The sequence below is a fragment of the Pseudomonas sp. AU12215 genome (assembly GCF_001675465.2).
GTDB lineage: Bacteria > Pseudomonadota > Gammaproteobacteria > Pseudomonadales > Pseudomonadaceae > Pseudomonas > Pseudomonas nitroreducens.
Genome location: NZ_MACM02000021.1, coordinates 1 through 57,243, shown reverse-complemented (window position 1 = coordinate 57,243; position 57,243 = coordinate 1). Strand labels below are relative to the sequence as shown.

The 57,243-nt window shown below is 64.0% G+C and carries 49 protein-coding genes and 1 tRNA gene (1 of these 50 only partly in view); 26 read left to right on the top strand and 24 right to left on the bottom strand.

The window, feature by feature from the left end; genetic code table 11:
* Positions 1–2,711 carry the 3' portion of a pilus assembly protein gene (locus tag A9513_RS36410; protein WP_065084221.1) on the top strand. 1,240 nt of this gene lie to the left of the window's left edge, so the window shows 2,711 of its 3,951 coding nt (coding positions 1,241–3,951); its start codon lies beyond the left edge, outside the window; its stop codon occupies positions 2,709–2,711.
* Entirely contained in the window at positions 2,711–3,178 is a 468-nt protein-coding gene (locus tag A9513_RS06065) for a type IV pilin protein (protein WP_255302823.1), read from the top strand. The genes A9513_RS36410 and A9513_RS06065 overlap by 1 nt, the downstream gene beginning before the upstream one ends.
* A 74-nt stretch (positions 3,179–3,252) precedes the next feature.
* On the opposite strand, the gene ispH is transcribed toward A9513_RS06065, so the two are convergent.
* The 6 genes from ispH to murJ all read right to left on the bottom strand — a co-directional run bounded on the left by ispH (position 3,253) and on the right by murJ (position 10,681).
* The gene (gene ispH / locus A9513_RS06060; RefSeq protein ID WP_065084220.1) at positions 3,253–4,197 is read right to left on the bottom strand and encodes a 4-hydroxy-3-methylbut-2-enyl diphosphate reductase; all 945 of its coding nucleotides are present in this window, start codon (positions 4,195–4,197) and stop codon (positions 3,253–3,255) included.
* Positions 4,198–4,294: 97 nt separating this feature from the next.
* Positions 4,295–4,747: an FKBP-type peptidyl-prolyl cis-trans isomerase gene (gene fkpB, locus A9513_RS06055; RefSeq protein ID WP_065084219.1), complete on the bottom strand. Its 453-nt coding sequence runs from the start codon at positions 4,745–4,747 to the stop codon at positions 4,295–4,297.
* Positions 4,740–5,249: a signal peptidase II gene (gene lspA / locus A9513_RS06050; protein ID WP_065084218.1), complete on the bottom strand. Its 510-nt coding sequence runs from the start codon at positions 5,247–5,249 to the stop codon at positions 4,740–4,742. The genes fkpB and lspA overlap by 8 nt, the downstream gene beginning before the upstream one ends.
* On the bottom strand, positions 5,242–8,076 hold the full coding sequence (gene ileS, locus A9513_RS06045) for an isoleucine--tRNA ligase (RefSeq protein WP_065084217.1): 2,835 nt from the start codon (positions 8,074–8,076) through the stop codon (positions 5,242–5,244). Before ileS ends, lspA begins: the two co-directional genes overlap by 8 nt.
* 21 nt (positions 8,077–8,097) lie before the next feature.
* Complete coding sequence (gene ribF, locus A9513_RS06040; protein WP_065084216.1) at positions 8,098–9,036, bottom strand: bifunctional riboflavin kinase/FAD synthetase; 939 nt, start codon at positions 9,034–9,036, stop codon at positions 8,098–8,100.
* Between the two features lie 106 nt (positions 9,037–9,142).
* Positions 9,143–10,681 (bottom strand): murein biosynthesis integral membrane protein MurJ, encoded by a 1,539-nt coding sequence (gene murJ, locus A9513_RS06035; protein ID WP_065084215.1) that lies wholly within the window; start codon positions 10,679–10,681, stop codon positions 9,143–9,145.
* A gap of 253 nt (positions 10,682–10,934) precedes the next feature.
* On the opposite strand from murJ, the gene rpsT reads away from it, so the two are divergent.
* Positions 10,935–11,204 carry a 30S ribosomal protein S20 gene (gene rpsT, locus A9513_RS06030; RefSeq protein WP_009617555.1) on the top strand — a complete coding sequence of 90 codons (270 nt, stop codon included), beginning with the start codon at positions 10,935–10,937 and terminating at the stop codon, positions 11,202–11,204.
* Between the two features lie 130 nt (positions 11,205–11,334).
* Here the strand turns inward: rpsT and A9513_RS06025 are convergent, their stop codons facing one another.
* The 5 genes from A9513_RS06025 to rplU all read right to left on the bottom strand — a co-directional run bounded on the left by A9513_RS06025 (position 11,335) and on the right by rplU (position 15,095).
* Positions 11,335–11,790: a CreA family protein gene (locus tag A9513_RS06025; protein WP_065084214.1), complete on the bottom strand. Its 456-nt coding sequence runs from the start codon at positions 11,788–11,790 to the stop codon at positions 11,335–11,337.
* Positions 11,791–11,801: 11 nt separating this feature from the next.
* Positions 11,802–12,920 carry a glutamate 5-kinase gene (gene proB, locus A9513_RS06020; RefSeq protein ID WP_065084213.1) on the bottom strand — a complete coding sequence of 373 codons (1,119 nt, stop codon included), beginning with the start codon at positions 12,918–12,920 and terminating at the stop codon, positions 11,802–11,804.
* 203 nt (positions 12,921–13,123) lie between these two features.
* A complete protein-coding gene (gene cgtA / locus A9513_RS06015) occupies positions 13,124–14,344 on the bottom strand; it encodes an Obg family GTPase CgtA (RefSeq protein WP_024763079.1) in 1,221 nt (406 codons plus the stop codon).
* 158 nt (positions 14,345–14,502) lie between these two features.
* A complete protein-coding gene (gene rpmA / locus A9513_RS06010; RefSeq protein WP_017521622.1) occupies positions 14,503–14,760 on the bottom strand; it encodes a 50S ribosomal protein L27 in 258 nt (85 codons plus the stop codon).
* Positions 14,761–14,783: 23 nt separating this feature from the next.
* On the bottom strand, positions 14,784–15,095 hold the full coding sequence (gene rplU / locus A9513_RS06005; protein ID WP_015475683.1) for a 50S ribosomal protein L21: 312 nt from the start codon (positions 15,093–15,095) through the stop codon (positions 14,784–14,786).
* Positions 15,096–15,337: 242 nt separating this feature from the next.
* Here rplU and A9513_RS06000 point away from each other — a divergent pair, with 242 nt between their 5' ends.
* Positions 15,338–16,306 carry a polyprenyl synthetase family protein gene (locus A9513_RS06000; protein WP_065084212.1) on the top strand — a complete coding sequence of 323 codons (969 nt, stop codon included), beginning with the start codon at positions 15,338–15,340 and terminating at the stop codon, positions 16,304–16,306.
* A 170-nt stretch (positions 16,307–16,476) separates the two neighbouring features.
* Positions 16,477–16,701 (top strand): hypothetical protein, encoded by a 225-nt coding sequence (locus A9513_RS05995; protein ID WP_024763077.1) that lies wholly within the window; start codon positions 16,477–16,479, stop codon positions 16,699–16,701.
* Positions 16,702–16,932: 231 nt separating this feature from the next.
* Here A9513_RS05995 and A9513_RS05990 read toward each other — a convergent pair whose 3' ends face one another.
* The 6 genes from A9513_RS05990 to A9513_RS05965 form a co-directional block, all read right to left on the bottom strand.
* Complete coding sequence (locus A9513_RS05990; protein ID WP_065084211.1) at positions 16,933–17,550, bottom strand: FKBP-type peptidyl-prolyl cis-trans isomerase; 618 nt, start codon at positions 17,548–17,550, stop codon at positions 16,933–16,935.
* A gap of 108 nt (positions 17,551–17,658) precedes the next feature.
* Entirely contained in the window at positions 17,659–17,955 is a 297-nt protein-coding gene (locus A9513_RS05985; RefSeq protein ID WP_024763075.1) for a DUF6482 family protein, read from the bottom strand.
* Positions 17,956–18,081: 126 nt separating this feature from the next.
* Entirely contained in the window at positions 18,082–18,576 is a 495-nt protein-coding gene (locus A9513_RS05980) for a TIGR00645 family protein (protein WP_017521628.1), read from the bottom strand.
* A gap of 204 nt (positions 18,577–18,780) precedes the next feature.
* Complete coding sequence (locus tag A9513_RS05975) at positions 18,781–19,122, bottom strand: hypothetical protein (protein WP_024763074.1); 342 nt, start codon at positions 19,120–19,122, stop codon at positions 18,781–18,783.
* A 146-nt stretch (positions 19,123–19,268) separates the two neighbouring features.
* Positions 19,269–21,776, bottom strand: a complete 2,508-nt coding sequence (locus A9513_RS05970) for a Lon protease family protein (protein ID WP_024763073.1) — start codon at positions 21,774–21,776, stop codon at positions 19,269–19,271.
* Positions 21,777–21,872: 96 nt separating this feature from the next.
* Positions 21,873–22,196 (bottom strand): TraR/DksA family transcriptional regulator, encoded by a 324-nt coding sequence (locus tag A9513_RS05965; RefSeq protein ID WP_024763072.1) that lies wholly within the window; start codon positions 22,194–22,196, stop codon positions 21,873–21,875.
* Positions 22,197–22,425: 229 nt separating this feature from the next.
* Here A9513_RS05965 and A9513_RS05960 point away from each other — a divergent pair, with 229 nt between their 5' ends.
* Both A9513_RS05960 and A9513_RS05955 read left to right on the top strand, forming a co-directional pair.
* Complete coding sequence (locus tag A9513_RS05960; protein WP_038803701.1) at positions 22,426–22,914, top strand: DUF3015 domain-containing protein; 489 nt, start codon at positions 22,426–22,428, stop codon at positions 22,912–22,914.
* A gap of 61 nt (positions 22,915–22,975) precedes the next feature.
* The gene (locus tag A9513_RS05955) at positions 22,976–24,841 is read left to right on the top strand and encodes a DUF4105 domain-containing protein (RefSeq protein WP_065084210.1); all 1,866 of its coding nucleotides are present in this window, start codon (positions 22,976–22,978) and stop codon (positions 24,839–24,841) included.
* Between the two features lie 13 nt (positions 24,842–24,854).
* Here A9513_RS05955 and rtcR read toward each other — a convergent pair whose 3' ends face one another.
* Positions 24,855–26,456, bottom strand: a complete 1,602-nt coding sequence (gene rtcR / locus A9513_RS05950; RefSeq protein ID WP_065084209.1) for an RNA repair transcriptional activator RtcR — start codon at positions 26,454–26,456, stop codon at positions 24,855–24,857.
* 285 nt (positions 26,457–26,741) lie between these two features.
* On the opposite strand from rtcR, the gene A9513_RS05945 reads away from it, so the two are divergent.
* The 7 genes from A9513_RS05945 (at position 26,742) to A9513_RS05910 (ending at position 33,039) form a co-directional block, all read left to right on the top strand.
* A tRNA-OTHER gene (locus A9513_RS05945) sits at positions 26,742–26,814 on the top strand.
* Positions 26,815–27,166: 352 nt separating this feature from the next.
* The gene (locus A9513_RS05935) at positions 27,167–28,309 is read left to right on the top strand and encodes a slipin family protein (protein WP_065084208.1); all 1,143 of its coding nucleotides are present in this window, start codon (positions 27,167–27,169) and stop codon (positions 28,307–28,309) included.
* Between the two features lie 32 nt (positions 28,310–28,341).
* Complete coding sequence (locus A9513_RS05930; RefSeq protein ID WP_065084207.1) at positions 28,342–29,562, top strand: RtcB family protein; 1,221 nt, start codon at positions 28,342–28,344, stop codon at positions 29,560–29,562.
* 52 nt (positions 29,563–29,614) lie between these two features.
* Positions 29,615–30,415: a nucleotidyltransferase domain-containing protein gene (locus tag A9513_RS05925; protein ID WP_024763067.1), complete on the top strand. Its 801-nt coding sequence runs from the start codon at positions 29,615–29,617 to the stop codon at positions 30,413–30,415.
* Positions 30,412–31,437: an RNA 3'-terminal phosphate cyclase gene (rtcA, locus tag A9513_RS05920; protein ID WP_065084206.1), complete on the top strand. Its 1,026-nt coding sequence runs from the start codon at positions 30,412–30,414 to the stop codon at positions 31,435–31,437. The genes A9513_RS05925 and rtcA overlap by 4 nt, the downstream gene beginning before the upstream one ends.
* Before the next feature lie 87 nt (positions 31,438–31,524).
* Entirely contained in the window at positions 31,525–31,884 is a 360-nt protein-coding gene (locus A9513_RS05915) for a hypothetical protein (protein WP_065084205.1), read from the top strand.
* A 123-nt stretch (positions 31,885–32,007) separates the two neighbouring features.
* Entirely contained in the window at positions 32,008–33,039 is a 1,032-nt protein-coding gene (locus tag A9513_RS05910) for a cytochrome-c peroxidase (RefSeq protein WP_065084204.1), read from the top strand.
* Between the two features lie 158 nt (positions 33,040–33,197).
* On the opposite strand, the gene gdhA is transcribed toward A9513_RS05910, so the two are convergent.
* On the bottom strand, positions 33,198–34,532 hold the full coding sequence (gdhA, locus tag A9513_RS05905) for an NADP-specific glutamate dehydrogenase (RefSeq protein WP_024763064.1): 1,335 nt from the start codon (positions 34,530–34,532) through the stop codon (positions 33,198–33,200).
* 217 nt (positions 34,533–34,749) lie between these two features.
* Between gdhA and A9513_RS05900 the strand changes: the two genes are divergently transcribed.
* Positions 34,750–35,046 carry a hypothetical protein gene (locus tag A9513_RS05900; RefSeq protein WP_255302822.1) on the top strand — a complete coding sequence of 99 codons (297 nt, stop codon included), beginning with the start codon at positions 34,750–34,752 and terminating at the stop codon, positions 35,044–35,046.
* Positions 35,047–35,102: 56 nt separating this feature from the next.
* On the opposite strand, the gene ettA is transcribed toward A9513_RS05900, so the two are convergent.
* Positions 35,103–36,767 (bottom strand): energy-dependent translational throttle protein EttA, encoded by a 1,665-nt coding sequence (gene ettA / locus A9513_RS05895; protein WP_024763062.1) that lies wholly within the window; start codon positions 36,765–36,767, stop codon positions 35,103–35,105.
* A 411-nt stretch (positions 36,768–37,178) separates the two neighbouring features.
* On the opposite strand from ettA, the gene A9513_RS05890 reads away from it, so the two are divergent.
* Positions 37,179–41,342, top strand: a complete 4,164-nt coding sequence (locus A9513_RS05890; protein ID WP_176707221.1) for a GGDEF and EAL domain-containing protein — start codon at positions 37,179–37,181, stop codon at positions 41,340–41,342.
* A gap of 216 nt (positions 41,343–41,558) precedes the next feature.
* Positions 41,559–42,812: a serine hydroxymethyltransferase gene (glyA, locus tag A9513_RS05885; RefSeq protein WP_024763060.1), complete on the top strand. Its 1,254-nt coding sequence runs from the start codon at positions 41,559–41,561 to the stop codon at positions 42,810–42,812.
* A 231-nt stretch (positions 42,813–43,043) separates the two neighbouring features.
* Here glyA and A9513_RS05880 read toward each other — a convergent pair whose 3' ends face one another.
* Positions 43,044–43,535: a hypothetical protein gene (locus A9513_RS05880; protein WP_024763059.1), complete on the bottom strand. Its 492-nt coding sequence runs from the start codon at positions 43,533–43,535 to the stop codon at positions 43,044–43,046.
* Positions 43,536–43,813: 278 nt separating this feature from the next.
* Here A9513_RS05880 and A9513_RS05875 point away from each other — a divergent pair, with 278 nt between their 5' ends.
* The 3 genes from A9513_RS05875 (at position 43,814) to A9513_RS05865 (ending at position 46,979) form a co-directional block, all read left to right on the top strand.
* Complete coding sequence (locus A9513_RS05875) at positions 43,814–45,109, top strand: NCS2 family permease (protein WP_017521650.1); 1,296 nt, start codon at positions 43,814–43,816, stop codon at positions 45,107–45,109.
* A gap of 191 nt (positions 45,110–45,300) precedes the next feature.
* The gene (gene trmA / locus A9513_RS05870; protein ID WP_065084203.1) at positions 45,301–46,386 is read left to right on the top strand and encodes a tRNA (uridine(54)-C5)-methyltransferase TrmA; all 1,086 of its coding nucleotides are present in this window, start codon (positions 45,301–45,303) and stop codon (positions 46,384–46,386) included.
* 95 nt (positions 46,387–46,481) lie between these two features.
* Complete coding sequence (locus A9513_RS05865; protein ID WP_065084202.1) at positions 46,482–46,979, top strand: DUF4136 domain-containing protein; 498 nt, start codon at positions 46,482–46,484, stop codon at positions 46,977–46,979.
* 3 nt (positions 46,980–46,982) lie between these two features.
* On the opposite strand, the gene A9513_RS05860 is transcribed toward A9513_RS05865, so the two are convergent.
* On the bottom strand, positions 46,983–47,285 hold the full coding sequence (locus tag A9513_RS05860) for a DUF1883 domain-containing protein (RefSeq protein ID WP_024763056.1): 303 nt from the start codon (positions 47,283–47,285) through the stop codon (positions 46,983–46,985).
* A gap of 98 nt (positions 47,286–47,383) precedes the next feature.
* Positions 47,384–47,842 (bottom strand): DUF4345 family protein, encoded by a 459-nt coding sequence (locus A9513_RS05855; protein WP_024763055.1) that lies wholly within the window; start codon positions 47,840–47,842, stop codon positions 47,384–47,386.
* A 201-nt stretch (positions 47,843–48,043) separates the two neighbouring features.
* Here A9513_RS05855 and A9513_RS05850 point away from each other — a divergent pair, with 201 nt between their 5' ends.
* Entirely contained in the window at positions 48,044–48,478 is a 435-nt protein-coding gene (locus A9513_RS05850) for a DUF411 domain-containing protein (protein ID WP_065084201.1), read from the top strand.
* 169 nt (positions 48,479–48,647) lie between these two features.
* On the opposite strand, the gene alaC is transcribed toward A9513_RS05850, so the two are convergent.
* Entirely contained in the window at positions 48,648–49,865 is a 1,218-nt protein-coding gene (alaC, locus tag A9513_RS05845) for an alanine transaminase (RefSeq protein WP_065084200.1), read from the bottom strand.
* Between the two features lie 172 nt (positions 49,866–50,037).
* Here alaC and A9513_RS05840 point away from each other — a divergent pair, with 172 nt between their 5' ends.
* The 5 genes from A9513_RS05840 to A9513_RS05820 all read left to right on the top strand — a co-directional run bounded on the left by A9513_RS05840 (position 50,038) and on the right by A9513_RS05820 (position 57,189).
* Positions 50,038–50,898: a PhzF family phenazine biosynthesis protein gene (locus A9513_RS05840; RefSeq protein WP_065084199.1), complete on the top strand. Its 861-nt coding sequence runs from the start codon at positions 50,038–50,040 to the stop codon at positions 50,896–50,898.
* A 175-nt stretch (positions 50,899–51,073) separates the two neighbouring features.
* Complete coding sequence (locus A9513_RS05835) at positions 51,074–52,600, top strand: tryptophan halogenase family protein (protein WP_024763051.1); 1,527 nt, start codon at positions 51,074–51,076, stop codon at positions 52,598–52,600.
* A gap of 629 nt (positions 52,601–53,229) precedes the next feature.
* Complete coding sequence (locus A9513_RS05830; protein ID WP_065084198.1) at positions 53,230–54,747, top strand: tryptophan halogenase family protein; 1,518 nt, start codon at positions 53,230–53,232, stop codon at positions 54,745–54,747.
* Positions 54,748–54,873: 126 nt separating this feature from the next.
* On the top strand, positions 54,874–56,097 hold the full coding sequence (locus A9513_RS05825; RefSeq protein ID WP_065084197.1) for a cation:proton antiporter: 1,224 nt from the start codon (positions 54,874–54,876) through the stop codon (positions 56,095–56,097).
* Positions 56,098–56,286: 189 nt separating this feature from the next.
* On the top strand, positions 56,287–57,189 hold the full coding sequence (locus A9513_RS05820) for a neutral zinc metallopeptidase (protein WP_037012719.1): 903 nt from the start codon (positions 56,287–56,289) through the stop codon (positions 57,187–57,189).
* Positions 57,190–57,243: the final 54 nt, after the last annotated feature.

The following is a 57,243-nucleotide window of genomic DNA, read 5'->3' as shown; positions in this document are numbered from 1 at the left end:
ATAAGAGTCTCGACCCGGTCAGCGAGCTGTATTACACCGCGATTCGCTACCTTAAGGCCCAAGGTAACGTCTCTGCGTACAGCAATGTCACATCTGACCAATACCGGACCTTCGATGGCTTCCCTGTCGTTACCGCGTGGGACGACCCGGTCACCTATGCCTGCCAGAAAAACGTCATTCTCGGCATTGGCGACGTCAATACCCACCGCGACAAGAACTTGCCCGGCAAAGGCACCAGCACCGCCAACGAGCCTTCAAGCAAACCCAAAGAAGTATTGGCAGACACTACCGTCGACGTGGTGAAGGCCACCAAGAAGGTAGGCGACTTGGAAGGGGTGGATCTTAAGCAGACATCCAGCGAATTTACCGGTCGGAACAACTCCGCATACATCGCAGGCCTGGCATACGACTCTCATACCAATGACATGCGCAACGATATCGCAGGTAAACAAACAGTGTCGACTTACTGGGCCGACGTTCTAGAGGGACAGAAGCTCGCCGGGAGAGCCAGTAACCAGTATTGGCTGGCAGCCAAGTATGGTGGTTTCAAGGTACCTGCCGACTTCGACCCTTATAGTGCAACCGCTAAAATCACCGACGATCTCTGGTGGACCAACGGCGACTATCTCTCGAGTGGCGACAAGCGTCCGGACAATTACTTCGTCGCCAGCGACGCGGAAAAGATGGTTACCAGCCTAGAGAGTGCCTTCGCCAAGATTGTTCAGGAAGTGCGCAGTTCCACTACCTCTCTGGCAACCAACTCCACACAATTGGATACCGGCAGTGCTATCTATCAATCACAGTACGACAGTACGCATTGGAGCGGAGACCTGCAGGCCAAGAGCGTCAATAGCAACGGGGTGGTTTCAAGCACGTCCAGCTGGAGTGCGGCTACCAAGCTGGATACCCTAACCAATGTGGACGATCGCAAGATATTCACCGTCAACACGCTCGCCGGGCAGTCGAACAACAGTTACTCCACGAGCTCTACAGGCGTCAATTTCACCTGGGATTCCCTAGACGCAGATACCAAACTAGCACTCCGGGCCACATCGACTTCAGGCACCACTGTCACCGAAACAGAAGCACAATACCGCCTGGCCTTCCTGCGGGGAGACCGGAGCAGAGAGGTCAGCACCTCCGCCCCGACCAACCCTTACCGCGAGCGATCGAGCCGGCTGGGGGACATCGTCAACTCTGACCCGCAGTACATCGCTACCCAGGACTTCGGTTACAACCTCCTGGCGGGCAGCCAATGGGGCAATGCCGGATCGGCGTATCTGACTTATCGGGCCAGCAACAGCTACAAGACCAAGAAACCTCTGGTGGTCCTGGGCGCGAACGATGGCATGTTGCACGGTTTCGACGGCACGCTGAGCGGTGGGGGCGGAGAGCTCTTCGCCTATGTCCCGCGCTCCATCGTAGACAATCTCTATCAACTGACCTCCCCTGTTTACAGCCACCGTTTCAATGTCGACGGCTCCCCCGCCTTCTCCGATGTCTATATCAACTCGGGCTGGAAGAGCATCGTCGTCGGCACAACAGGAGCAGGAGGCAAAAGTGTGTTCGCACTGGATGTCACCGATCCGAGCAACATGACCGCCAGTAATGTTCTGTGGGAGTTCACAGCACCAGAGATGGGCAACCCGATACAGCGTCCCTCCATCGTGGCGCTGGCCAACGGCAAGTTTGGTGTGATTGTCAGCAGTGGCTTTGTCAACAGCGCGGTCACCAGTGGCACCGTATGGATTCTGGATGCTGCCGACGGCTCCATTATCAAGAAATTTACTATCACCACCACTGGTGGCCTGGCTGAACCGCTGGCAATCGATATCAACAATGACCGGATCGCGGATCGAATCTATGTCGGAGATACCGTGGGCAATCTGTGGCGACTGGATATCACTGGCACCAACACCAGTAACTGGGGAGCTCCCAGTTCACTGGGCAGCAGCCCGCTATTCCAGGCCCGCGACGGCTCCAATAGAGTTCAACCCATCACCGCCCCGATGGCCGCGGCCTTGAACACCGATGGCAAAGCAATGGTCCTGTTTGGCACCGGCAGCTTCTACCAGACGACGGATACTGACCTGCAGCAGAACCAACGCATCGAGTCGTTCTACGGGATTATCGACTCAGGTGAGACAGTTACCCGTGCCAATCTCCTGGAGCAGAAAATTCTTGGGCAATCCAGCGTTGGCAGCAATAACCTGCGAGTTGTCAGCAACAATGCCATGACCACGGCGAAGAAAGGCTGGTACCTTGACCTGCTCTGGAAAGCTGCGGAGGGTGGCAGCGACACTCTCACCGGCGAACGGGTGGTATCTCGCCCAATACTCCGGGGCGGCGGCGTGACCTTCACCTCACTGACACCTTCCAGCGACCCCTGCACTGGCGGGGGCATCAGCTGGATCATGGCCTTGGATGCCCTGGGCAACGGTCGGCTGGCCTACAACTACTTCGACGCCAACGGAGATGGTGTGATCAACGATAACGATTACTACACCGACAGTGCCGGTAACAAGATTCCCTATTCGGGAATCAGCGACTCGACCGATGGCGTCATCAAGACCCCGAGCTTCTTCAACAAGGACGAGGGTGATGACCTGATCTGTTATGTCGGCTCCAAGGGTGGTGAGCCGCAGTGCTCTCCAGTTCCGCCTGGAAACCGTACTTCCGGACGACTGTCCTGGCGAGAAGTGAATCGATAATGGAGAAAGAAGTGATGCATTCGTTTGGGCACAAAATCACTAGCCAACAGCGCAGCCGTGGTTTTACGCTAATTGAACTGATGGTCGTGGTCACCATCATTGCCATCATCTCCGCAATAGCCTACCCGTCCTATCAGGAGTACGTGAGGAAAGCACGCCGAGCGGATGCCGAAGCATCGCTCATGGAGCTTTCCCAGTTCATGGAGCGCTACTACACCGCCAACGGTCGCTATACCACCAGCGCGAACGCAGCGATCGGTCTTCCCTTTAGCGAATCCCCCAAGGATGGGGCGACCAAATACTATACTCTGGCGTTCTCCGGAACTCCGACAGCAACCACCTATGTGTTGAGTGCGACGCCTAAAGGTGCGATGTCCGGCGACACATGCGGCACACTGACGCTAAGTAACACCGGTGTAAAAGGACAAGGCAGCGGAGCAACCTTGAGTGATTGCTGGCGTCGCTAGCTGCCAGCAAGAGCGCCCCTGAAAAAGCCCGATCAGTTGATCGGGCTTTTTCTTCTCCGGACTTTGGCCCTGGCTCAGAGCGCCTTGACCCGCAACTCCTTGGGCATCGAGAAGGTAATGTTCTCCTCCCGCCCATCCAGCTCCACCTCGGGCTCCGCGCCCCAGTCGCGCAGTTGCTGGATCACGCCGCGTACCAGCACTTCCGGAGCCGAGGCGCCGGCGGTGATGCCGATGCGTTGCACGCCGTCGAACCATTCCCTCTGCATGTCCTCGGCGCCGTCGATCAGGTAACCGGGGGTACCCATGCGCTCGGCCAGCTCACGCAAGCGGTTGGAGTTGGAGCTGTTCGGGCTGCCGACCACCAGCACCAGGTCGCACTGGTCGGCCAGTTCCTTCACCGCGTCCTGGCGGTTCTGGGTGGCGTAGCAGATGTCGTTCTTGCGCGGGCCCTGGATGTGCGGGAATTTCGCGCGCAGGGCATCGATGACCTTGGAGGTGTCGTCCATCGATAGGGTGGTCTGGGTGACGAAATGCAGCGCTTCGGGATTGCGCACTTCCAGCGCGGCGACGTCTTCCTCGTCTTCCACCAGGTAGATGGCGCCACCATTGGAGGCGTCGTACTGGCCCATGGTGCCTTCGACTTCAGGGTGGCCTTCGTGGCCGATCAGGATGCACTCGTGGCCGTCGCGGCTGTAGCGCACGACCTCCATGTGTACCTTGGTCACCAGCGGACAGGTGGCGTCGAAGACTTTCAGGCCGCGATTCTCGGCTTCCTTGCGCACCGCCTGGGAGACCCCGTGGGCGCTGAAGATGACGATGGTGTCGTCCGGCACCTGGTCGAGTTCCTCGACGAACACGGCGCCGCGGTTGCGCAGGTTCTCCACCACGAACTTGTTGTGGACCACTTCATGGCGCACGTAGATCGGTGGCCCGAAGACGTCGAGGGCGCGGTTGACGATCTCGATCGCCCGGTCGACGCCGGCGCAGAAGCCGCGGGGATTGGCGAGTTTGATTTGCATGGTGGCCTCGGGTGCTACGCAAGCCGGCCCACGAGGGGCCGCCAGGAATACTTCGTCTCAAGCGCAACGGCCCGCCGGCGGCGGGCCGTGCAGCCGGTCAGGCTGGTTGTACGTCGATGATATCGACTTCGAACGACAGGGTTTTACCGGCCAGCGGATGGTTGAAGTCGATGGTGACGTGCTGCTCGTCGAACTCTTTCACGACGCCCGGCAGCTCGGTCTTGGCGGCATCGTTGAAGATCACCAGCAGGCCCTCGGCCAGCTCCATGTCCTGGAACTGGTCGCGCGGCATGACCTGTACGTTGGCCGGGTTCGGCTGGCCGAAGCCATTCTCGGGCTCGATGGTCAGGGTGCGCTTGTCGCCGGCCTTGAGGCCGAACAGTGCCTGCTCGAAGCCCGGCAGCAGGTTGCCGTCGCCGACCTTGAAGGTGGCCGGCTGCTTCTCGAAGGTGCTGTCGACGACGTTGCCGTCATCGAGTTTCAGGGCGAAATGCAGGGTGACCTTCGAGTCGCCGCCGATGCGCTGAATGGTGTCAGAGGAATCAGCCATTGGCGGTCTCTCCGGAATTCTTCGATTTGAACATATCCAGCGCCAGCATGATGGCGCCGACGGTGATGGCGCTGTCGGCCAGGTTGAAGGCCGGGAAGCGCCACTGGTCCTGCCAGTGGACCAGGATGAAGTCCACCACGTGGCCCAGGACCATGCGGTCGTACAGGTTGCCCAGCGCGCCGCCCAGCACCAGGGCCAGGGCGATGGCCAGCCAGGTCTCGCCGCGCTTCAAGCGCTTGAGCCAGACCAGCAGCACGACGCTGACCACGATGGCGATCAGGGCGAACAGCCAGCGCTGCCAGCCCGAGCTGTCGGCGAGGAAGCTGAACGCGGCGCCGGTGTTGTAGGCGAGGGTCCAGCTGAACAGGTCGGGGATGACCACGATCTGCTGGTACATGGTCAGTTCGGCCTGGAAGAAGGCCTTGGTGACCTGATCCAGGACGAACACTACCACGGTGATCCACAGCCAGGGCAGGCGGCCGAAGCGATCGGCATTAGGCATAGTGACGCACCTCGCCCGCGCCATCGATGTTCTCGACGCAGCGACCACAGAGTTCCGGGTGCGCGGTGTGGCTGCCCACGTCGGCGCGGAAGTGCCAGCAACGGCCGCACTTGGCGTGGGCGGACTTGACCACCTTCAGCTTCAGACCCGGCAGCTCGCTTTCGACCGCATCGGCCGGCGCATCGGCCAGCGGCGCGACGGTGGCGGCCGAAGTGATCAGCACGAAGCGCAGCTCGTTGCCCAGTTTCTCCAGGCGCTTGGCCAGGGAGTCCTCGGCGTAGAGGGTGATCTCGGCCTGCAGGTTGCCGCCAATGGTCTTGGCGCTGCGCAGGTTTTCCAGCTCCTTGTTCACGGCGGCCTTGGCAGCCATGACTTCGTCCCAGTAGGTGCGGTCCAGTTCGGCGTCGGCCGGCAGCTCGGAGAGACCGTCGTACCAGGTGCTGAGCATCACCGACTCGGCGCGCTCACCCGGCATGAAGCTCCAGATTTCCTCGGCGGTGAAGGCCATGATCGGCGCGATCCAGCGCACCAGGGCCTCGGCGATGTGGAACAGCGCAGTCTGGCAGGAACGGCGGGCAACGCTGTTCGCCTGGGTGGTGTACTGGCGGTCCTTGATGATGTCCAGGTAGAAACCGCCCAGCTCCTGCACGCAGAAGTTGTGCACCTTGGAGTAGACGTTCCAGAAGCGGTAGTCGCGGTAGGCCTCTTCCAGTTCGCGCTGCAGTTGCAGGGCGCGGTCGATGGCCCAGCGGTCCAGGGCCAGCAGTTGGTCTTTGGGCAGCAGGTCCTTGGCCGGGTCGAAGCCGGACAGGTTGGACAGCAGGAAGCGCGTGGTATTGCGGATACGACGGTAGGCGTCGGCGCTGCGCTGGAGGATCTGCTGGGAAACGGCGATCTCGCCGGAGTAGTCGGTGGAGGCGACCCACAGGCGCAGGATGTCGGCGCCCATGCTGTCGATCACGGTCTGCGGCACCACGGTGTTGCCCAGGGATTTGGACATCTTGCGGCCGGACTCGTCCACGGTGAAACCGTGGGTCAGCAGCTGGCGGTACGGCGCGTGGCCGTCGATGGCGCAGCCGGTCAGCAGGGACGAGTGGAACCAGCCGCGGTGCTGGTCGGAGCCTTCCAGGTAGAGGTCGGCGGCCGGGCCGCTGGCATGGCCGAGCTCGGCGTGGGAGCCGCGCAGCACGTGCCAGTGGGTGGTGCCGGAGTCGAACCAGACATCCAGGGTGTCGTTGATCTTGTCGTACTGCGCGGCTTCATCGCCCAGCAGTTCGGCGGCGTCGAGCTTGAACCAGGCCTCGATGCCTTCCTTCTCGACGCGCTGGGCGACGGCTTCCATCAGCTCGACAGTGCGCGGGTGCAGCTCGCCGGTGGCCTTGTGCAGGAAGAACGGGATCGGCACGCCCCAGTTGCGCTGACGCGAGATGCACCAGTCCGGACGGCCGGCGATCATGCCGTGCAGGCGCGCCTGGCCCCAGTTGGGCACGAACTCGGTCTGGGTGATGGCTTCCAGCGCGCGCTCGCGCAGGGTGGCGCCGGTCTGCGGCTGCTTGTCCATGCCGACGAACCACTGCGCGGTGGCGCGGTAGATCAGCGGGGTCTTGTGGCGCCAGCAGTGCATGTAGCTGTGGCTGATGCTGGCGTGCTTGAGCAGCGCGCCGACTTCATCGAGCTTGGCGACGATATTCGGGTTCGCCTTCCAGATGAACTGGCCGCCGAAGAATGGCAGGTCGGTCACGTAGACGCCATTGCTCTGCACCGGGCTGAGGATGTCGTCGTTGCTCATGCCGTACTGCTTGCAGGTACGGAAGTCGTCCTCGCCGTAGGCCGGGGCGGAGTGAACCACGCCGGTGCCGGCGCCCAGCTCGACGTACTCGGCCAGGTAGACCGGCGAGAAGCGCTCGTAGAACGGATGGCGGAAGCGGATCAGGTCCAGCGCTTCACCCTGTGCGGTGGCGATGACCTGGCCTTCCAGGCCGTAGCGTTGCAGGCAGGACTCGACCAGTTCCTCGGCCAGCACCAGCAGGCGTTCGCCAGTGTCGACCAGCGCGTAGGTGAATTCGGGATGGACGTTCAGCGCCTGGTTGGCCGGGATGGTCCAGGGAGTGGTGGTCCAGATGACGATGGCGGTGGGCTTGGGCAGGCTGGCCAGACCGAAGGCGGCGCCCAGCTTGTCGGCATCCTCAACCGGGAAGGCGACGTCGATGGCGTCAGACTTCTTGTCGGCGTACTCGACTTCCGCTTCTGCCAGAGCCGAGCCACAGTCGAAGCACCAGTTCACCGGCTTCAGGCCCTTGAACACGAAGCCCTGCTTGACCATCTCGGCGAGGGCGCGGATTTCGCCGGCCTCGTTGGAGAAGTTCATGGTCTTGTAGGGATTGTCCCACTCGCCCAGCACGCCCAGGCGGATGAAGTCGGCCTTCTGCCCTTCGATCTGCTCGGCGGCGTACTCGCGGCACAGCTCGCGGGTCTTGTCCGCGGGCAGGTTCTTGCCGTGGGTGGTTTCGACCTTGTGCTCGATCGGCAGGCCGTGGCAGTCCCAGCCCGGCACGTAGGGGGCGTCGTAGCCGGCCAGGGTCTTGGAACGGACGATGATGTCCTTGAGGATCTTGTTGACCGCGTGACCGATATGGATGCTGCCGTTGGCGTAGGGCGGGCCATCGTGCAGGATGAATTTCGGGCGACCTTCGCCAATCTTCCGCAGCTTCTGGTACAGGCCAATGTCGCTCCAGAGCTTGAGGGTTTGCGGCTCGCGCTGCGGCAGGCCGGCTTTCATCGGGAAGTCGGTTTCGGGAAGGTTCAGAGTGGCTTTGTAATCGGTCATCTCAGGGCCTGTTCAGGATCTTCAATCAAGCGGTTGGCCCAGCCAGTAGGCTCGGGCGGCGGCGATGTCGGCGAGGATGGCCGCCTTGAGCGCCTCGAGCGAGGCGAAACGCTGCTCATCACGCAGCTTCTCGTGGAACGTGATATCCAGGTGCTGGCCGTACAGATCGCCGGCGAAATCCAGCAGATGCACTTCCAGGTGGGGCCGGCCATCGCCATTCACCGACGGCCGGGTGCCGATGTTGGCGACCCCGTTGCGACGCTGGCCGGCCACGAGGGTGCTGACCAGGTAAACGCCATTGAGCGGCGCCTTGCGGCGCTTGAGCTGGATGTTCGCGGTGGGCGAACCCAGCGTGCGACCCAGCTTCTGCCCGTGCAGCACGCGGCCGCTCAGGCGGTATGGGCGACCCAGCAGGCGCTCGGCCATGTGCAGGTCGCCGTCGGCCAGGTCCTTGCGGATACGCGAGCTGCTCACGCGCATGCCGTCGACTTCCACGGTGGTCGCGGCTTCGACGGTAAAGCCTTGCTCCGCGCTGGCCTTGACCAGGAAGGCGAAGTCGCCGGAACGGTCGCAGCCGAAGCGGAAATCATCGCCCACTTCCAGATGGCGGACCCGCAGGCCCTCCACCAGCACCTGGCGGACGAACTCGGCGGCCGACAACTCGCGCAGGCGACGGTTGAAAGCCAGGCAGAGTACGAAATCGACGCCATACTGACGCAGCAGTTCAAGCTTCTCGCGCAGGCGGGTCAGGCGCACCGGAGCGGCATCCGGGGCGAAGTACTCGCGCGGTTGCGGCTCGAAGATCACCACGCAGCTGGGCACGCCCAGCTCCAGCGAACGCTCGCGCAGACGCCCCAGGATCGCCTGGTGGCCGAGATGGACGCCGTCGAAATTACCGATGGTGGCGACACAGCCCCCGGACAGGGGCCGCAGGTTGTGAAGGCCTCGAAGCAGCTGCATAGCGCGCGTATTGCTCAGAAAGTGGTCGATTATACCCGCACCCGTCGCCGCGCGACAGGCAAAATGCCGTCGCCGCAAACGGATGCAATGCTTTGTCCGGCGAAGGCTACAGCACCGCGCGGCGGGAGAAGTCCCGCAGGCGGAAGCCCAGCAGTGCGAGCATACCGAAATAGGCGACCACGCCGGCCACCACCAGCGCGCCCAGGCGCACCAGGCGAATCGGCATACCGCCCTGATCCCAGGCGGGCATGAGGTACATCATGCCGACCAGCACGGCGCACATCACCAGTACAGATACGACTAATTTGGCGATGAACCTGCCCCAGCCCGCCTGCGGCTCGAACAGCTGCTGCTTGCGCAACTGCCAGAACAGCAGGCCGGCGTTCAGGCAGGCCGCCAGGCTGATCGCCAGGGCCAGGCCCGCGTGCTTGAGCGGGCCGATGAACACCAGGTTCATCAACTGGGTGGAGGCCAGGGTGAACAGTGCGATCTTCACCGGCGTCTTGATGTTCTGCCGCGCGTAGAAGCCCGGCGCGAGCACCTTCACCAGAATGATGCCGAGCAGGCCGACCGCGTAGGCGATCAGCGCGTGCTGGGTCATCAGCGCATCGTGGGCGCTGAACTTGCCGTACTGGAACAGCGCGACGGTCAGCGGCTCGGCGATCACCGCCAGGGCCAGGGAACACGGCAGCACCAGCAGGAAGCACAGGCGCAGGCCCCAGTCCATCAGGCGCGAATATTCGTGGCGGTCGTCGCTGGCGTAGGTCTTGGCCAGCGACGGCAGCAGGATGGTGCCCAGCGCCACGCCGAGCACGCCGGAGGGCAGCTCCATCAGGCGGTCCGCGTAATACATCCAGGACACGGAGCCCGCCACCAGGAAGGAGGCGAAGATGGTGTTGATGATCAGCGAAATCTGGCTGACCGAGACGCCCAGGATCGCCGGGCCCATCTGCTTCATCACGCGCCAGACGCCGGAATCGCGCAGGCTGATGCGCGGCAGCACCAACATGCCGATCTTCTTCAGGTGCGGCAGCTGATAGAGCAGCTGCGCCAGGCCACCGGCCAGCACCGCCCAGCCCAGCGCCATGATCGGCGGGTCGAAATACGGCGTCAGGAACAGCGAGAACAGGATCATGCTGACGTTGAGCAACGTCGGCACAAAGGCGGGCACCGAGAAGCGGTTCCAGGTATTGAGGATCGCCCCCGCCAGCGAGGCCAGCGAGATCAGCAGAATATAAGGAAAGGTCACCCGCAGCAGGGAACTGGTGAGCTCGAATTTCTCCGGCGAATCGACGAAGCCGGGCGCCGTCACCCATATCACCCACGGCGCGGCAAGGATGCCCAGCGCGGTGACCAGCGCAAGGATCAGCGTCAGCAGGCCGGACACATAGGCGATGAAGGTGCGCGTCGCCTCCTCGCCCTGCTGGGTCTTGTACTCCGCCAGGATCGGGACGAAAGCCTGGGAGAACGCGCCCTCGGCGAAGATCCGGCGCAGCAGGTTGGGCAACTTGAAAGCGACGAAGAAGGCGTCGGTGGCCATGCCGGCACCGAACATGCGGGCGACTATGGTGTCGCGCACGAAGCCGAGCACCCGCGAGATCATGGTCATCGAGCTGACCGCGGCCAGCGACTTGAGTAGGTTCATAGCGTCCAGAACTGGTAGAATGGCCGACCCTGCCGGGCGCGGCACTGGCCTTGGGCGAAAGCTCAGCCGCCAGGCGAAGCGCAGCAGTGTAGGGCCGCAGGGCGAATAAATCACCCTGTCCGCCAGCCAGTGTGCGCCCGTCGCACCACTCGTCGGCAGCGGCTCATACCCTTGACAAGGCCCTGATGCAACGGCATTATTCGCGGCCTTAATTTATTCGCAACATCCCAAGTTTTTTTCGAGGAGCTCGACGGTGGCCAACACACCTTCCGCCAAAAAACGCGCCAAACAGGCTGAGAAGCGTCGCAGCCACAACGCCAGCCTGCGTTCCATGGTTCGTACCTACATCAAGAACGTAGTCAAAGCAGTCGACGCCAAGGACCTGCCGAAGGCCCAGGCCGCTCTGGTTGCTGCAGTACCGGTCATCGACCGCATGGCCGACAAAGGCATCATCCACAAGAACAAGGCCGCTCGCCACAAGAGCCGCCTGAACGCCCACGTGAAGGCCCTGGCCACCGCGTAAGCGTTCCGTTCTTGAAAAACCGGCCTCAGGGCCGGTTTTTTATTGCCTGCGATTTGCCTATTGGGAACTTATCCACAGGTGCACTTTCTACGGGCAAAAAGAAAGGGCGGTCAATCCGCCCTTCTTCGTCTTACTTTTCAGGCCACGGCATAATCGGAATCGCCGTCACCGCATTCTGCGGACTGCCCTCGATGACGCGGTCGCTGTAGACCAGATAGACCAGCGCATTGCGCTTCTTGTCGAAGAAACGCACCACCTGCATGGTCTTGAACACCAGGGACGTGCGCTGCTGGAAGACCACCTCGCCATCCTTCAGCTCACCAGAGAATCGGATCGGCCCGACTTGACGACAGGAGATCGACGCTTCGGCGCGATCCTCCGCCAAACCCAGCCCACCCTTCACACCGCCGGTCTTGGCGCGCGACAGGTAACAGCTGACGCCTGCCACCTTCGGATCATCGAAAGCCTCGACGACTATCTTGTCGTTCGGCCCAACCCACTTGAAGACGGTGGACACTTCACCGATCACATCGGCCCGAGCCAATGCCGGCAACAACAGCAATGCAGCGATCAATCCCTTGCGCATGCGAGTACCCCTCAGACCAGAACCAGGTTGTCGCGGTGCACCAGCTCCGGCCCATCGACATAGCCCAGCAGGCCCTCGATGGCATCGGTCGGCTGGCCAATGATCTTCTGCGCCTCTAGTGCACTGTAGTTCGCCAGCCCGCGAGCGATTTCGCGCCCCTGCTGATCCACACAGACCACCATCTCGCCGCGACGGAAGCTGCCCTGCACAGCCTTCACACCGACCGGCAGCAGACTCTTGTGATCCTGAGCAACGGCCTTGACCGCACCATCATCCAGCACCAATGTGCCGCGCATCTGCAGGTGGCCGGCCAGCCACTGCTTGCGCGCCGCCTTGCGGCTCTGTTCGGGAGTCAGCAGCGTGCCGAGACGCTCGCCAACACGCAAGCGATCCAGCACACGCTCGATACGACCGCCAACGATAACGGTATGCGCGCCGGAACGCGCCGCCAGACGGGCCGCACGCAGCTTGGTCTGCATACCACCACGCCCCAGCGCACCACCAGTGCCGCCAGCGACCGCATCCAGCGCCGAATCATCGGCACGCGCCTCGAAAATCAGCTGCGCGTCGGGATTATTGCGCGGGTCGGCATCGAACATACCGTCACGATCAGTGAGGATCACCAGCAGGTCAGCCTCGACCAGGTTGGCCACCAGCGCCGCCAGGGTGTCGTTGTCGCCGAAACGGATTTCGTCGGTGACCACGGTGTCGTTCTCGTTGATCACCGGAATCACGCCGAGATCGACCAGCGTGCGCAGGGTATTACGGCCGTTCAGGTAGCGCTTGCGGTCGGATAGGTCGTCATGGGTCAGCAACACTTGCGCGGTCTGCAGGCCATGCACAGCGAAGCTGGACTCCCAGGCCTGCACCAGCCCCATCTGCCCCACGGCAGCGGCGGCCTGCAGCTCATGCATGTCGCTAGGTCGGGAAGCCCAACCCAGGCGACTCATGCCTGCCGCGACGGCGCCCGAGGACACCAGAACCAGCTCGACGCCCGCGCGATGCAGCGCGACCATCTGCTCGACCCAAACCGCCATGGCATCGCGATCCAGACCGCGACCATCGGCGGTCAGCAACGCACTGCCAATCTTGACTACCCAGCGCTTGGCGCCAGTTACCTTCTCACGCATACCCTCAACCTTAGAACCTGTCCAATGTCTGCCTGCGCTTGCCCATACTGCGTTAAAGCAGGCTCAAAATGCTCATTTACCACTCGTAAACTGCGCTTTTTCACCTGCTTTTGCCTTGCCTGAGCTGCGCTCGGCGAGACGCTGAACAGGCTCTAGAAGTCAGGCTTCAGACGTTTCATCCGGACCGGCGGGCGCCGCTCCGATCAAGGCACGTAGAAGATTTCCGGCCCATCGCCGTCGTCTTCGTCATCCTCGAAATCATCGTCGTCCACATCGTCGACATTCTTCAGACCGGAACGGCGCAGAGCACGGGCGTCGTCCAGAGCCTGCAGACGAGCACGAGCCTCGTCTTCGATGCGCTGATCCAGGGCCGCCAGGGCTTCGCCGTAGGCCGGCTCTTCCTCGATGCGCAGGGTGCGCTCGTCGAGGTATTTCATGATGTCCTGGCTCAGCTTCTCGGTGCCTTCACGCTCCAGGGCGGAGATCACATAGACCGGACCTTCCCAACCCAGGCGCTCGACCACGGCCTGCTTGCGACGCTCCTGCTCCTCGGGCTCGAGGATCTGGTCCATCTTATTCAGCACCAGCCAACGGTCGCGCTCGGTCAGCGCCGGACTGAACTTCTCCAGCTCGTGGACAATGGTTTCCGCGGCATCGGCCGGATCGCTTTCATCCAGCGGCGCCATGTCGACGATATGCAGCAGCAGACGGGTACGCGCCAGGTGCTTGAGGAAGCGGATCCCCAAGCCAGCGCCTTCGGCAGCACCTTCGATCAGGCCAGGAATGTCGGCGACCACGAAGCTCTTGAAGCGGCCGACACTGACCACGCCCAGGTTCGGAACCAGAGTGGTGAAGGGATAGTCGGCAACCTTCGGCTTGGCGGCGGAAACCGCGCGAATGAAGGTGCTCTTGCCGGCGTTCGGCAGGCCGAGCAGACCGACATCTGCCAGCACCTTCAACTCCAGCTTGAGGTCACGCGCGTCGCCGGGCTTGCCCGGAGTGGTCTGGCGCGGCGCGCGGTTGGTGCTGGACTTGAAACGGGTATTACCCAGGCCATGCCAGCCACCCTGGGCAACCATGATGCGCTGGCCCGCAACGGTCAGGTCACCGATGATTTCCTGGGTATTGGCATCGATGATGGTGGTACCGACCGGCACGGGCAGGACGAGATCGTCACCCTTGGCGCCAGTGCAGTCCTTGCTGCCGCCGTTCTCGCCACGCTGGGCGTCGAAACGACGGGTGTAGCGGTAGTCCACCAGGGTATTCAGGTTCTCGTCGGCCTCGAGATACACCGAGCCGCCGTCGCCACCGTCACCGCCGTTGGGACCGCCTTTCTCGATGAACTTCTCGCGGCGGAAGCTCATGAGGCCGTTGCCGCCGTCACCGGCTTTCACGTGGATGGATACTTCGTCGACGAATTTCATTGCGAACGCCTCCCGCCTAGCGGCGGGTTGAAAATAAGAAAAGGAGCATAGGATACAGCCAAGTCCACGCAAACGCCCGAACCGACGGCACCTCGCCTGGAAACGCCAGAAACAAAAAAGCCCCGTCGCGAGACAGGGCTTTTTCAGTGAGAGCTCGCTTAGGCAGCGACGACGCTTACATAGCGACGGCCAAAGGCGCCTTTCACTTCGAACTTGATCACGCCGTCGACTTTAGCGAACAGGGTGTGATCCTTGCCCATGCCAACGCCGTAGCCAGCGTGGAACTGGGTGCCGCGCTGACGCACGATGATGTTGCCTGCTTTCACAGCCTGGCTACCGAACAGCTTCACGCCAAGGCGTTTGCTTTCTGAGTCGCGGCCGTTGCGGGTACTACCGCCAGCTTTTTTGTGTGCCATGAGTCAATTCTCCTGAAGAGGAATTAGGCCTGGATGCCGGTGATCTTGATTTCAGTGAACCACTGGCGGTGGCCCTGACGCTTCATGTGGTGCTTGCGGCGGCGGAACTTGATGATGCGCACTTTGTCGTGACGGCCGTGGGAAACCACTTCCGCGGTCACTTTCGCGCCTTCTACCACCGGCAGGCCGATCTTGACGTCATCGCCGTTGGCGACCAGCAGGATGCGATCCAGGTTGATCGCTTCGCCGGTGGCGACGTCGAGTTTTTCGACCTTGAGGAATTCGCCTTCGGTGACTTTGTATTGCTTGCCACCAGTAACAATTACTGCGTACATCTGGATGTCTCCGTTAGACCTGCTCACCCGACGCTTTATAGAAAGAGGAATCGGTCGGCATGGCTGCATGGGGCCGGAAAGGACGCCCGTGCAATTGCGTAAGGCAGGATATGCCAGGGAAGTTCGGGGCCGCGATTCTACGCAAACGCTCGGCGCGGATCAAGCCCCATGGGGCCTCGCCTTGACAGGTCTTCCCCGCGGCACCTAGCATGCCGCGCAATCTACGAGGAGCGCTGTCTTTAATGCAACCCCAGGCTTTCTATCGCGTGGTGGCGGACGACTTCACCGCCGTCGACGGCATCATCCGTCGCCAACTCACTTCCCGCGTTCCCCTGGTGGAAAAGATCGGCGACTACATCATCTCCGCTGGCGGCAAGCGCCTGCGCCCGCTGCTGGTGCTCCTCTCGGGCAAGGCACTGGGCTATTCGGGCGACGACCTGAAGCTGCTGGCCGCCACCATCGAATTCCTGCACACCTCCACCCTGCTGCATGACGACGTGGTCGACGCCTCCGGCCTGCGCCGCGGTCGCGCCACCGCCAATGCCCAGTGGGGCAACGCGCCGAGCGTGCTGGTGGGCGATTTCCTGTATGCACGCTCCTTCGAAATGATGGTCGAACTGGGCTCGATGCCGGTGATGCGCATCATCTCCCAGGCTACCCGCGTGATCGCCGAAGGCGAAGTGCTGCAGCTGTCCAAGGTCCGCGACGCCAGCACCACCGAAGAAACCTACATGGAAGTCATTCGCGGCAAGACCGCGATGCTTTTCGAAGCCTCTACCCACAGCGCCGCCGCACTGGCCAACGCCCAGCCGGAGCAATCCGAGGCGCTGCGACTGTTCGGTGATGCCCTGGGTATCGCCTTCCAGCTGGTGGACGACCTGCTCGACTACCGCGGCGATGCCGCCAGCCTGGGCAAGAACGTCGGCGACGACCTCGCCGAAGGCAAGCCGACCCTGCCGCTGATCGCCACCATGCGCGATGGCACCCCGGATCAGGCGGCACTGGTGCGCAAGGCCATCCAACAGGGCGGCAGCCAGGACCTGGAAGGCATCCGCGCCGCCGTGGAAGCCGCCGGCGCGCTGGACTACACCGCCAAACTGGCGCGCGAGTATGCCGCCCGCGCCATCGAGCACCTCAAGGCGCTGCCGGACAATGAACACCGCGCCGCGCTGATCGAGCTCGCGGAATTCTCGGTCGCCCGCACGCACTGATGCGCCGCTTCACAAAGGCCCGCCCCGGTTCGCCGCGGCGGGCTTTTTGTTGCCTGCCCGTTGATCGGGAACAATAGATCGTCACCGGCGCGAAATTTTTTCCAATTCAGGCTTGCTATTGAGATAATAAGAATTATTCTCATTAAACGGTCTGCACGGAGGAACATGCCATGACCTACATGATCGACGCCTGGCTGGATCGCCCGCACCCCTATCTGCGCATCCTGCATCGGGACACCGGGGAAGTCTGCGCGGTGCTGGAAGAAGAGGCCCTGGATGAGCTGCGCGAACAGGGCGGCCTGGAGCTGTCCGAGCTCAGCACCAGCGAACCGCTGGTGCTCAAGGAACTGGTGCGCAACCTGTTCCTGTTCTGTTACGCCCGCGCACTGCGCTAGGCAAAAGCCTGCGAGAGCGAGCGTGCTCGCAAAGAGCTCCGCACCAACGTCACCAGGTTCGCGAGCAAGGTCGCTCCTACAAAAACGCGGGTGCACCTGAACGATTGTGGCGGCGCAGGACGCGTCGCCAGTGCTCCGCCGCCCGGGAGGCGGATGCACAAAGGGGCGCCGGAGCGCCCCTTTTCCTGCGGAGCGGCCAGGGATGGCACTCCGCAGTGAACCCTCGTGGGATCAGAGGATTTCCAGCAGCTCGACGTCGAACACCAGCACGCTGTGCGGCGGGATGCTGCCGACGGCCTGGCCGCCATAGGCCAGCTCGCTCGGCACGTGCAGGCGCCATTTGCTGCCGGCGTTCATCAGTTGCAGGGCCTCGACCCAGCCGGCAATCACGCCGCCCACCGGGAATTCGGCCGGCTGGCCGCGCTCGTAGGAGCTGTCGAAGACGGTGCCATCGACCAGGGTGCCGTGGTAGTGGGTGCGCACGGTGTCTTCGCGGGACGGCTTGGCGCCGTCGCCGCTGACCAGCACTTCGTACTGCAGGCCGGACGGCAGGACAGTGATGCCTTCGCGCTTGGCGTTTTCCACCAGGTAGTCGCGGCCAACGGCGGCGGCAGCTTCGGCTTTAGCCTGGGCTTCGGCCTGCATGCGCTCGCGGATTACCTGGAAGCTGGCGGACAGGGCTTCGCCCGGAACACGGCTTTCGGCGCCGGCGTAGGCGTCGGACAGGCCAGCGAGGATGGCGTCGAGGGTCATGCCCGGGACCGAGTTCTCGCGCAGCTGGTCGCCCAGCTGACGGCCGATACCGTAGCTGACGCGGGCTTCGTCGGTGGAAAGATTGAGTTCGCTCATGGCGGCGCTCCGCTGGGGGTTCAAAAAAGGGCCGCCAGCCTAGCACAGATGCACCGCCGCCCCCACCGTGCGAGCCTCGCGTAGCGGGACGGGCCCAGCGCCCGGGACCTAATGCAACGGGATGGTCACGCCCGCGCCGATGTCGCGCTCATCGTCCATGCCGCACATCTCGTCGTGCACCACGGCATGTACCAGATGGAAGGGGACACTGGGTAGCGCCCGGAGCACTTCACGCGCGTGGGCAACGGAGCGCACGCTGATGACGTGCCCGGCCTCGTCCTGAACCGGATAGAAACGGGCTCCCATGCGTGCTTCCAGCACGTAGATATCCCCCTCCAGCGACACCAGGTTGATCTCGTCGATGTCGCCGGCGACGGAGCGGCTGGTCAGTTCCTGCAGATTCATGTGCTGCACCTCCTGCGGATTGATCCACGCGGAAAGTCTTGACCAGCAGGCGCTCACCGCAAGGTGAAAACGCAACCGCCCGTCCGTTTTGCAACGGCCGGGCGGCGTGGATGGCGCAGCAGGGCTTCAGTGGTCGTGGCGCGTGGCCTTGTCCAGGTAGCCCATGGCGAAAGCCGAGAGGACGAAGGTGAGGTGCATGATCACGTACCACATCAGCTTGTTGTCTTCGATGTTCTTGGCGTCCATGAAGATGCGCAGCAGGTGGATCGAGGAGATCGCCACAATGGAAGCCGCCACCTTGTTCTTTAGCGAACTGGCGTCCATCTTGCCCAGCCAGCTGAGCTTTTCCTTGCCTTCGTCGATATCCAGCTGCGACACGAAGTTCTCATAGCCGGAGAACATCACCATCACCAGCAGGCCACCGACCAGCGCCATGTCGATCAACGACAGCAGCACCAGGATCAGGTCCGCCTCGGCGATGCTGAAGATGCTCGGCAGGATGTGGAAGATTTCCTGGAAGAATTTGATGGTCAGCGCCAGCAGGGCCAGCGACAGGCCGATGTAGATCGGCGCCAGCAGCCAGCGCGCGGCATACAGGGAGTTTTCGACGAAGCGTTCCATGGTTCTCGCAGGAATGGTCGTTGGGAAAGGGGCGGCCGCAGTATAGCGGATGACCTTTGCGAGTTATCCCGGCTTTCTATAGATAAATATGTCTGTGGATAAATAGGTAGGCGGCCGCGGTATGAAACCGTAGCGCCCAGGCGCCCCGCGGCTTTCAGTGGATCGTGCAGGGACTGCACAGTTCCTCTCCCGGCCTTGAAAGCCTCAACCCTCGGGGCGGAACTGGAAGTTGCCGACATGGCGCGAGCGCTCGCCGTTCAGGCGGCGCAGTTCGCCTTGCAGGTGCAACTGCCAGATGGGGGGATCGTCCGCCACGATGTAGCCCTGCTGGGCCAGGCAGTCGGAGATCGCCTCGAGCACACCTTCGGCCACGAAAGGCCCGCAGAACGGGCCCTGCGCCTTGATGGCGGTGGGCTGCGCACCGGACATGCCGGCGGCGCACAACAAAGTCCAGAGTCCATTCTCTCCGGCCAGCGGCCTGATCTCGCACTCAATGCGCGTGGTCAGCCCCAGACAGGGGCGGATAAGGCAGAGGTTACGCGGCATGGCGGCACCCTCGCGGTTGTCCTGAGATTGAGACTACACCCAGGTTCTGACACGCGAAAGTGCGGATTTATCCGGCCATCTTGCGGGCAACGGCGTGAAAATGGCGCCGGTGGAATGTCCCGCCCGGCGCCCTGCCCTGGCCGTCCTCAGTCGACGTCTTTCTTCTTGCGGGCGCGCTCTTTCTCTACGGGGGCCTTGTCCACCGGCACCTTCTCCACCTTCGGCTTGCTGACCGGCTTGGCGGCGACTGCCTCCTTCGCCGGCTTCTCCTTCTCGTCCTCATCCATGCCCAGCTCGGAAATTTCCTTCAGGCGTTCCACGACGCGGGCGTTGACGCTGCCCTTGGGGAAGTGGCCCTTGGCATCCGGCGCCCCCGCGGGCTCGCCGACCAGCAGGCTCAGCGCCTCGTCGGCCTGGCGCACGGCATAGATATGGAACTGACCGTTGCGCACCGCCTGCAGCACACGCTCGTCGAGCATCAGGGTGGCGACGTTGGCGCGCGGGATGATCACGCCTTGTTCGCCGGTCAGGCCGCGGGCCTCGCAGAGGCGGAAGAAGCCTTCGATCTTCTCGTTGACCCCGCCGACCGCCTGTACTTCGCCGAACTGGTTGATCGATCCGGTGATAGCGAAACACTGGCGCAGCGGCGTGCGCGACAGGGCAGAGATCAGCGTGCAGACCTCGCCCAGGGAGGCGCTGTCGCCGTCCACATAGCCGTAGGACTGCTCCAGCGCGATGCTCGCGGAAATCTCCAGGGGGAACTCCTGGGCGTAGCGGCTGCCAAGGTAGCCAGTAAGAATCATCACGCCCTTGGAGTGGATCGGCTGGCCGAGGTTGACCTCGCGCTCGATGTCGACGATGCCGCTGCCGCCCGGATAGACGGTGGCGGAAATGCGCGCCGGCATGCCGAAGGCCGAGTCGCCGACTTCCAGTACGGTCAGGCCGTTGCACTTGCCCACCGCGGCGCCTTCGCTGTCAATCAGGATGATGCCGGCGAGGATGTCGTCGAGAATCCGCGCCGAGACGCGACCAGTGCGGGTTTCCTTGGCTTTCAGGGCACGCTCGATGTGGCCCAGGTCGGTCACTTCCTGGCCGGCCAGCTGGCGGATGAAGTCCGCCTCGCTGACCAGTTGGAAGAGGTCGCCGATGCGCGCGGAAAGGCGGCCCTGGTGTTCGGCCAGGCGGGCGCTGTAGGTGGCCAGACGGGCCACGGCCTCACGGGTGAGCGGCGCCAGGCCCTCCTCCGAAGTGCGGGTCTTGAGCAACTGGGCGAACTGTTCGAGGCTGTCCTCGGCCAGCGGGATGTCCTCGTCGAAATCCACCAGTACGCGGAACATCTCCTGGAAATCCGGATCCAGGTCCTGCAGCGTGTAGTAGATCTGCCGCGAACCGATGATGATCACCTTGATGTGCAGCGGGATCACCTGCGGCGTCAGGCTCATGGCGGTCAGGCGGCCCAGTTCGGCCAGGGGCGACTCCATCTTCAGCTGTCGCGATTGTAGCGCGCGCTTGAGGGCATCCCAGACGAATGGCTCACTGAGCAGCTTCTCCGCCTCCAGCACCAGGAAACCGCCGTTGGCGCGGTGCAGCGCACCGGGGCGCAGCTGGCGGTAGCTGGTGTAGAGCGCGCCCTGGTCAGAGGCGTACTCGATACGGCCGAACAGGTTGTCGTAGGTCGGGTGAGACTCGAACACCACCGGCGCGCCACCGGTGGCATGGTGGGCGATCGCCTGGTTAGGCGCGTACTGCTCTTCCAGGCTCTGCTTGCGCTGCGGGTCGGTACGTTCGGAGTCCACCAGTTGGTCGACCACGGTCTTCAGCAGGTTGAGCTGCATGGCCTGCAGGTAGGCGCTGACCCCGGAGTTGTTGTTGTACTTCTCCACCAGCGGCGCCAGCAGCGGCTGCAGCGCGAGGGTGATGGTTTCCTCGTTGAGCTGGCGCAACTGGTTGCTGGACTCGCGCTTCCACTGCGGCAGGCTGGAGAGCTCCTCGTTGAGGTGTTCCTCCAGGTCGGCGATGTCGGCGTGGAAGCGCTCGCGCTCCTCTTCCGGCAGTTGGGCGAACTCGGCCTCATCCAGCGCCTTGCCGTCCTTCATCGGGGTGAACGCGATGTTGGCGCTGTCGCGGTACAGGGCGACTTCCTTCTCCAGCGCCAGGCGCTCGACGGTATCCAGGGCCTTGTCGTAGCGCTGGTTGAAGGCGCGATCGATGGCGCTCTTCTTCTGCTGGTAGGCCGGGTTCTCGAACACCGAGGGGAAGGTGGACAGCAGGTTGTCGATCAGGTGATCGATATCGGCGCCGAACTCGGCGGCACTGCCCGGTGGCAGCTCGATCACGCGCGGTTCGCGGGAGTCGTCGAAGTTGTTGACGTAGACCCAGTCGGCCGGGGTCGGCAGGCGCTTGCCCTCGGCCTTCAGGTAGCGCTGCACGAAGGAGAAGCGGCCCGTTCCGGGCTCGCCCATGACGAACACGTTGTAACCCGGACGCGGCATCGCCACGCCGAACTGCAGCGCCTCGACCGCGCGCTCCTGTCCGAGCACGCCCAGGAAAGGCTCCAGTTCTTCGGTGGTTTTGAAGGGAAACTGTTCGGGAGTGAAGGGACGGGTCAGTTCATCGGGCGCCAGGCGCAGGCCGGCAGCAACGGAATCGGGCATTGGAGGTCCTTGCTTCGAGCGGCGCGAGGCCGCGGAGATTCGTCCGCATTCTCGCGCCGCCCGCGCGCCACTGGCAAGGCAGTATTGGTGACAGTGTCAGTCCACTGCGTCGGCGCAGCGCAGGCAGTGCTCAGCGGCAGGAAGGGCACGCAGGCGCCGCTCCTCGATGGCCTCGCCGCAGCGCGCGCACTCGCCATAGGTGCCGTCGGCCAGGCGCAGGCGCGCCATGCCCACCAGGCGCATGCCCGCCTCCGCCTCGGCCAGCAGGGCGCGCAGGACATCGTCGTTCTGCCGCTGCTGGGCCTGCTCGGCGAAGTCCGGCGAGTGGCTGCGACCCAGGTCGCGGCGAATGGCTTCGGCACGCTTGGAATACTCGGCCGCCAACTGGTCCAACGCTGGCCGCGGATCGAAATCGACCATGACTACATCCTCGCAAGGGGAACTGATTCAAGTGTGGTCGGTTCCAAGACTTCCGCCGCTGATGCCGATCAACAGCAAGCCATCCGAGCCCTTCAACCGGCCCCGGCCATACTGACTGCAGCAGCGGTTGCCTTGACACCCGCAAGGCATTGGAGAAAAGCTCTGGCAGGCGCTGTTTCGCTGTCAGCGACTGTTCAATGGTCCCCGACCTCAAAAAGAGAGAAAAACGATGAAAAGGATTCTGCTCGGTACCCTCCTCGCCACCGCCTCCCTGAGCGCTCTCGCCGATGCCCCCGGCAGCGACGGCTGCGGCTGGGGGAACATGCTGTTCAAGGGCCAGCGCGGCACTGCGACCCACGTCCTCGCCGCCACCACCAACGGCACCAGCGGCAACAACACCTTCGGCATGACCACCGGCACCAACGGCTGCCACACCAACGGCGCGCTGACCTATGGCGGCAAGCCGATGATCGTGCTCAGCAGCATGATGGACGAGCTGTCCGAAGACATGGCCAAGGGTGACGGCGAAGCGCTGACCACCTACGCCGTGGTACTGGGCGTGAAGCCCGAGGACCGTGCGCACTTCGCCCAGGTCACCCACGAGCACTTCGCACAGATCTTCAACAAGTCCGACGTCACCGCCGAGGACGTCTACGCCAACACCCAGGCCGTCCTGAAACAGGACAGCACCCTGGCCAAGTACGCCGAACAGGCCTGATGGCCAACGCGAGCCCGCCCGCTCCGGGCGGGCTCACCCTTCCCTTCCAGTAGCCCATTCGATGCCCAAACGCCTGTTGCCCTGGATGGCGCTGTGCGCCTGCACCCCACTGCTGGCTTCGCCGGCGATCGACTCACAACGCCTGCAGACGCTGGCTGACGAACCCTACTGGCTGGCCCTGGGTCACTACGAACACGCCAAGCTCGGCGGTTGGCGCAGCTTCGTCGACGACCCGAAGTTCTTCCTCGCCAAGGACGGTGATCGCCATCCGCAATCGGAACTGGCCGCCACCGTGAAGGCCCTCTACGCCCCGGCCAGCCTCGGCGACAAGCATGCCCAGTGCGTCTACCCGGCGCGCACCCGCTGGCTGCGCCAGCAGTTGCAGCTCGATGACCTGCCGGCGGTCGAGTGCAAGGAATTCACCACCTGGTACCACGACATCAACCCGCACAGCGCCGTGCTGGTGTTCCCGGCCGCCTACCTGAACAGCCCCTCCTCGATGTTCGGCCACACCCTGCTACGCATCGACCAGGCCGATGTCGACTCCGACAACACCGCCCTGCTCAGCTACGCGCTCAACTTCGGCGCCTACATCGAGGGCATGGACAACAGCATCCTCTATGCCTGGAAGGGCCTGATGGGCGGCTACCCCGGCCTGTTCGCCCTGGTGCCCTACCGCGAGAAGCTCTCGGAATACAGCCGCCTGGAGAATCGCGACCTCTGGGAATACCGCCTGAACCTGACGCCGGAAGAAACCGCGCGCATGGTCGAGCACGTCTGGGAGCTTAAGCAGATCCGCTTCAAGTACTACTTCTTCGACGAGAACTGCTCCTTCCGCCTGCTGGAGCTGCTGGAGATCGCCCGTCCCGGCACCGAGCTCACCGACCACTTCCCGCTCACCGCCATCCCCACCGACACCGTGCGCGCGGTGAAGGACGCCGGGCTGATCGATCGCGTGGACTACCGCCCCTCCCGCGAGCGCGAGCTGCTGGCCCGCGGCGAACCGCTGAGCCACGACGAGAAGGTACTGGCGCGACACATCGCCGACGACGACAGCCAGCTGCAGAGCCCCGAATTCGCCGCCCTGCCCCCTGACCGTCAGGCCCTGGTGCAGGACACCGCCTTCCGCCTGGTGCGCTACCGCGCCACTGGCCAGGAGCGCGACCAGTCCACCGCCTCGCGCAGCTACAACCTGCTCAAGGCGATCAACCGCAACCCGCCGCCGGCACTGGAGGTGGAGCGCCCCGGCCAGCCGGAGAACGGCCACGAGTCGCGCACCTGGCAACTGGGCGCCGGCAGCCGCGACGGCGAAGCCTTCGCCCAGTACGGCCTGCGCATGGCCTACCACGACCTCGACGACAACGCCTATGGCTTCCCGCTGGGCGCGCAGATCGAGATCGGCCAGCTCAAGCTGCGCCAGTACGAAGGCAACCGCTGGCAACTGCAGCAACTGGACCTGGTCACCATCCGCTCCATGACGCCGCGCAACGAGCTGCTGCAACCGCTGTCCTGGCAGGTCGCCGGCGGCTGGGAACGGGTGATCGGCAAGCACAGCGACAACGACCACGACACCCTGGTCGGCCACCTGAACGGCGGCGCCGGCGGCAGCTGGAAACTGACCGACGATCTGCAGGCCTACGCCCTGGGCACTGCACGCATCGAGAACAACCCGGACTTCGCCGCCACTATCGCCCCGGCCATGGGCTTCGACACCGGCGTGCTGTGGAGCAACCCGCTGGGCAACCTCAGCCTCGAAGGCAAGGGCGACTTCTTCCACAACGGCGAAGTGCGCCGCACCCTGAGCTTCGGCCAGCAGGTGGAACTGGGCCGCAACCTGGGGCTGCGCCTGTCCGCCCAGCGCGAGTTCAGCCACGAGGCCAGCCCGCGCAACGAGGTGATGCTGGAGCTGCGCTGGTACCACTACTGAGGCGCATTGCGCCTCAGCCCCTCAACGACGCCCAATCCAGGCCGAAGCGCGCCAGGTACTTGCGCAGGCGATCGGCGTCGTTGGGGTTCTGCTTTTCCTGGCGCGAGACCGCGAACAGCTGACGACCGGCGTCGGACAGGCTGCGTGCCTGCCGGCAGACGCCGATTACCGCTTCCAGTTGCAGGCGGTCGAACAGGTCCAGCGCCTCGGCGCCCTCCCCCAGCAAAGGCTGCAGCAGGCTTTCCGCCTGGGTGGCGCCCCAGGAGCGGCGTAGCCGGCCGATCTCTTCCTCGACCAGCGCCTCGTCGACCCGCCCGCTGTCGGCCAGGGTCGCCATGCGCGTGATGGACGCCGACAGCTCGCGGAAGTTGCCGCTCCACGGCGCCTGCGGCGAATTGGCGAAGGCCAGGTAGCGCATGCGCGCTTCGCGGTTGAAGCGCACCAGCCGGCCCTGCTCGCGAGCATGGCGCTCCAGCTCGAAATCGATGTTCGGCTCGATGTCCTCGCGGCGCCCGGCCAGGCCCGGCAGGTCGAAGGTCCAGAGATTGATGCGGGCGAACAGGTCCTCACGGAACAGCCCTTCGGCGACGCGTTCGCGCAGGTCGCGGTGGGTACCGGCGATCAGCTGGAAATCGCTGCCCACCTCGCGGTCCGAGCCCAGCGGGAAGAAACGCTTCTCCTCGATGGCCTTGAGCAGCATGGCCTGCTCGTCCAGACCCAGCTCACCGATCTCGTCGAGGAACAGCATGCCGCCGTCCGCCGCACGCAACAGCCCTTCGCGGGCGTTCTGCGCGCCGGTAAAGGCGCCTTTGGTATGACCGAACAGCGCCGACATCGCGCCATCACCGCGCAACGTCGCGCAATTCACCTCGACGAAACGCCCCTGGAACTGGTGCCGCGCGCGCTTGAGTTCGTAGATGCGGCGGGCGAGGAAGGACTTGCCGGCGCCGGTCGGGCCGATCAGCAGCATCGGCGCACGGGAGCGCCCGGCAACCCGCTCGATCTGTTCGATGGAGCGGTTGAATTCGGCGTTGCGCGTGGCGATACCGGACTTGAGGAACGCCAGGCTCTCCTCCTGCTCTCGGCGGAAGCGCGTGGCAATGCGGTCGTACCGCGACAGGTCGAGGTCGATCACCGCGACCGTCCCTTCCGGCTGCCGCGCCTCGTCCTTGCGCCGTGACGGCGAGGCCTGCACCAGCCGCGCAGGCAGGTAGCGCGCCTCGGTGAGGAGGAACCAGCAGATCTGCGCGACGTGGGTCCCGGTGGTGATGTGCACCAGGTAGTCCTCGTGCTCGGTATCGAAGGCATAGCCGCCGACGAAATCATGCAGCGCGCCGTAGACCTCCTCGAAGTCCCACGGGTTGCGTAGCGCCATCGGCTGCAGGCGCACCTCGGTTTCCGGAGAGATATGCCGCACGTCGGCGGCGATGTGCTCGGCCAGGCTGACATCCCGCGCATCCAACCCGTGGATCAGTTCCAGGCGGTCGATCAGCAGGTCCTGCTGCTGGCACAGCCCGACCGTGGGCCGCCACTTCTGCCAGCGCGCCGCACCCTTGCCGACGCGGTCCAGGGTTGAACCGAGGAAGCCGATGGCGACCGTTTTCTTGGCTTTCATCTTTTATCCATCAAGATAAACAACGATCTCAGAATATCCATAAATATCCATATCGACCAACCAGAGAAATCAGAAACACATGTGATAAAAATAAATAAATCGTTATTTATCAAAAAGTTATAAAAATACATCGCCCACCAAAAGCAAACCTGGCACGCCCCTCGCTATATCTCCCTCGACCGCATCGCTGATGCAGCCCACGGGCAGGGACTTTCACTCCCGCCGGTGCCCGAGCCCACCCCTGGTGTCGGCTTCGTGCATGCCGCTGCAGCAGTCACGGTCGATGGCGCGGTAGCTCAGCCTGGTAGAGCACTCCCTTTCGAGGGAACCGTCGCAGGTTCGAATCCTGCCCGCGCCGTTCGATAGCTCAGTCCGGTAGAGCAGCCATCGAAGGAATGGCCTGTCGCGGGTTCGACTCCCGCTCGAACACTGCCCTGTTAAGGCAGCTACTCATGAAGGCAACACCCCGCCGGTGGGCGACGGGACAGGCGCAAAGCGGCCAGGAAGGCCGGATATGCCAGGGCCCCGAAGCCACCGCCGGCCCGCCCGGTACGAGGACCGGGCCTGCGACAAGACACGTGCTGGCCGATGGATTCGGCGCAATGGACAGGAAGTCCGCAGTACCTGGCTCTCGCAGGCTCCCTCCTCGCCACCCGACGGGCCGGCGAACACCGGCACCCAAGGGCAAAGAAAAGAAGGAAGAGAACGAGATGAAACTGCTGAAGCGCTTTACCGTGAAGAAGAACGAACGTGGCCTGCTGTACTCCGAGGGCGATTTCCTGGCGATCCTCGAGCCGGGTATCCACCGCCACCTGGACCTGTACAACCGCCTGAGCGTGGAAACCTTCAGCCTGAACACCCCGTTGTTCGAGCACCGCCTGGCCGGCTACCTGCGCCAGTCCGAACCCGCGCTGGTCGAACGCTATTTCACCCGCATGGACCTGGCCGAGAACGAGGCCGGCCTGCGTTTCGAGGATGGCGTGCTGGTGGAGATCCTCGCACCCGGCAGCCGCCAACTGTACTGGAAAGGCCAGACCGAGCAGCGCCTGGAACGCATCGACCTGAGCCAGGAGTACCGCGTCGCACCGTCGCTGCTGCAGCAGATGCAGGGCAACCTGCGCGGCCGCAGCGTGATCGGCGCCGAGGCGCTGCTGGTAACCCTGGTGCCGGCCTACCAGGTCGGCGTGCTGAAGGTCGATGGCGCGGTGATCGAGTTGCTGCCGGCCGGCCAGTATGGTTTCTGGCGCTACAACCGCCAAGTGAACATGGAGCTGATCGATACACGCATCCAGGCGCTGGAGGTCAGCGGGCAGGAAATCCTCACCCGTGACAAGGTGAGCCTGCGCCTGAATCTGGCCGCCAACTGGCGTTACAGCGATGTGCTGAAGGCGTTTTCCAGCCTGTCCAAGCCGCTGGAGCACCTCTACCGCGAGCTGCAATTCGGCCTGCGGGCGGCGGTGGGAACACGCACGCTGGATGAACTGCTGGAAAACAAGCAGGTGATCGACGAATCGGTCGGCGCCTACTTGAAGGAGCGGCTGCAAGGCACCGGCATCGAAGTCAGCGGCCTGGGCGTGCGCGACATCATCCTGCCGGGCGAGATGAAGACCCTGCTGGCCCAGGTGGTGGAAGCGGAGAAAGCCGCGCAGGCCAACGTGATCCGTCGCCGCGAAGAAACCTCGGCGACCCGCTCGCTGCTGAACACGGCCAAGGTGATGGAAGACAACCCCACCGCCCTGCGCCTGAAGGAGTTGGAAACCCTGGAACGGGTGGCCGAACGAATCGACCGCATCTCGGTATTCGGCGGCCTGGATCAGTTATTGAATGGACTGGTAACGCTGAAGCAGGCCTGACAAGGGCCTGCTCGGCAACGAAGGAAACGGACATGAAAGAGAAAACCTTCCAACTGCTGGAAGTCGCCAACGGCAAACCGATCAAGCTCTGGACCCAGGGCGTGCCGGTGGAAGAAGACGCCAAGCAGCAACTGATGAACACCGCGAAGATGCCCTTCATCTTCAAGCACATGGCGGTCATGCCGGACGTGCACCTGGGCAAGGGTTCGACCATCGGCAGCGTGATTCCCACCAAAGGCGCCATCATCCCGGCCGCCGTGGGCGTGGACATCGGCTGCGGCATGATCGCCGCGCGCACCTCGCTGATAGCCGCGGACCTGCCGGATAACCTGCACGGCCTGCGCAGCGCCATCGAGAAGGCCGTGCCCCACGGCAAGACCTTCGGCCGCCGCGACCAGGGCGCCTGGGAAGACGTGCCCAAGCACGCCGACGATGCGTGGAAGGCACTGGCCGGGCGCTTCAAGGCGATCACCGACAAGTACCCGAAGCTGGAGAAGACCAACAACCGCAAGCACCTGGGAACCCTCGGCACCGGCAACCACTTCATCGAGGTCTGCCTCGACGAAGCCAACCGCGTCTGGTTCATGCTGCACAGCGGATCGCGCGGTGTGGGTAACGCCATCGGCAACCTGTTCATCGAACTGGCCCAGGCCGATATGCGCCAGCACATCGCCAACCTGCCCGACCGCGACCTGGCTTACTTCGAGGAAGGTAGCCAGCACTTCGACGACTACGTGGAAGCCGTCGGTTGGGCTCAGGACTTCGCCCGGCAGAACCGCGAGCTGATGATGCGCGCGGTGATCGCAGCGGCGCGGCAGGTGATCCGCAAGCCGTTCGAGGCCAGCCTGGAAGCGGTGAACTGCCACCACAACTACGTGCAGAAGGAACGCCACTTCGGCGAGGAGGTGCTGGTAACGCGCAAAGGCGCGGTGTCAGCGCAGAAGGGCCAGCTCGGCATCATTCCGGGGTCGATGGGCGCCAAGAGCTTCATCGTGCGCGGCCTGGGCAACGAGGAAGCCTTCTGCTCCTGCAGCCACGGCGCCGGCCGGACCATGAGCCGCACCAAGGCGAAGAAGCTGTTCAGCGTGGAAGACCAGGTGCGTGCCACCGCCCACGTCGAATGCCGCAAGGACAAGGACGTGATCGATGAGATCCCGATGGCCTACAAGGACATCGACGCCGTGATGGACGCCCAGCGCGAGCTGGTGGAAGTGCTGCACACCCTGCGTCAGGTGGTGTGTGTGAAGGGATAAAGCGAGTCGGGCGCAAACCGCCCACCTCGACTGCAAGACAAGGAACAAGGACATGAACAAGGAAGACCGCCATCCACTACCCGACGCCATGCGCGAGCGAGTACTGGAGGAACTGACAAGACTGGAACAGGAGCACGACGTCACCGTGCTCTACGCCTGCGAATCAGGCAGCCGCGCCTGGGGCTTCGCCTCTCCGGACAGCGATTACGACGTACGCTTCGTCTATGTGCAGCAACCGGACTGGTACCTGCGTGTGGACGAGCCGCGCGACGTTCTGGAGCGCCCGCTGACCGACGAGCTGGACCTCAGCGGTTGGGAATTGCGCAAGACGCTGCGCCTGCTGCGCAAATCCAACCCGACGCTGCTGGAGTGGCTGGACTCACCGCTGGTGTATCGCTGTGAATCCGCGACATCCGAGGGCCTGCGCCAACTGGGACGGGACTTCTACTCGCCCGCTGCCGCACGGGCGCACTACCTGTCGATGGCGAAGAAGAATTTTCGTGGCTACCTGCAGGGAGAGGAGGTTCGCTACAAGAAGTACCTCTACGTGCTGCGACCCTTGTTGGCGGTGCGATGGATCGACCAGGGCCTGGGCATGCCGCCCATGGTCTTCGAGACACTGATGGAAGCAACTCTCGACGATGCCGCGCAGCGCGCCGAAGTCGAGGAGCTGCTGGTGCTCAAGCGTCAGGCGGTCGAGGCCGAATACGGCCCGGCGCGCCCGGCCCTGCACCGGCTGATCGAGCAAGAGCTGCAGCGCGCGGAAAACCTCGGCGCGCCCCGCGGCGGTTGCCACAACACTGAACGCCTGGATCGCTTCCTGCGCGAGCAAGTAAGGAAACACGAAAGATGAAAAGCGACCTGATCGAACTCGACGGCGCCGAAGGCGGCGGGCAGATCCTGCGCAGCGCGCTGAGCCTGTCGATGATCACCGGCAAGGCGCTGCGCATCGTCAATATCCGTGGCCGGCGCTCGCGGCCGGGACTGCTGCGCCAGCACCTGACGGCGGTGCGCGCGGCGGCGGAAATCTGCGGCGCGGCGGTGGAAGGCGGCGAGCTGGGCTCGCGCAGCCTGACCTTCCGCCCCGGCGCGATTCGCGGCGGTGACTACCGCTTCGCCATCGGCAGCGCGGGCAGTGCCGTGCTGGTGCTGCAGACGCTGCTGCCCGCCCTGCTGTTCGCCGATGGCCCGAGCAGCCTGGCGATCAGCGGCGGCACGCACAACCCGCTGGCGCCACCGGCGGACTTCATCCAGCGCAGCTGGCTGCCGCTGCTGCGGCGCATGGGGGCGAAGGTGGGCTTCGAACTGCTGCGCCATGGTTTCATGCCGGCGGGCGGTGGTGAACTGGCGGTGCGCGTGATGCCAGGTGAACTGCAACCGCTGCATCTGCCGGATGCGGGGGCCGAACGCTCACGCTCGGCCCGTGCAGTGCTGGCCGCCATCCCCGGCCACGTGGCGGACCGCGAACTGGAGAAGGTGAAGCGGCATCAGGATTGGCACGCCGCTTCCGTTCAGGTCGTCCGCCTGCCGGAGGATCAGGGCCCGGGCAATGCGCTGCTTTTGGAAATCGAGTGCGAGCAGTTGAGCCTGGTGTTCTGCGCCTTCGGCCAGTCCGGCGTCAGCGCCGAGCGCGTCGCCAGCCAGGCGCTGCGCCAGGCGGACGAATGGCGCCGCAGCGGCACCAGCGTCGAGGAGCACCTCGCCGACCAGCTGCTACTGCCCATGGCATTGGCCGGCGGTGGCAGTTTCACCACGCCAGCGCTGAGCGATCACCTGCTGAGCAATCGCGCAGTGGTAGAAGCCTTCCTGCCGGTGCGCATCGACTGCACGGCACGGGCGACAACCGGCCAGCACATCCGTATCACGCCAGCTTGACGCTTTCCTCACCAAACGCCGGATAGAGTGCCGCCCAATCACCCTACCCGGCGCGTGTGCCCGCCTCCCCGGCACATGGGAGTCTCCATGGCGCACCGCGCCGCCCTCGCCCTGCTCTGCGCCGCGTTGCTCGCCGGCTGCGAAACCACCCACGAAACCCTTATCGCCCAGGGCTATCCGCCCGCCTACGCCGACGGCTATGACGACGGCTGCGGCAGCGGTCGCCAGGCGGCTGGGGCGATTACTGGTGAGTACCGCAAGAACGTGCCGCGCTACCTGGACGAACCCAAATACGCGCTGGGCTGGAACGACGGCTTCCAGCAATGCCAGGCGATGCGCGTGAGCCAGGAGCGCCAGCAGTACGAAGAGCAGCGCAACAGCGACCGGGACCGCGACTGGGAGCAACAGAAGGACCGCGCGCTCGGCCGAGCCCTGCGGGGAAACTGAGACTGCGTCAACATTCCACAGACGGCATGAACGCCCGTTTGATTTCGGTCAAGCCGGCGGCTGGCGCGCTGGCCTCTCCTTGGACTCGGAAAAACACCGAAGCCTGAGAAAAGGAGACTCCACATGCAGCCCATCAAACTGACCCTGGGCAGCCTGCTGCTGGCGGTAAGCACCGCGGCAGCCCATGCCGATGCCGCCCCCCTGCGCGACCAGGCCAACAGCATCTTCAAACCGATCCCCGAACAGCCCAGCGACAAGCTCGACCCGAACCAGGTCGAGCTGGGCCGGCAGTTGTTCTTCGAGCCGCGGCTGTCCGCCAGCCATGTGATCAGCTGCAACACCTGCCACAACATCGGTACCGGTGGCGCCGACAACGTGCCCACCTCCAAAGGCCATGCCTGGCAAAAGGGCGCACGCAACTCGCCCACCGTATTCAATGCGGTCTTCAACGTCGCGCAGTTCTGGGATGGTCGCGCCAAGGACCTGGAAGAACAGGCCAAGGGCCCGGTGCAGAACCCGGTGGAAATGCACAACTCGCCGAAAAATGTCGAGGCCACGCTACGCAGCATGCCGGAGTACGTCGCCTCCTTCGAAAAAGCCTTCCCTGGCGAGAAGCAGGCGGTCAGCTTCGACAACATGGCCCGCGCGCTGCAGGCCTTCGAGTCGACCCTGATCACCCCGGACTCGCGCTTCGACCTCTATCTCAAGGGCGACGAAACCGCCCTCGACGCGAAGGAGAAGAAAGGCCTGCAGACCTTCATGAGCGCCGGCTGCATCAGCTGCCATAACGGCGTGAACCTGGGCGGTCAGGCGTACTTCCCATTCGGGCTGGTGAAGAAGCCCGACGGCAAGATCCTGCCCACCGGCGACCTGGGTCGCTTCGAGGTGACCAAGACGCAGAATGACCAGTACGTATTCCGCGCTGCGCCGCTGCGTAACATCGCCCTGACCGCGCCGTACTTCCACAGCGGGCAGGTCTGGGACCTGGAGGAAGCTGTAGCGATCATGGGCACCGCTCAGCTCGGCAAGCAGCTCAACGCGGAAGAAATCGGCGACATCGTCGCCTTCCTCAAGACCTCCACCGGCAAACAGCCGAAGGTGGAATACCCACTGCTACCGACAAGCACGGCAACTACCCCGAAGCCAGAGGATTGAGCGCGAGCGTCAAGACCTCCTTGAGACCAACGGCCCCTCACCCTGAAGGAGATGACCGGGGTGAGGGTGATGCATAGGCACGGAGCTCATCTTCGGCCACCATGAGACCGAAAAGAAAAACGGGCCCATAGGGCCCGTTCTTCCTGCTGGTTGAGCGGTCAGACGACGCCCTGGGCCAGCATCGCGTCGGCCACCTTGACGAAGCCGGCGATGTTGGCGCCCTTCACGTAGTTGATCCGGCCATTCTCCTCGCCGTAGGCGACGCAGGCATGGTGGATGTTCTGCATGATGCCGTGCAGGCGCTGGTCCACCTCACCGGCGGTCCAGGCCAGGCGCATGGCGTTCTGGCTCATCTCCAGGCCGCTGGTGGCGACGCCGCCGGCGTTGGAAGCCTTGCCCGGCGCGTAGAGGATGCCGGCCTCGAGGAAGATATCCACAGCCTCCAGGGTGGACGGCATGTTCGCGCCTTCGGCCACGCAGATGCAGCCGTTGGCCAGCAGCGTGCGCGCGTCGTTGGCGTCCAGCTCGTTCTGGGTGGCGCAGGGCAGCGCGATGTCGCAAGCGAGCGACCACGGACGTTCACCGGCAATGAAGCGCAAGCCGGGGCCGGTCATCTCGCTGAGGCGGCCGCGACGGACGTTCTTCAGCTCCATGACTTCTTCCCACTGCTCCAGGGTCAGGCCAGCTTCAAAGAACAGCGTGCCTTCGGAATCGGACAGCGAGATCACCTTGCCGCCCAGCTCCATGACCTTCTGCGCGGCGTACTGGGCCACGTTGCCGGAACCGGAGATGGCCACGCGCTGGCCGTCGAAGCCGCTCTCGCGGGCCTTGAGCATTTCCTGGGCGAAGTACACGCAGCCGTAGCCGGTGGCTTCCGGGCGGATCAGGCTGCCGCCGTAGGACATACCCTTGCCGGTCAACACCGAGGTGAACTCGTTGGACAGGCGCTTGTACTGGCCGAACAGGTAGCCGATCTCGCGGGCGCCGACGCCGATGTCACCGGCCGGTACGTCGAGGTCCGCGCCAACGTGACGGAACAGCTCGCTCATGAACGACTGGCAGAAGCGCATGACTTCGGCGTCGCTCTTGCCCTTCGGATCGAAGTCCGAGCCGCCCTTGCCGCCGCCCATGGGCAGCGAGGTCAGGGAGTTCTTGAAGACCTGCTCGAAGGCCAGGAACTTCAGTACGCCAAGGTTGACCGAAGGGTGGAAGCGCAGGCCGCCCTTGTATGGGCCGATGGCGCTGCTCATCTGGATGCGGAAACCGCGGTTGACCCGCACTCGCCCGGCGTCGTCCACCCACGGCACGCGGAACAGGATCGCGCGTTCGGGCTCGACGATGCGTTCGACGATGCCGGCCTGCAGGTAATGCGGGTTGGCTTCGAGGAAGGGCCAGAGGGAGCGCAGCACCTCTTCCACCGCCTGGTGGAACTCGGGCTGATCGGGGTCGCGCCGCTTGAGGCGCTCGAGGAACGAGTCAACGGATTGCGTCATGTCTACACCGGTACTTTTCTGGTTATGTGATGCTTTTTGCCGGCAGACTCTAACAACCCAAGCCGCACTCAGATAGTGCAGCGTGACGCTTTTATGAATCTTTATGGTGCAAAAATATAAATCCCACCTCTGCCGGACCAGCAGAAAACCAGATTTTTGTATACAAAATCAATAGGCAGTTGCACTCAAACAACACAACCCCTCCAGGATGATTCCGATGCACGCACGCCCCTTCGCGCTCCTCGCCGCTCTCACCTGTGCCTTCGCCCTGCCCGCCCAGGCGGCCATGAAACTGGGCAACTTCACCGAGTCCGGCGCCCTGGTGGTAGCGGATACATTCGATAGCGAAGTGATCCACAAGTCGAACTTCAGCACCGCCGACCTGCAACGCATGTCGCGGCAGTTGGAGGAGCAGCAGCGCACACTGCAGGACCAGGCGCGGCAAATCGACACACTGCAGCGCCAGTTGGAGGAGCAACGGCGCACCCTGGACGATCTCAAGCGCAGCCGCTGAATAAGGCACAGAAATGAAAACGGGGCCCGAAGGCCCCGTTTTCATGGCGAAGTGGCTTACGCCAGCTTCTTGTAGCGCACGCGGTGCGGCTGCGAGGCTGCGTCGCCCAGGCGCTTCTTGCGATCGGCTTCGAACTCGGTGTAGTTGCCTTCGAAGAAGGTCACCTTGCCGTCGTCCTCGTAGGAGAGAATGTGGGTCGCGATGCGGTCCAGGAACCAGCGATCGTGGGAAATCACGATGGCGGCGCCGGGGAAGTCCAGCAGCGCTTCTTCCAGCGCACGCAGGGTTTCCACGTCGAGGTCGTTGGACGGTTCGTCGAGCAGCAACACGTTGCCGCCCTGCTTCAGGGTCAGGGCCAGGTGCAGACGGCCACGCTCACCACCGGAGAGGTCCTTGACGAACTTCTGCTGGTCGCCGCCCTTGAAGTTGAAGCGGCCGACGTAGCTGCGCGACGGGACTTCGTAGTTGCCGATCTTGATCTGCTCGAAGCCGTCGGACACCTGTTCCCATACGGTCTTGTTGCCTTCGAGGATTTCACGGCTCTGGTCGACGCTGGCGATCTGCACGGTCTCGCCGATCTCGATGGTGCCCGAGTCCGGTTGCTCCTTGCCGGTCAGCATGCGGAACAGGGTGGATTTGCCTGCGCCGTTGCCGCCGATCACGCCGACGATGGCGCCCTTGGGGATGCTCAGCGACAGGTTGTCGATCAGCACGCGCTCGCCGTAGCCCTTGGTGACGTTGTGCAGTTCGATGACCTTGTCGCCCAGGCGCGGACCGGCCGGGATGTAGATCTCGTTGGTCTCGCTGCGCTTCTGGAATTCCTGCGACTGCAGTTCCTCGAAGCGTTGCAGGCGGGCCTTGGACTTGGCCTGGCGGCCCTTGGCGCCCTGGCGCACCCATTCCAGTTCGGCCTTCATGGCCTTGGCGTGGGAGGCTTCCTGCTTGGCTTCCTGGGCCAGGCGGTTGGCCTTGGATTCCAGCCAGCCGGAGTAGTTACCTTCGAATGGAATGCCGTGGCCACGGTCCAGTTCGAGGATCCAGCCGGCGACGTTGTCGAGGAAGTAGCGGTCGTGGGTGATCGCTACCACGGTGCCGGGGAAGTCGTGGAGGAAGTGTTCCAGCCAGGCGACAGAGTCGGCGTCCAGGTGGTTGGTCGGTTCGTCCAGCAGCAGCATGTCCGGCGCGGACAGCAGCAGGCGGCATAGCGCCACGCGGCGCTTCTCACCACCGGAGAGGTGTTCGATCTTGGCGTCCCACGGCGGCAGGCGCAGGGCGTCGGCGGCGACTTCCAGCTGGCGCTCCAGGTTGTGGCCGTCGGAAGCCTGGAGAATGGCTTCCAGCTTGGCCTGCTCGGCGGCCAGGGCGTCGAAGTCGGCATCCGGCTCGGCGTAGGCGGCGTAGACCTCGTCCAGGCGAGCCTGGGCGGCCTTGATCTGGCCGACGGCCTCCTCGACGATCTCGCGCACGGTGGCCTGCGGGTCGAGCTTGGGCTCCTGCGGCAGGTAGCCGACATTGATGCCCGGCATCGGGCGGGCTTCGCCTTCGATCTCGGTGTCGACGCCGGCCATGATGCGCAGCAGGGTGGATTTACCCGCGCCGTTCAGGCCGAGCACGCCGATCTTGGCGCCGGGGAAGAACGACAGGGAGATGTCCTTGAGGATTTCACGCTTGGGCGGCACGACCTTGCCGACCCGGTGCATGGTGTAGACGTATTGAGCCATGGATACCTGACTTCTGGGATGAATTGACGATCGGGATGGCCGGAACGGACGACGGCAGCGCCGGCACTTCGGGCCGGAACGGTGGCACCGTGGGCCACCGGAGGGCGCGAACGGCCGATGGACGGCCCTTCGCGCGGGACTCTGCGGGGATGTACTTTATGCCCCGAACTCTGGCCGTACATCACGCGCGCGTGCGGCAAAGCTACCGGAATGAGTCGGGAAGGGCAAACGACGCTCGTCGGCCATACTGGCACTTAGCCGCCTTTCCGGGCATCCTAGCCTGCGCCGAATTCAGCCGTATCGCCCCAGGTCCCTAAGTCCGTGTCTATTTCTCCCCGTACCCTTCCGGACGCATTGGTCAGGCCTGGCCGCGTGGCGACCCGGACAGCCCTGGTGCTGCTGGTGCTGTTCATGCTCGGTCTGCTGGGCTGGCAGTTGCACCAGGAGCTCCGCAGCCAGGAGCGCTTCGAGCGCGAGCGGGTAGTATTGCACGGCGAACAGATGGCCCAGCGGATCTCCCTGACCCTGGAGCTCAAGGCAGTGGCGGCCCAGGCCCTGCTGCAGCAGGAGCTCTCCCGCGACCACGGCGACATCCGTGCCACGCTGATCACCGGACTCAAACACATCTATCCGTCCTTCCACAGCCTGGTGAGGCTGGATGCCGGTGGCGCCCCCCTGAGCGACTCCGCCAGCAGCATCAAGGACACGGCATTCATCGAAGCCCTGCGTCAGCGCAGTGCACAGCAGCCTTATCACTATGCATTCAGCGAGGAGAACGGCGGGCATTTCTATGTCTGGCTGAAGGCCACCGAGCCCGGTGAAGAAGACAGCGTCATCCGCCTCGACGAAAAAATCGCCCGGCGCGGCTGGGCGGCACAGATCCGCCCCGAGTCGCCGGACTGGATACTGGTCGACAGCGTCCAGCAGAAGGTCCTCGGCCGCTCCAGCGGCTACCGTCCCGGCCCGCTGTCCGCCGCCTCGCCGCTGGAGCAGGCGCAGAGCCTGGACGGCCTGGAGATCCAGAACACCGACTGGCAACTGCGCCCGCAGTTCGACGAACGGCAGATGCGCACCACCCTGCTGCCGCGCCTGGGGGGAGAGCTGGCGCTGCTGCTGGTGCTGGCCGGCATCGCCGGCGCCGCCCTGCTGCGCCTGCAACGCGAACAACAGAACCTGCGAGCGCTGACCGTAGAGTCGCAACAGAGCCTGCGCCAGGCCGCACAGGCCCTTGGCGCCATCGACGAGCGGGTGCTGGTGACCCGCGCCGACGGTCGCCTTGCCTACCTCAATCCACAGGCCGAGCAACTGTTCGGCATCGCCGCCGGCAAAGCCGGCGAGCACCACCTGCTGGAACTGCTACCCGGTCTTGGCGGCCTGCTGGCCAGCAGCGACACCTCGGCGGACAACGGCTCCGAGCTGGTTCGCGTCAATGATGCCGGCCAGGCACGCCTGTTCGCCGTCAGCCATCACTCGCTGGACGACAGCCCGCTGGCCGCGGAGCAGACCTGGGTCCTGCGTGGCAACCTGCCCCAGGGCGGACAGGTCTGGGTACTGCGCGACGTCACCGAGGAACAGCAGGCGCTGCACATCCTCGAGGAAACCCGCCGACGCTACCAGGACATCTTCGACGGCGTCGGCGTCGCCCTCTGCGTGCTCGACCTTTCCGCCCTGCGCCAGAGCCTGGTGGATCTCAACCTGCGCCGGCAGAGCGACCTGCGCGACTGGATCGCCTCGCAGCCCGAACGCCTGCCCTGGCTGCTGCGCCAAGTGCGCATCACCGAGATCAACAATGTCGCCAAACGCCTGATGCGCGTCACCAACACCGAACAGGCCTGGCAGGTGTTGATCGGCAGCGCCGGGATGCGCCCGGACGGCGTGCGCAGCAAAGTGCTCGAAGCCGTGCTGCACGGCCAGGGCATGGTCGAACTGGAAGCCTGCATCACCACCCGCCAGGGCGAGCAGCGCCATCTGTGGCTGCAACTGCGCGTTCCGGAGATGATCCAGGACTTCCACGCCGTCACCCTGAGCCTGTCGGACATCACCAGCCGCAAGCAGGTCGAGCTGTCGCTGATCGAGCGCGAAAAGTTCTGGTCCGATGCCGTGCGCGCGGTGCCCGACACCCTGTACATCCACGACATCGCCGCCCGCCGGGTGATCTTCACCAACCACAACCTCGGTTACCAGTTGGGCTACAGCGGCGACGAGCTGCGCGACATGGGCGAGCGCTTCTGGGAAAAAGTGCTGCACCCGGACGATGTCGAGTACTACTGGCGCGTGCGCAACCTGCAGCAGGTGGTGGGCGATGGCCTGCTGCTGGACAGCCAGCTGCGCTGGCGTCATCGCGACGGTTCCTGGCACTGGTTCGACATCCGTGAGCAGGCCCTGACCCGCGACGACACCGGCCGCGTGGCCCGCCTGATCGGCGTGGCCAAGGACATCACCGATACCGTCGAAGCACACAACTCCCTTCGTGAGAGCGGGCGCCGCTACCGCATGCTCGCCGAGAGCATCAGCGACGTCATCCTCTCCACCGACGCCCAGGTGAAGCTCAACTACATCAGCCCATCGATCCAGCAGGTGTTCGGCTACAGCCCGGAATGGGTGCTGGCCAACGGCTTCCAGCAGGTGGCCGCCAACCCGGCGCAGCTGGAGCGCCTGGAGGAGCTGCTGCACCGCGTACAGGGCGCCATCGGCGAGCCCAAGCGCCTGGCCGAATTACGCGAAAGCGCCGAACCGCAGCTGTTCAGCCTCGACTGCCTGCACGCCGACGGCCACAAGATCCCGGTGGAACTGCGCATCGCCCTGATGTGGGACGACCATGGCCGCTTCGAGGGGCTGCTCGGCGTCGCCCGCGACGTCAGCCAGCAGCGCCGCGCCGAGCGCGAGATGCGCATGGCGGCCACGGTATTCGAGCACTCCACCGCGGCGATCATGGTCACCGACCCCGCCGGCTACATCGTGCAGATCAACGACTCCTTCAGCCGCCTTACCGGCTATTCCGCCGAAGAGGTGCTGGACCAGTTGCCGCGCCTGCTCACCGCCGACCGCCAGGAGGCCAACCAGCTCAAGCACGTGCTGGAAAGCCTGCGCAAGAGCGGCAGCTGGGAAGGCGAAATCCTGCAGAAGCGCAAGAGCGGCGAGCTGTACCCGAGCTGGGTCGGCATCACGGCCGTGCACGACGATGAGGGCGATCTGGTCAGCTTCGTCTGCTTCTTCAGCGACATCAGCGAGCGCAAGGCCAGCGAGCGGCGCATCCACCGCCTGGCGTACTACGACGCCCTGACCCACCTGCCCAACCGCACGCTGTTCCAGGACCGCCTGCACACCGCCCTGCTGCAGGCCGAACGGCACCAGCAGTGGGTCGTGCTGATGTTCCTCGACCTCGACCGCTTCAAGCCGATCAACGACTCCCTCGGCCACGCCGCGGGCGACCGCATGCTCAAGGAAGTGGCCGAGCGCCTGAGCCATTGCGTCAGCGACGACGACACCGTGGCGCGCATGGGCGGCGACGAGTTCACCTTGCTGTTGCCCGGCCAGAAGGACCGCGAGAAGGCGCTCCGGCAGGCGATCCAGGTGGCCGAGCAGATTCTTTCCAGCCTTGCCCGCCCCTTCACCCTGGAAGGCCGCGAGTTCTTCGTCACCGCCAGCATCGGCGTGGCGCTCTCGCCGCAGGACGGCGCCGAGCTCAGCCAGTTGATGAAGAACGCCGACACCGCGATGTACCACGCCAAGGAGATGGGCAAGAACAACTTCCAGTTCTACCAGGCCGAGATGAACGCCCGCGCCCTGGAGCGCCTGGAACTGGAAAGCGACCTGCGCCGGGCCATCGAGCAGGAAGAATTCATTCTCCACTACCAGCCACAGTTCACCGGCGACGGCCGCCGCCTGACCGGCGCCGAGGCGCTACTGCGCTGGCAGCATCCCAAGCGCGGGCTGATTCCGCCGACGGAGTTCATCCCGGTGCTGGAAGAGCTGGGCCTGGTTGCCCAGGTCGGCGACTGGCTGCTGGAGCAGGCGTGCCTGCAACTGCGAGCCTGGCACCGCGACAAGGTGCGGGTGCCGAAGATTTCCGTGAACCTCTCGGCCCGGCAGTTCGCCGACGGCCAGTTGGGCGAACGCATCGCCAGCATCCTCGCCGACACCGGCATCGCCCCGGCCTGCCTGGAGCTGGAGCTGACTGAAAGCATCCTGATGAGCGATGTTTCCCAGGCGATGCAGATACTTCAGGGCCTGAAACGTCTGGGCCTGGCGATCGCGGTCGACGATTTCGGCACCGGTTACTCCTCGCTCAATTACCTCAAGCAGTTCCCCATCGACGTACTGAAGATCGACCGCAGCTTCGTCGACGGCCTGCCCCACGGCGAACAGGACGCGCAGATCGCCCGCGCCATCATCGCCATGGCCCACAGCCTGAACCTGATGGTGATCGCCGAGGGCGTGGAGAGCCATGAGCAACTGGAGTTCCTGCGCGAACACGGCTGCGACGAGGTGCAGGGCTTCCTCTTCGGCCGCCCGGTGCCGGCGGACCAGTTCGCCGCGCTGTTCGCCAGCAACGCATTGTTCCTGCTCGGCTGACCGCACGGCGCAGCAGGCGAGCGCCCTTGTAGGATGGCGTATTCATCCTGCACCTTCGACAAGCGGCTATCCACCCCACTCGGCCGCTCGTCTCTCCCGCGATCCTGGCCTTGAACCCCGCTTGTCAGCCACATGACCGCCTTTCATGTGCCAGCACCGGCGCCTTGAGTTAGAATGCGCGCCTTTCCCCAGCACCCGATCCTTAAGAGGACCGCCATGTTCAGCCGTGATTTGACCCTCGCCCGCTACGATGCCGAACTCTTCGCCGCGATGGAGCAGGAAGCCCAGCGCCAGGAAGAGCACATCGAGCTCATCGCCTCCGAGAACTACACCAGCCCGGCGGTGATGGAAGCCCAGGGTTCGGTGCTGACCAACAAGTACGCCGAAGGCTACCCGGGCAAGCGCTACTACGGTGGTTGCGAGTACGTCGACGTCGTCGAGCAGCTGGCCATCGACCGCGCCAAGGAGCTGTTCGGCGCCGACTACGCCAACGTCCAGCCGCACGCCGGCTCCCAGGCCAACGCCGCCGTCTACCTGGCCCTGCTGTCGGCCGGTGACACCATCCTGGGCATGAGCCTGGCCCACGGCGGTCACCTGACCCACGGCGCCAGCGTTTCCTCGTCCGGCAAGCTGTACAACGCCGTGCAGTACGGCATCACCGACGCCGGCCTGATCGACTACGACGAAGTCGAGCGCCTGGCCGTCGAGCACAAGCCGAAGATGATCGTCGCCGGCTTCTCCGCCTACTCCCAGGTGCTGGACTTCGCCCGCTTCCGCGCCATCGCCGACAAAGTGGGCGCCTACCTGTTCGTCGACATGGCCCACGTGGCCGGTCTGGTCGCCGCTGGCGTCTACCCGAACCCGGTGCCGTTCGCCGACGTGGTCACCACCACCACCCACAAGACCCTGCGCGGCCCGCGCGGCGGCCTGATCCTCGCTCGCAAGAACGAAGAGATCGAGAAGAAGCTGAACTCCGCCGTCTTCCCGGGCGCCCAGGGTGGCCCGCTGGAGCACGTGATCGCCGCCAAGGCAGTGTGCTTCAAGGAAGCCCTGCAGCCCGAGTTCAAGGCCTACCAGCAGCAGGTCCTGAAGAACGCCCAGACCATGGCCAGCGTGTTCATCGAGCGCGGCTTCGACGTGGTTTCCGGCGGTACCCAGAACCACCTGTTCCTGCTGTCCCTGATCAAGCAGGACATCACCGGTAAGGACGCCGACGCCGCCCTGGGTCGCGCTTTCATCACCGTGAACAAGAACAGCGTGCCGAACGACCCGCGCTCCCCGTTCGTCACCTCCGGCCTGCGTATCGGCACCCCGGCTGTCACCACCCGCGGTTTCAAGGAAGCCGAGTGCCGCGAGCTGGCCGGCTGGATCTGCGACATCCTCACCAACATGGGCGACGAGTCCGTGGTGGACGGCGTGCGCGAGAAGGTCAAGGCCATCTGCGCCAAGTTCCCGGTCTACGGCGCCTAAGCCGAACCCGCGAACCGCGAAACGAAAAAGCCCGGCAGATGCCGGGCTTTTTCATGTCTGTCGCTCACAGGGCTCAGGCTCGCTCCTACGAAAAATCCACTACGCGCCGGTAACAGTAATAAAGCTTCGTAGGGCGCATACCGCGCCAGCGTTATCCGCCTCCACGCAGCCGGCGAATAACCAGTTCCAGGTTATTCGTCCCACTCAGGGATACGCCCCATAAAGGATGGGCTAGGGCTGCCCACCTGATTTCTGCTCCGGCTGCACCGGCACATCCCGCAAGTCGTTGAGTCGCCGCACCAGCGTCTCCGCCTCCGCCTGGCTGGCAAACCCCTTGAGCATCACCTGGCCATCCGTCACCACCCGCGTCACCTGGGGTAGCAGTCGCAGCTGCCCGTCGATCACCACCGCCAGGGCCTTGCCCTGCTCATCCTCGGTCAGCCTGGCCAGGCGCAGGCTGGCCTCGGGGGTGAACAGCACCCGCACCGCCGGCTTGCCGTCAGCCACGCTGGCCAGCTCGGCGCGCTGCACATCGTGCTGGGTCAACACCGGATGGGTTTCCAGCAGCACCGCCTTGCCCTGCGGGTCGGCCAGGGTGCGGGTACTGGCCGTGGGCTTCTCGGCCAGGGCGTGGACATCGAAGGTGTGCTGCGGCGCCGACGGCGGTGCACCGGCGCAGGCGCCCAACAATGAGGCGAGGAGGATCGGAATAGAGCGTTTCATCGACTGCGAATCGGACCGAGCGGCCCGGGCGGGCCAGGGTTATGAAGGATCAGACCACCGTCAGCGCACAAGTTGCACTCCCTTGGTCGGCACCCGCGACTAAGCTTGCAGACGAACGGATGCTGGCGGTCCGGTCAGAAATTCTCCGGCTCAGGGCAAGCTGGTATCATGCGCGCCTTTTGCCGGCCACAAGAAAAGGCGCAGGGCCCACCTGGGCATGCACCTTGCTTTTCCCGGCCAGAACGATAACGGCGCAAGAGCGTCACGGGGAGCCAAACATGCTGGAAAAGCTGTTCCAACTCAAGGCACACAACACCAATGTGCGCACCGAGATCCTGGCGGGTATCACTACCTTCCTGACCATGGCCTACATCCTCTTCGTCAACCCGAGCATCCTCGGCGAGACGGGCATGGATAAAGGCGCGATCTTCGTCGCCACCTGCCTCGCCGCCGCCATCGGCTCGGCGGTGATGGGCCTGATCGCCAACTACCCGATCGCCCTGGCTCCCGGCATGGGCCTGAACGCCTTCTTCACCTACACCGTGGTCCTGCACATGGGCCACACCTGGCAAGTGGCGCTCGGTGCGGTGTTCCTCTCCGCGTGCATGTTCTTCATCATTTCGATCTTCCGCATCCGCGAGTGGATCATCAACAGCATCCCGCTGGCCCTGCGCTCGGCCATCGCCGCCGGCATCGGCCTGTTCCTCGCGCTGATCGCGCTGAAGGAATCGGGCATCGTCGTCGCCAACCAGGCCACCCTGGTGGGCATGGGTGATCTCGCCAAGCCCGCACCGCTGCTGGCGATCCTCGGCTTCATCCTGATCGTCGCCCTGGAAGCGCGCCGCGTGACCGGCGCGGTGATGATCGGCATCCTGGTCGTCACCTTCATCTCCATCGCCATCGGCGTCTCCCAGTTCGGCGGCGTGGTATCGATGCCGCCGTCGCTGGCGCCGACCTTCCTCCAGTTGGATATCAAGGGCGCGCTGGACATCGGCCTGTTCAGCGTGATCTTCGCCTTCCTCTTCGTCGACCTGTTCGACAACTCCGGCACCCTGATCGGCGTGGCCAAGCGGGCCGGCCTGATGGGCAAGGACGGGCACATGCCGAAGATGGGCCGCGCGCTGATCGCCGACAGCTCCGCCGCCATGGTCGGCTCGCTGCTGGGCACCTCCACCACCACCAGCTACATCGAGTCGGCGGCGGGCGTTTCCGCCGGTGGCCGCACCGGCCTGACCGCCATCGTGGTCGCCGTGCTCTTCCTGCTGGCGCTGTTCTTCGCCCCACTGGCGGGCAATGTGCCGGCCTTCGCCACCGCCCCGGCGCTGTTCTTCGTCGCCGTGCTGATGGCTTCGGGCCTGGCCGAGATCGACTGGGACGACCTGACCGTCGCCGCCCCCGTGGTAGTGACCGCCCTGGCCATGCCGCTGACCTTCTCCATTGCCAACGGCATTGCCTTCGGCTTCATCACCTGGACCGCCTGCAAGCTGCTGTCCGGCCGCTTCCGCGAACTGAACCCGGCGCTGGTGATCCTGTCGATTCTCTTCGTGATCAAGCTGGGCTGGTTCAACGCTTGAGTGAAGGGGGCTGCTGCGCGTCGGCCATACTGCGTTGCCAGGTCAATCCGGAATGCTCATTTACAGCCGTAAACTCCGCTTCCGAATCGACCTGGCGCCTTGTCTGACCTAGCTCGCGAGCCCCGACAGTTTCGAGTTGTCCTTAATGAAAAGCGGCCCAGCGAGTCCGGGCCCCTTGAAGAGCGTTCCCCATGAGCAGTCCGCGTTTCGATCCCTCCCACTACGACAGCCAACTGGCCGACAAGGCCGCACGCCTGCGCGAGCTGCTGGCTCCCTTCGCCGCGCCGGAACCGGAGGTGTTCGACTCGCCCCGTGAGCATTACCGCCTGCGCGCCGAGTTCCGCCTGTGGCGCGAGGGCGAGGCCCGCCACTACGCGATGTTCGAGCAGGGCGACAAGCACACGCCGATCCTGATCGAGGAATTCCCCATCGCCAGCCAGCGCATCAACGAGCTGATGCCGCGCCTGAAGGCCGCCTGGGCCGAGCCGACGCTGGGCCACAAGCTGTTCCAGGTGGAGTTCCTCACCACCCTGGCGGGCGACGCGCTGATCACCCTCTGCTACCACCGTCCGGTGGACGCCGCCTGGCAGGCCGCCGCCGAGAAGCTGGCCGCCGAACTGGGCGTGAGCATCGTTGGCCGCTCGCGCGGCAAGCGTCTGGTGGTGGGACGTGATTACGTCAGCGAGGAGCTGACCGTTGCCGGCCGCACCTTCCGTTACCGCCAGCCGGAGGGCGCCTTCACCCAGCCCAACGGCGAGGTCTGCCAGAAGATGCTCAACTGGGCGTACGAAGCCCTGGGCCAGCGCGACGACGACCTGCTGGAACTGTACTGCGGCAACGGCAACTTCACCCTGCCGCTCGCCACCCGCGTGCGCAAGGTGCTGGCCACCGAGATCAGCAAGACCTCGGTGCACGCCGCACTGGCCAACCTGGCCGACAACGCCGTGGACAATGTCACCCTGGTGCGCCTCTCCGCCGAGGAGCTGACCCAGGCGCTCAACGAGGTTCGCCCGTTCCGCCGCCTAGCTGACATCGACCTGAAGTCCTACGAGTTCGGCAGCGTGTTCGTCGACCCGCCGCGTGCCGGCATGGACCCGGACACCTGCGAGCTGACCCGCCGCTTCGACAACATCCTCTATATCTCCTGCAACCCGGAGACCCTGGCGCAGAACATCGCCCAGCTGCACGACACCCACCAGGTCAGCCGCTGCGCCCTGTTCGACCAGTTCCCCTACACGCACCACATGGAAGCCGGCGTGCTGCTGACCCGCCGCTGAGCCCCCGCTACCACGACGGGCCGCCCAACCTAGGGTTGGGCGGCGCCTCCGGGTTCTGCAGCTAGTCTTGCGGAACAACGACAAGAGGCACGCCCATGTCCCGCCTGATCCTTCCCTTGCTGTTCCTGCTGCTGAGCGCCTGTGCCGGCAGCGACCCCGCCGATATCAGCGTCTCCCCCGCCGCCAATGGCCGACAAAGCACCTTCTTCATCCAGGCCGTGCGCGCGCAAGGCCACCGCGAGGATCTGGAGGATCGCTTCGATCTCGCCGTACGCCGCGCGCTGGAAGCCAAGGGCTATGAATTCAAGGAAGGCTCGGGAGAGCTACGGGTGATCTATGCCGTCGGCCTGGACAGCCAGACCGGTATCGTCCAGCGACCGGTGGCGACCAGCGCGGGCGTGATGACCCAGACCCAGTTCACCGATCAGGAACAGGCGCGCCTGGCGCTGAGGATTCTCGACGAGGCTACCGGGCAGGTGCTGTACCAGGCACAAGTGGCGCGCCAGCTGCACGACCCGAAGATCACCCAGCAGGCCGTGGACGAAGGCATCGCCCGCCTGCTGAAGGATTTCCCCGCACAGGCGGGGAACTGAGGATCAGCTGAAGTTCGACGGCGACTTGCGCACGAACTTGATGCTGTACTTGAAGTCGGCCTTGCGCGTGACGCTGATGGCGCGGCGGGTGACGGTGTCGATGGTGATGTTCCAGTTGCCGGTGCTGGGCACCTTGATCTTGGCCGGGAACCGGTCGAAGGCGCCGCCGTGGTACGAATGGCGGCCACCGTTCTTGAAGCTGCGGAAGTTCGCATCGGTCATCAGGCGGATGTTGCAGGTCATGGAACACTCGATGACGACCAGATCGCCTTCGTTGAGGTGTTCACGTTGATGGACGAACTTCATGCTGGCTCCGCTGCTACTACCGCAAAATCAATACGATAGCACGGAGCGGGGTCGGCCCGGCAGCGCCGCTGCTTGCTGGCGACGCCACTCATCCGAACTCACAACCCCTCGAAGTCGGCCTTGCGCTCCTCGGGCTCCGGCTCTTCGCGCACCACCACCTGGCGATTACGCGACTGCCGCTCCAACCAGTAGAGAGCGAAGATCGCCAGCGCCGAAATCACTCCGCGGTAGACCACGCCGGCCAGCTGTGCGTCCCACTCCATGCCCCCTTCGGTCCAGGCGATCAGCAGGCGCGACAATGTCAGGGTCAGTTGCACCAGGATCACCAGGATCAGCGCCGGCCGCACCAGCAGGCGGCGACGCAGGGCAAAGACAAGGAACAGCGCGAGGGCGAACTGATGGCCGCCATAGAACACGCGAGCGTCGCTCACCGACGACGGCTCCATCAGCAACATGCCGCTGAGGTTGGCCATCTCATAGGGACGAATCCAGTAGAGCAATCCCAGGCCACCCCAGACCAGAGCCTGGACCAGCAGGACGAGACGGGCGAAGAGCATCCGATTTCTCCTTGGCCATGCAGCCATTGCCGAGCGTCCAGACCTGCGACCGGGAGTCGCGGACGCACCACCGATCAGCTAAAGACCCCGCACGGCGCGGCAAGTTCGGGCAAGCGCGTCATATGGGGAAACAAACACCGGGTGGGGGCCGGGTACACTGGGGAGTATGCTCAATCGCGTTCGAATTTCGAGGTTCCAACCATGCGCACCCTGCTTCTGCTAACCGCCCTCGTCGCCGGCGCCGCCCAGGCTGCCGAGCCGCTGTCCATCGACGTGCACCGCGATGCCAACTGCGGCTGCTGCAAGGACTGGATCAAGCACCTGGAAAGCAACGGCTTCACCGTCAACGACCACGTCGAGACGGACATGAGTGCAGTGAAGACCAAACTCGGCGTCCCGCACAGCATGGGCTCGTGCCACACCGGCGTGATCGACGGCAAATTCGTCGAGGGCCACGTGCCGGCAGCCGATGTGCTGAAGCTGCGTGAGCGTGCCGACCTGATCGGCGCCGCCGTGCCGGGCATGCCGATGGGCTCGCCGGGCATGGAAATGGGCGACCGGCACGACGCTTACCAGGTGGTCGGGCTGACCAGGAGCGGTCAGCGCGAAGTGATCGCCGACTACCCGGCACACTGACGCCAGGGCTATCCCTCACCCCTGAGCGCTGGCGGAGGTGGGATGGGGCTTCCGGCGCGCGGGGCACTCTCCAGGTTCCCGCGCGGCAATGCTCCGCGAGCAGGATGGGGTGGGGGACTCCAAACAAAAAGGGCGACCATTGGGTCGCCCTTTTTCATTCACACACTCGTCATTCGGCTTTGGCCGGCAACAGCCCGTCGGCGCGGAACATCGCCTTGATCCCCCGCACGGCCTGACGCAGGCGATCACGGTTCTCGATCAGGGCGAAGCGCACATGGTCATCGCCGTAGTCACCGAAGCCGATGCCGGGCGATACGGAGACCTTGGCGTCCTTGAGCAGCTTCTTGGCGAACTCCAGCGAGCCCAGGTGCGCATAGGGCTCGGGGATCTTCGCCCAGATGTACATGGAGGCCTTGGGGTTCTCCACCATCCAACCGGCTTCGTGCAGACCTTTCACCAGCACATCGCGGCGCTTCTGGTACTGGTCGGCGATGTCGCGCACGCACTGCTGGTCGCCTTCCAGCGCGGCGATGGCCGCCACCTGCAGCGGGGTGAAGGTGCCGTAGTCGTGGTAGCTCTTGATCCGCGCCAGAGCCGAGACCAGCTCCGGGTTGCCGACCATGAAGCCGATGCGCCAGCCGGCCATGTTGTAGCTCTTGGACAGGGTGAAGAACTCCACCGCGATGTCCTTGGCACCCGGCACCTGCATGATCGACGGCGCCTTCCAGCCATCGAAGGTGATGTCCGCGTAGGCCAGGTCATGCACCACCAGCACGTCGTAGCGCTTGGCGAGGTCCACCACGCGCTCGAAGAAGTCCAGCTCCACGCACTGCGCGGTGGGGTTGGAGGGGAAGCCGAGGATCATCATCTTCGGCTTGGGAATCGATTCGCGGATCGCCCGCTCCAGCTCGTTGAAGAAGTCGATCCCCGGCACCAGCGGCACCGAGCGCACCTGCGCGCCGGCGATCACCGCACCGTAGATGTGGATCGGATAGCTGGGGTTGGGCACAAGAATGGTGTCGCCGTGGTCCAGGGTGGCGAGCATCAGGTGCGCCAGGCCTTCCTTGGAGCCGATGGTGACGATGGCTTCGGATTCCGGGTCGATCTCGACCTCATAGCGGTCGCGGTACCAGTGCGAGATGGCGCGGCGCAGGCGCGGAATGCCACGGGAAGTGGAGTAGCCGTGGGTGTCTTCGCGCTGGGCGACCTGGCAGAGTTTCTCGACGATGTGCGGCGGCGTGGCCCCGTCCGGGTTGCCCATGGACAGGTCGATGATGTCCTCGCCACGGCGGCGGGCGGCCATCTTCAGTTCGGCGGTGATGTTGAAGACGTAGGGGGGCAGGCGATCGATGCGCGCAAAGCGACGAGCTGAACGGGGTTCAGTCATGGTGTCCTCTGATTAACGTAGGCGCCCGGAACCGTCCGAGCGACGCCGGCCACTGCGGTGGCCTGGAAAGCACGGCGCTGTGACCTGCGCTTTCTTGTCGGCGAACATATAGCTCGCTAGGCTGGCTGTCGAGTTTTTCTTTACGCCGCTCAAGAGCGGCATCTGGAGGCCCATGTCCGCGCAACAGTACTGGCAGCTCGACGTCTTCGCCGACCAACCGCTCACCGGCAACGGCCTGGCGGTGTTCCCCGACGCCCGCGGCATACCCGCCCAGACCCTGCTGGCGCTGACCCAGGAACTGCGTCAGTTCGAGTCGATATTCCTGTTCCCCTCGGCCACGCTGGACACCTATTCGGCGCGCATCTTCACCGTCGACGAGGAACTGCCGTTTGCTGGCCACCCGGTCCTGGGAGCCGCTGCTCTGCTTCACCACCTGCACCAGCGCGGAGAGGAAGAACACTGGACGCTGGAGCTGCCGGCGAAAGCCGTGAAGGTTGCCACCCGCCGCCGGGGCACAGGCTTCCACGCCGAGATGAACCAGGGCACGGCTGATTTCGGCACCGTGCTGGATGACGAGGCGCGCCGCTGGTTCGCCGAAGCCTTCTCGCTGAACGCCGCGGACCTGGCCGACTATCCGGCGGCCGTGGTCAGCACCGGCCTGCCCTACCTGCTGCTGCCAGTGCGCAGCGAAGCAATGGGCCGCGTGCGCCAGCGCACGGATCTGACGGCCGAGCTGGCAAAACTCAACGCCGCCTTCGTCTTCGTACTGGATGTGGATAATCGCGAGGGCCGCACCTGGGACGGCGCCGGGATCATCGAGGACGTTGCCACCGGCAGTGCTGCCGGCCCTGTCGCGGCCTACCTGGTGGAACTGGGCAAGGCGCGCCGCGGCGAGTTGTTCCAGCTGTCCCAGGGCCGCTTCGTGGGCCGCCCCAGCCGTCTCGACGTGCAGGTCGGCCAGGACGACGAAGTCCGCGTCGGCGGTGATGTCCAGTTGCTTGCCCGCGCCGAACTGCTGCATCGATTCGCCTGACCACTGGATAGATCGGCAGTACAGAGAGACAAACCTGGAACATCATCCCAGGAATCGTCTGATCAATATTGAGGAATCGCCTTCCTCTAAGACTCCGATCAGGTCCGGATAATCGCGCTGACTATTTCGGAGCGCCTCGCGGCGCACCTTCCAGCAGATTTTCAGGACGCCTTTCATGTTGAATCTTTCCAATTACCGCCGCGTCGCCGTTGTTGGCGGAGGAAGCGCTGGATGGTTCGCCGCGCTCGAGCTCAGGAAACTCTTTCTCGATCAGGTCGAGGTTGTCCTGGTCGAGTCCGAGACACTGGGCATCATCGGTGCAGGCGAGGGCAGCCTGCCCAATTTCAATCGCGCACTCGATCGCTATGAGATCGACCGTGCCGAGTTCATGCGCGAGACCCGTTCGACCTACAAGCTGGGACTGACGCTGGAAGGCTGGCGTACCGGGAAAAAGGACGACATCTTCTTCCACCCTTTCTCGTTCCACAGCGATGGCGTGGACCTGAATGCCTGGATCGAGCCAAACGGCAGTTATCCACTGGCCTCCATCCTCCTCAACCAGGACCTGCAGCTTCATCACTTCCCCGATGCGTGGCGCCTCTACCGTGAAGGGGCCAGCCAGCAGCAGGCCGAAGCTTATCTGCAGGAGCAACTGAAGCTATATGCCGTGCCACCGATGGCCTTCCATTTCGACGCGCGGAAACTGGCGGAATACTTGCGTGAGGTTGCCCTCAAGCGCGGGGTGAAGAGGGTTAACGCGCGGGTAGAGTCAGTGCGCCTGAACGAGCGTCGGCATGTAACCCACCTGATTCTGGAGAATGGGGAGCTCGAGGTCGACTTCGTCATCGACGCCTCCGGCCTGCACCGCTTGATCATCGACAAGGCCCTGCACTCGCCCTGGGAGTCCTACTCCGATCACCTGCTGCTGAACCAGGCATTGCCTTTCTTCATCCCCGCACAAGGCGCGCACCCTTCGCTGGTCACCCGCGCAATCGCGATGAAGAATGGCTGGATGTGGTGCATCCCGACTCAGGACCGACTTGGCGTCGGCTATGTCTACAGCAACCAGCACACCGACAAGGAAGGCGCCCTGCGCGAAGCCCAGGCGTACTGGGGGACGGAGATCGAGCCGGTCAACCACTTCGCCTTCTCAGCGGGCCACTTCAAGGAGGTATGGATCGGCAACGTCATGGCCGTCGGACTATCCTCCGGCTTTGTCGAGCCCCTGGAAGCCACGTCCATTGGCCAGACACTCGTCCAGCTTGCCCGGTTCAACCAAGTGGTCAGCGCCTGCGATGGCCTCATTCCGCAGCAGCTGATTGATCAATTCAACCGTGACATCACCCGCCACTGGGACGGCATTCGCGATTTCCTTTTCCTCCATTACGACACGCCACGCCAGGATACCGAGTTCTGGAAGGCGGCAAGCAGTGCGACGCCCCCTTCCACCTACGCAGAGCTCAAGCGGACGTTCGCTCTTCGTCCACCTCGCGACGTGGATCTCGAGCCCTATCGCGGCGGTACCTTCAGCCTTTTCGGACCTACCAGCTGGATGTCTGTGGCTGCGCCACTAGGCGTTCTGACCCGAAAGGCAACAGCTGCGGACCTGGTGCCACTGTCGAAGGAGCAACGATGGAACATCGGTGAGTTCCTCGCCAAGGTAGAGCCGCGCATGACCGCGGAAGCTGCCATGTCGATCTAAGGACCAGCCCCGCGATACCGGCTCCTCCAGGACTAGCATGGAGCCGCCGAGCCACTCTGCTGTGCCGTCGCAGAGTGGCAGCGCGAATTATCTTTGCACTTCTTGCGGCGCTCTTATGAGAAATCCACGCCCCACGCTGATTCATGCCGGAACTACCGAGCCGCGCGCGCGCAGAATCCCACGCCACTCAATATCGACAGGGAAATTGCTTCCGGCAGCGCACCGGAGCACGTCTTGATCCGGCTGACAGATCGGAGCCCATGCCATGGCCAATATGTATCTCTCCCAGGCACCTTTTGTGGATAACGCGGCACCTTGCCAAACGACTGGAGACGGCATGCAACCGCTTCGGCACGCCGAACCGGAGCGTCGCACTCCCCGCCGACGAACTAGCTAAACCGGACTAGTTCTCCGTCCACTCGCAAGCAACTTCGGGCTGCACGACACGTACACATTGTCCCGAATTAATTCCTATAAATATCAAGAGCTTTTCATCACTTAAATTCCGGAAAGTCTTACACGCACTGTAAGCGCCCTGCTCTCTTCATTTCCGCGTCGAATACGGATGATTGCGGGGTACCCGGAGTGCCGCACCGCACTCCATCCAGTAGCACTCCAGGAAGCCAATGATGTTGAATTTATCCAACTGCCGCCGAGTCGCCGTAGTGGGCGGAGGAAGCGCCGGGTGGTTCGCCGCACTCGAACTAAGGAAGCTCTTTCTCCACAAAGTGGAAGTCGTCCTGGTTGAGGCAGAATCGCTGGGCATCATTGGTGCCGGCGAAGGCAGCCTGCCTAATTTCAACCGCGCGCTGGAACATTACGGGCTCGACCGTACCGAATTCATGCGCGAAACCCACTCCACGCACAAGTTGGGACTGGCCTTGGAAGGCTGGCGCAGCGGCGCTCCAGATGACATTTTCCTGCATCAGTTTTCCTACAGCCATGACGGTGTCGACCTGACGTCATGGGTCGAGCCCAACGGCAGCTACCCCCTGGCCTCGATACTGATCAACCAGGGCTACCAGCTACAGCACTACCCGGCCACCTGGAAGATGTGGCAAGAAGGAGCCAGTCAGGCCACCGCGGAGGCCTTTCTCCAGAGTCTCCCCGCCAAGACGCCCATGGCCTACCACTTCGACGCCCGCAAGCTGGCCTCCTATCTGCGAGATATCGCGATCAAGCGAGGGGTACAGCACATCAACGCAACCGTCGAAAGTGTGCGCCTTGACGAAAAAAGGCATGTCACCGCACTGGTATTGCCTGATCGCGAGATCGAAGTCGATTTCGTCATCGATGCCTCTGGTCTGCATCGACTGATCATCGGCAAGACGCTGAATGCGTCCTGGCAGTCCTATGCAGACCATTTGCTGTTGAACCGGGCCCTCCCCTTCTTTATCCCCTCACAGACGGAACACCCACCGCTGGTCACCCGCGCTATCGCCATGAGACATGGCTGGATGTGGTGTATTCCAACCCTTGAGCGCCTGGGGGTGGGTTACGTGTACTGCGACCGGTATACCGACAGGGAGGCGGCAGTAAAAGAAGTCCAGGACTACTGGGGGATGGACATCGAGCCGGCCAACGACTTCGCCTTTGAGCCCGGACACTACGACCAGGTGTGGCTGGGCAATGTCATGGCCGTCGGCCTCTCCTCCGGATTCGTCGAGCCGCTGGAGGCAACCTCCATTGGACAGACACTGGACCAGCTCGCGCGCTTCGGCGAATTGATCGTCGCCTGCGACGGCATCATTCCGCAGCAACTGATCGACCAGTTCAATCATGAGATCGGACGCTACTGGGATGGCATTCGAGACTTCCTGTTCCTGCACTATGACACCCCGCGCAACGACACCGAGTTCTGGCGTGCGGCGAGCAATGCAGCGGCACCCAGCACATACAAAGAGCTCAAGCGAACCCTTGCCCATCGCCCGCCCCGGCTGATGGATATGGAGCAATACCAGGGTGGCCCGTTCCGTATGTTCGGCGTGCCCAACTGGATGTCGGTGGCAGCTCCGCTGGGCATTTTGTCCCGCGAAGCGACGGCCTTGGATCTGCGCTCCCTGTCGCAGGAAAAGCGACAGCGCCTGGGCAGCTTCCTCGCCAAGGTAGAAAGCCGCATGAAGGCAGAGAGCGGCGCCTCCAACTAAGCCGGACGGACGCCACACTCGCCAGCACCAGAACGTTGGACGTTGCCTGTCTTGCAGGGACGTCCAACGTACTGAGCGATCACCTGCCCGCTCACGCCACCCCAGCAATGCCTGAGATCAAGCGCAATGCCTCACTCGCCATTTCTTCTCCAGCTGCTGGTCATACTGGCCGTTTCCCGCTTGTGCGGCCTGTTGCTAGGGTTACTGAAACAACCCACCGTGATCGGTGAAATGGCCGCTGGAATAGTGCTGGGGCCGATCGTGTTCGGTGCGCTGTTCCCGGCGCAGCACGCCGAGTTGTTCGAGCCCCATTCGCTTTCGGCGCTGTCCTCCCTGTCACAACTGGGGCTGGTACTGTTCATGTTCGTCGTCGGCGCCGAACTGCGCGCGCCCGATGGTGCGCGTGCTCAACTCAAGTCAGCCAGCCTGGTGGGTATCCTCAGCGTCCTGGTACCAATGGTTCTCGGCTTTTTCGCGTCCGCCCTGCTCCATTCCTCCCTGGCCCCGGCCGGAGTGGGTTTCTGGCCCTTCGCGCTGTTCATGGCGGCAGCCATGTCGATTACCGCCTTCCCTGTCATGGCGCGCATCCTGAAAGAGCGCGGCATGACCCAGACACCCATGGGGCGCCTGTCGATGGCATCGGCGGCTATCGCTGACGTGCTTGCCTGGATCATGCTCGCCGCGGTCGTCGCACTGACCGGAATCGATGGCTCTACCGCCATCGTAAAGACGACACTCGGCCTGGTCGTTCTCGTGGCCGTCATCTTTATCCTGTTCAAGCCATTGTGCGCATGGCTGCTGCGGACCTACGTGAAGGACGGTTGCCCTGGATTGATGATGCTTTCGGTCCTGGCCGGCGGTGCGATAGGCTGCGCCGCTTTGACCCAGTGGCTGGGCGTCCACGCTGTGTTCGGCGCCTTCCTGTTCGGGGCCTGCCTGCCGCGGGATGATCGCCTGCTGAAAACGCTGGTCGAACGCCTGGAGTTTCCTGCGCTGGTCCTGTTGATGCCCGTGTTCTTCGCGATTGCCGGACTCAGCACCACCACCGACGCATTCACCCCGACTCATATCGGAGCCCTGATACTGGTTATCCTGGTTGCAGTCGCCGGCAAGGTACTGGGTGGCGCTGCGGGAGCTCGCGCTGGCGGACTCGCCTGGCGGGACAGCTTTGCAGTTGGCTCGTTGATGAACGCCCGTGGCCTGATGGAACTGATCGTCATGAAAGTTGGGCTCGACGCAGGCCTGATCGGCCCCGAGATGTTCACCATGTTGTTGGTGATGGCGATTCTGACCACTGCCATGACCGCCCCGTTACTCAGCCTGTTCAGTGCATCCGCCCGACTTCCCTGAACACAGAGCCGACTGGAGTGCCGCAGGGCAGATCGGGCTCAGGCGAATCGCGCAGACTTGGCATCGGCCACACGACTGAGCGATATCAGTGCATCCTGAGCTCAGTCCAACGCCTCGCCTGACGATCGGGCTGGCGGCAAACGCCTCCCAAGACAACACTCAACCCACTTATTCGATGGAGATGCCGCCATGCTCTGGCGCAAAGGACGACGCAGCGACAACGTAGTGGATGCCCGCGATGAAACCGGCGGAGGCATGGGCGGTGGCGGAGGCATGCGCATCGGCGGGCGTGGACTGAGTCTGGGCGGCGTGGCTATCGTCGTGGTGATCGGCCTGCTCTCCGGACAGGACCCGATGACCATCCTCGGCTCGCTGCTCGGTCAGATGGATGTTTCCCAGCAACAGGCACCGAGCCGCCCAGTGCAGGGCAAGCCGGCCACCGGCGCCGACCCGCAGGTGGAATTCGTCCAGTCGATCCTCGGCGATACCGAAGACACCTGGGGCGAGATCTTTGCCCGCAGCAACCAGCAGTACGAGCAACCCAAGCTGATCCTGTTCAACGGCGGGGTGAACTCGGCCTGCGGCTTCGCTTCCTCGGCGGTCGGCCCCTTCTACTGTCCCGGCGACCACCGGGTTTACCTCGACCTCGGATTCTTCCGCGAGATGGAGCAGAAGTTCTCTGCCGCCGGCGACTTCGCCCAGGCCTACGTGATTGCCCACGAAGTCGGGCACCACGTGCAGAACCTGCTGGGTATCTCCGCCAAGATCAACGCCGCACGCCAACGCGGCGCGCGCATGGAGGGAGCCAACGGCCTCTCGGTGCGCCAGGAGTTGCAGGCCGACTGCTTTGCCGGCGTCTGGGCCAACCATGCCCAGCAGCGCCTGAACTGGCTGGAGCCAGGCGACGTGGAAGAAGCGCTGAATGCTGCCAATGCCATCGGCGACGACCACCTGCAACGCCAGGCGCGCGGCACAGTGATGCCCGACTCCTTCACCCACGGTTCGTCCGCGCAGCGTGTTCGCTGGTTCAAGCTCGGCTTCGAAAGCGGCTCGCCGGGCAAGTGCGATACCTTCAAGGCGCAGACGCTGTAAGGCACCGAGACGTATCGGCTTGGAGTCTGCGCCTAGAAACTGCGWKATCGGAAG

What these genes read in the sequence shown, in the direction of transcription:
- glyA (WP_024763060.1), top strand. Translation starts at nt 41,559, where the DNA reads ATGTTCAGCCGTGATTTGACCCTCGCCCGCTACGATGCCGAACTCTTC.
- ileS (WP_065084217.1), bottom strand. Translation starts at nt 8,076, where the DNA reads ATGACCGATTACAAAGCCACTCTGAACCTTCCCGAAACCGACTTCCCG.
- rtcA (WP_065084206.1), top strand. Translation starts at nt 30,412, where the DNA reads ATGAAAAGCGACCTGATCGAACTCGACGGCGCCGAAGGCGGCGGGCAG.
- A9513_RS05880 (WP_024763059.1), bottom strand. Translation starts at nt 43,535, where the DNA reads ATGAAACGCTCTATTCCGATCCTCCTCGCCTCATTGTTGGGCGCCTGC.
- A9513_RS05935 (WP_065084208.1), top strand. Translation starts at nt 27,167, where the DNA reads ATGAAACTGCTGAAGCGCTTTACCGTGAAGAAGAACGAACGTGGCCTG.
- A9513_RS05990 (WP_065084211.1), bottom strand. Translation starts at nt 17,550, where the DNA reads ATGAGCGAACTCAATCTTTCCACCGACGAAGCCCGCGTCAGCTACGGT.
- A9513_RS05985 (WP_024763075.1), bottom strand. Translation starts at nt 17,955, where the DNA reads ATGAATCTGCAGGAACTGACCAGCCGCTCCGTCGCCGGCGACATCGAC.
- A9513_RS05995 (WP_024763077.1), top strand. Translation starts at nt 16,477, where the DNA reads ATGACCTACATGATCGACGCCTGGCTGGATCGCCCGCACCCCTATCTG.
- proB (WP_065084213.1), bottom strand. Translation starts at nt 12,920, where the DNA reads ATGCGTGAGAAGGTAACTGGCGCCAAGCGCTGGGTAGTCAAGATTGGC.
- A9513_RS05910 (WP_065084204.1), top strand. Translation starts at nt 32,008, where the DNA reads ATGCAGCCCATCAAACTGACCCTGGGCAGCCTGCTGCTGGCGGTAAGC.
- A9513_RS05860 (WP_024763056.1), bottom strand. Translation starts at nt 47,285, where the DNA reads ATGAAGTTCGTCCATCAACGTGAACACCTCAACGAAGGCGATCTGGTC.
- rplU (WP_015475683.1), bottom strand. Translation starts at nt 15,095, where the DNA reads ATGTACGCAGTAATTGTTACTGGTGGCAAGCAATACAAAGTCACCGAA.
- A9513_RS05970 (WP_024763073.1), bottom strand. Translation starts at nt 21,776, where the DNA reads ATGCCCGATTCCGTTGCTGCCGGCCTGCGCCTGGCGCCCGATGAACTG.
- A9513_RS05900 (WP_255302822.1), top strand. Translation starts at nt 34,750, where the DNA reads ATGCACGCACGCCCCTTCGCGCTCCTCGCCGCTCTCACCTGTGCCTTC.
- A9513_RS05855 (WP_024763055.1), bottom strand. Translation starts at nt 47,842, where the DNA reads ATGCTCTTCGCCCGTCTCGTCCTGCTGGTCCAGGCTCTGGTCTGGGGT.
- fkpB (WP_065084219.1), bottom strand. Translation starts at nt 4,747, where the DNA reads ATGGCTGATTCCTCTGACACCATTCAGCGCATCGGCGGCGACTCGAAG.
- A9513_RS05830 (WP_065084198.1), top strand. Translation starts at nt 53,230, where the DNA reads ATGTTGAATTTATCCAACTGCCGCCGAGTCGCCGTAGTGGGCGGAGGA.
- A9513_RS05840 (WP_065084199.1), top strand. Translation starts at nt 50,038, where the DNA reads ATGTCCGCGCAACAGTACTGGCAGCTCGACGTCTTCGCCGACCAACCG.
- A9513_RS05820 (WP_037012719.1), top strand. Translation starts at nt 56,287, where the DNA reads ATGCTCTGGCGCAAAGGACGACGCAGCGACAACGTAGTGGATGCCCGC.
- A9513_RS05835 (WP_024763051.1), top strand. Translation starts at nt 51,074, where the DNA reads ATGTTGAATCTTTCCAATTACCGCCGCGTCGCCGTTGTTGGCGGAGGA.
- alaC (WP_065084200.1), bottom strand. Translation starts at nt 49,865, where the DNA reads ATGACTGAACCCCGTTCAGCTCGTCGCTTTGCGCGCATCGATCGCCTG.
- A9513_RS06000 (WP_065084212.1), top strand. Translation starts at nt 15,338, where the DNA reads ATGCAACCCCAGGCTTTCTATCGCGTGGTGGCGGACGACTTCACCGCC.
- A9513_RS05965 (WP_024763072.1), bottom strand. Translation starts at nt 22,196, where the DNA reads ATGGTCGATTTCGATCCGCGGCCAGCGTTGGACCAGTTGGCGGCCGAG.
- ettA (WP_024763062.1), bottom strand. Translation starts at nt 36,767, where the DNA reads ATGGCTCAATACGTCTACACCATGCACCGGGTCGGCAAGGTCGTGCCG.
- lspA (WP_065084218.1), bottom strand. Translation starts at nt 5,249, where the DNA reads ATGCCTAATGCCGATCGCTTCGGCCGCCTGCCCTGGCTGTGGATCACC.
- A9513_RS06065 (WP_255302823.1), top strand. Translation starts at nt 2,711, where the DNA reads ATGGAGAAAGAAGTGATGCATTCGTTTGGGCACAAAATCACTAGCCAA.
- A9513_RS05960 (WP_038803701.1), top strand. Translation starts at nt 22,426, where the DNA reads ATGAAAAGGATTCTGCTCGGTACCCTCCTCGCCACCGCCTCCCTGAGC.
- A9513_RS06025 (WP_065084214.1), bottom strand. Translation starts at nt 11,790, where the DNA reads ATGCGCAAGGGATTGATCGCTGCATTGCTGTTGTTGCCGGCATTGGCT.
- trmA (WP_065084203.1), top strand. Translation starts at nt 45,301, where the DNA reads ATGAGCAGTCCGCGTTTCGATCCCTCCCACTACGACAGCCAACTGGCC.
- A9513_RS05890 (WP_176707221.1), top strand. Translation starts at nt 37,179, where the DNA reads ATGCTCGGTCTGCTGGGCTGGCAGTTGCACCAGGAGCTCCGCAGCCAG.
- A9513_RS05975 (WP_024763074.1), bottom strand. Translation starts at nt 19,122, where the DNA reads ATGCCGCGTAACCTCTGCCTTATCCGCCCCTGTCTGGGGCTGACCACG.
- A9513_RS05980 (WP_017521628.1), bottom strand. Translation starts at nt 18,576, where the DNA reads ATGGAACGCTTCGTCGAAAACTCCCTGTATGCCGCGCGCTGGCTGCTG.
- A9513_RS05865 (WP_065084202.1), top strand. Translation starts at nt 46,482, where the DNA reads ATGTCCCGCCTGATCCTTCCCTTGCTGTTCCTGCTGCTGAGCGCCTGT.
- A9513_RS05930 (WP_065084207.1), top strand. Translation starts at nt 28,342, where the DNA reads ATGAAAGAGAAAACCTTCCAACTGCTGGAAGTCGCCAACGGCAAACCG.
- ribF (WP_065084216.1), bottom strand. Translation starts at nt 9,036, where the DNA reads ATGCAGCTGCTTCGAGGCCTTCACAACCTGCGGCCCCTGTCCGGGGGC.
- A9513_RS05875 (WP_017521650.1), top strand. Translation starts at nt 43,814, where the DNA reads ATGCTGGAAAAGCTGTTCCAACTCAAGGCACACAACACCAATGTGCGC.
- A9513_RS05915 (WP_065084205.1), top strand. Translation starts at nt 31,525, where the DNA reads ATGGCGCACCGCGCCGCCCTCGCCCTGCTCTGCGCCGCGTTGCTCGCC.
- A9513_RS05925 (WP_024763067.1), top strand. Translation starts at nt 29,615, where the DNA reads ATGAACAAGGAAGACCGCCATCCACTACCCGACGCCATGCGCGAGCGA.
- A9513_RS05825 (WP_065084197.1), top strand. Translation starts at nt 54,874, where the DNA reads ATGCCTCACTCGCCATTTCTTCTCCAGCTGCTGGTCATACTGGCCGTT.
- murJ (WP_065084215.1), bottom strand. Translation starts at nt 10,681, where the DNA reads ATGAACCTACTCAAGTCGCTGGCCGCGGTCAGCTCGATGACCATGATC.
- cgtA (WP_024763079.1), bottom strand. Translation starts at nt 14,344, where the DNA reads ATGAAATTCGTCGACGAAGTATCCATCCACGTGAAAGCCGGTGACGGC.
- A9513_RS05850 (WP_065084201.1), top strand. Translation starts at nt 48,044, where the DNA reads ATGCGCACCCTGCTTCTGCTAACCGCCCTCGTCGCCGGCGCCGCCCAG.
- rtcR (WP_065084209.1), bottom strand. Translation starts at nt 26,456, where the DNA reads ATGAAAGCCAAGAAAACGGTCGCCATCGGCTTCCTCGGTTCAACCCTG.
- A9513_RS05955 (WP_065084210.1), top strand. Translation starts at nt 22,976, where the DNA reads ATGCCCAAACGCCTGTTGCCCTGGATGGCGCTGTGCGCCTGCACCCCA.
- ispH (WP_065084220.1), bottom strand. Translation starts at nt 4,197, where the DNA reads ATGCAAATCAAACTCGCCAATCCCCGCGGCTTCTGCGCCGGCGTCGAC.
- gdhA (WP_024763064.1), bottom strand. Translation starts at nt 34,532, where the DNA reads ATGACGCAATCCGTTGACTCGTTCCTCGAGCGCCTCAAGCGGCGCGAC.
- rpmA (WP_017521622.1), bottom strand. Translation starts at nt 14,760, where the DNA reads ATGGCACACAAAAAAGCTGGCGGTAGTACCCGCAACGGCCGCGACTCA.